Here is a 56,846-nt window from a genome sequence, read left to right as displayed (position 1 = left end):
AAAGCCCTCAGGTTTTCCACTGAGGGCGGGGCGCCTCTGACGCGGCGCGTCTAGCGTTCGCCGCGCAATTCCTCAGTCGTTCCGAGGAGCGAGTAGAGGCGGCGGAGCGCCTCGACGTCCGGGATCTCGACACGCTCCCCCACGATCCGGAGGTACTGCTGATCGCGCAGCCGCTGGACGGTGCGCTTCACCGTCTCGACGTCGAGGCCGACGCGGCTCGAGAGATCGACGGGCGAGAGCACGAGCTCGACCGGTCCGGCGCCCTCGGCGAGGGCCCCGCGCGCCTGCGCCATCTTGAGGAGGGCGCTCACGACCTTGGACTGCGTGTCGCGCAGCATGAGGACCTCGATCTGGTCCTCGGCGTCGCGGAGGCGGCGAACGAGCTGCGAGAGGATGCGCTCGGCGAGCTCGGGGTAGCGCTCGACGACGGAGCGGAGCGCCGCGCGATCGAGGGCGAGCATGAGGCCGTCCGCCAGCGCCACCGCGGTGGAGGGGCGCACGGAGCCGTCGCCGAGCGCGCCCTCGCCGAAGAGATCGCCGGGGCGGAGGACCGAGACGCTGCGCTCCACCATCCGCACCCGCTTCAGGAGCCGCACCCGGCCCTGATGGAGGAGGTACGCGTGGGTGGCGGGCTCGCCTTCGCGGAAGAGGATGTCGCCCTGGACGAAGGGACGCGCGTACTGCTCGATGAGCGTCCGCGAGAGCTCGAGCTCGGGCTCGCGCAGAGATTCCTGTCCGCCCTCCAAGGTCACGTTGGCGCGGACGATAGCATTTTTGCGATGCGCGTAGTCGCGTGCTGAGATCGGCGGGTGAGGACGGCGCGCGAAGAGCGGACGACGAAGGAGACCTCGATCGTGGTCGAGGTCTCCCTCGACGGCACCGGGCAGGCGCGGATCGACACGCCGCTGCCCTTCCTCTCGCACATGCTCGATCAGATCGCGCGCCACGGCCTCGTCGACCTCGTCGTCGAGGCCAAGGGCGACGTCGAGATCGACGGCCACCACACGACCGAGGACCTCGGCATCGTCCTCGGCCGCGCGATCGCGGCCGCGCTCGGCGACAAGGCGGGGATCGCGCGCTACGGCGCGGCGACGCTGCCGATGGACGAGGCGCGCGCGACGAGCGCGATCGATCTCTCGGGGCGCACCTTCTTCGTCTGGGAGGTGCCGATGCCGAAGGCGAAGCTCGGCACGTGGGACACCGAGCTCGCAGAGGTCTTCTTCGAGGGCTTCGCGCGCGGCGCACAATGCAACCTCCACCTCGTCCTCCACGCCGGGCAGAACCTGCATCACATGACCGAGATCTGCTTCAAGGCCTTCGCCCGCGCGCTGCGGGCGGCGATGACGATCGATCCGCGCGCGCCCGGCGTCCTGCCGTCGACGAAAGGAAGCCTCTAACCCGCTTCGCGCTCGGCGCGACGGTCCCAGAGCTCGAGGAGAAAGGACGCCATCATCGACATGAACACGAGCGCGACGTCGAGGTCGTCCTCGAACATGTCGATGAGGCCCTCGCGGTTGCCGACGAGCGCCGTGATCGGCTCGGTGACGTAGAGGTCGTTCCAGCGCGGCTTGCCCGCGATCGCCTCCACCCCGCCGACGATGTAGCTCGGGCCGACCTCTTGCACCGACTTGCCGTCGTTCCAGCGCAGCTCGCCCTTCCCCTTCACGATGAAGTACGAGCCGGTCGACGCGTCGCCGGCGCGCCAGACGTGCTCGCCGGCGGGGAAGCGCACCTCCTTCATCTGGCGCGCGAGGCGCGCGACGGAGTTCACGTTCGCGCGGCGGAACGCGAGCGTGCGGCGGACGAGGAAGATGCGCTCGACGATGCCGATCGGTCCGTCGCCGATGAGGTCCTCGTAGTGCTCCGGCGGCGGCTGGTACGGCCGCGGCGGCGACCTGGCGTTCTCGTCGACGAGGCGCTCCCCGATCCAGCGCATCGTCCCGAACAGGACCGGGAAGTGGTCCTCGAACATCTCGTCGAGCGCGTCGACGCTGAGCTCGAAGGTCTCCACCCGCGACTCCGCGACCGCCTCGGTGCCGCCCGCGGTGCGCGCGAGGACGGACATGAAGCCGACGCCGCCGGGCGCGGTGATCGTGCGGATGACGTAGCCGTGCCGGCGCATCGTGACGGAGCCGGTCAGGAGCATGTGGAACGCGCGCGGCGGCTCGTCCTCGCGGAGGATGACCTGCCCCTTCTCGAAGGTGTTCGAGCGGATCGACGCCGCGAGCGACGCGAGCGCGCTGGTGGGGATCGAGCGGAACACGGGGACGCCGCGGAGGCGGAGCAGGCGCTCGGTCAGATCAAGCCGGCGCACGGGTCGGCCTCCTGCTCGGCTCGGGGAGGAGATCGCGCGCGCGATCGACGATGCGCTTGCCGAGCGAGTCGAGGCTCTTCGCCTGCGCGGAGCGACGGCTCGGCACGGTCGACGGATCGACGCCGACCTCGAGCGCGCGGTACTCGGCGAGCGTGCGCATCGTGCTGCCGCCGCGCGCGAGCATCTCGCGGAGGACCTCTTCGTAGGACGGCCGGTCGGCGCCATTCGGCGGCGGCGCGTCGCCGACGAGCGCGAGCACGCGCGCCCGGAGCGGCGGCCCGACGATGTTCTCGACGAGCTCGAGGCTCGACGCGCGCGTCTTCGGCCGCTTGCTGCGGAGCCCGCGCTCGACGTCCTCGAAGTCCTCGCCGTAGAGGAGATCGAGCAGCATGAAGAGCCGCTGGATCGCGTGCTGCTCCTTGTCGCGCACGAGATCGACGAGGAGGTGGTGCGCGGCCTGGAGCGGATCGAGCTTCACCGCCGACGTCGCCGGCGCGTCGTGCAGCGCCGAGAGCCCCGCCTTCCAGCGCCGCAGCTCCTCGGTGTGATCGAGCGTGGCCTCCGCCGTTTGCCGGAGGACGTCCTCGTCGAGCGACAGGCTCGGGTTCGCGCGCCGCAGCTTGATGAGCGCGCGGATCACCTTGAAGCGCACCGCGCCGTCGCGCTCGCTCCGCAGGTGCGCGAGGAGCTTCTTCGCCGCGAGCGCGGGCTCGAAGAGCGCGAGGGTCCGTGGAAGATGCACGCGGACGTCGCGCGCGAAGTCTCGCTGCGTGAGCACGTCGTCGACGAAGTCGATCGCGCCCGGGATGACGGCGATCGCCTCGCGCGCGGTGGCGCGGAGCTCGTGGCGGTTGAGCATCCCGACGAGGACCGGGAGGTAGGCCGGACGGCGCCGCACGCACATCGCCTGCGCGACCTCGAGGCGGATCCGCGCGTCGATCGAGAGCTCGAGGCCGCCGGACGGACCGAGGTTCGCGCGCTGGACCGCGACCTCGTCGGCGCGGAGGGCCGGCTCGCGCTCGACGAACGAGCCGGCCTCGCGCGCGAGGCGGATCAGCGCGTCGTCGAAGCGCTCGGCGACGGCGGGGTCCTCCTCCGATCCTTCGGCGGCGCCGAGGTCGCGGATCGCGCGCGCGATCTCGGCGGCGGTGTGCCACGAGCGCGTCGCGATCGCCTGCTTCATGCGGCGGTCGAAGTCGTCCGGCGCGATCCAGCCGCGCGCCATGAGCGCGACGAGCGCGGTGACCGCGACCTGCGGGCAGCGGTCATCGAGCCGCTCCTCGAGGAGCGCGCGATCGGGGGCGACCGCGGTGCGCGCGCGCAGCGCCGCGGCGGCGACGGCGCGATCGGGGTGCTGGTTGAGGCGATCGGCGATCGAGACGAAGTCGCTCCGCCCCCGCCGCGCGAAGAGGTCGAGCGCCTTGAGGACGACCTCGCGGCTCGGGTGATAGAGGATGAGCGCGGGGATGAGCCGCTCGCGATGCTGCTCCGCGAGGAGATCGAGCGACGCGAGGACCTCGGCGTCGTAGCTGCTGTTGAGGCCGGCGAAGAGGAGCTCGAGCGCGCCGAGGTCGAGCTCCGGCAGCTCCGCCTTCCCGCTGAGGCCGCCGGCGCGGAGCGTCTCGCGGAACACGTCGAGGTAGTGACCGCGGATCGTGACGACGTTCCCGAGCCACAGCACGGCGAGGAGCAGGACGATCGCGGCGAGGGTCGCGTAGTTCGCGGCGCCGATCGCGACGAGCCCGAGGATCGCGAGCGACGCGACGGCCTGTCCGCCGCGGTTGCCGACGAGCTCGATGATCGGCTTCACGCGCTCGCGCGTCCCGTCGGGCACCGGCACGAGGAGCAGCTCCATGCTCGTCTTGTGGAGCGAGTAGCGCAGCGTGCCGTCGAGGCCCTTCAGCGACACCGCGAAGACGAGCGCGCCCGCGGTGGCGAGCACGCTGCCCGCCGCGCCGATGAGGAGCACCGGGAAGAAGAAGAGCGCGCGCTGCACCCCGAAGGTGCGGAAGATCCAGGGGCCGACGATGACCTGCGCGACGAGCGCGGTCGTGTTCGTGACGGCGTAGAAGGTGGAGAGCCACGCCGCGAGGACCTGCGGATCGTGGTAGGCCTCCGCGATGCGCGCCTTGAAGAGGTAGTCGCCGAGCGTGAACGCGATCGTCGCCGCGAGCACGATGAAGAGGACGCGGCGCGCGAAGCGATCGCTCGCGAGGAGCGTCGCGTTCGTGGTCATCGATCCGTGCGCGGGATCCGTCACCTGCGCCGCGGGCCCCTTCGCCTCTTCGGGCACGCGGATCGCGACGACGGGCAGCACGGCGCCGGCGAAGAGGACCGCGGCGACGAGGACGAGGCGCCCGGGCGGGAGCGCGGTGACCGCCGCGCGCGCCGCGAACGCGCCGACCACGCCGCCGAGCACCGCGCCCGCGCCGATGAAGCCGTAGAGCCGCTTCGCCTGCGTCATGGTGTGGACGCGCCCGAGCAGCGTCCAGAGCTGGACCGTGACCCACGCGACGAAGAGGCCCGACCAGACGTAGAGGACGTAGAGGAGCGACGGCGGCCACTGCGTGACGCGCCCGTACGCCCAGAGCGCGGCGGTGGCGCTCGCGCCGGCGAGGATCGTCGCGCCGATCGCGCCCTTGTTCGACGGGAGGTGCAGCCGCGCCGCGCCGAGCGCGAGGACGGCGATGAGCAGGTACATCCACGGCAGCTGCGCGGGCGGCAGCTTCGTGAGGAACAACGCGTCGCGCGCGGTCTCGAGGAGCGTGTGGCCGGACGTGAGGACGAGCAGCGCCGCGAACGCCGCGAACGAGTTGCGGCGCTCCTCCGGACGGATGTCCAACAGGCCACGGAGACTGCTCATCGGTCGCGGGCTCTCGCCCCTCGACGTTACGATGTCAGGACGCCGGATCCGTCGCGAATCGGCGGCGCTCGGCTAGAAAAGCAGGGCCGCCGCGGCGGCGATCGCGCTCAACGTTCCGACGGTGGAGGCGGCGGCGACGAAGAGGCCCTTCGTCACCGCGCCCTCGTCGGCGCACGCGAGCGCGGCTTCGTAGAGCTCGATGTCGCGCTTCGGGAGGCGGCGCATCCGCGCGATGCGGAGGTCGGAGCGAAGGGAGAGCTTGCGCCGCAAGACGTGGAACGCGTACGCCGGTGTCGCCGAGAGCTTCTCGGGCGGGAGGCCGTAGCCCGCGAACGCGACGATGCCGGGGCGCGGATCGAGCGGCTTCTTCTCGAGCGGCTTCTTGTCGAGCGGCTTCTTGTCGATGCGGTGGAGGCCGGAGCCCGACTTCGCCCACATCGCCGGCAGCGGCTCGGCGCGACCCTGCGGCTTCGCGAGATCGAGCGCGAGCGGAGGGTCGGCGTCGTCGAAGAACGTGTCGTCGAGCATGCGGCCCGGCGCGTCCGCGGGCGGGCGGACGGCGGGCATCTCCATCGAGCGATAGGCCTTGGGCCGGGGCTTGATGGGGATCGGCGCGAGCGACGGCAAGTCTTCGTCGTCGTACGACGGCTCGACCTCCACGGCGCGATGGACGCCTGATTGCTCGGGGAGCGTGGGATGAGACTGGCGACGGGCGATCGGCATGGTGCGCTAGCAACCCGTACGGCCGCCCGCGCAACGCCTTAAGGGTCAGCGCGCGATCGTGAAGTGGTAGTTCGCGCCGAGCGCGGAGTCGTAGGCGTGGCAGCCGTGGACGGACGAGGTATCGAACCACAGCGCGAGGTCGCCCGCGGCGGGGAGCTCGATGACGGTGTCGACCGCGACGCGCTTGCCCGCCTCGGCGCGGCCGGTCTCGAAGCTCTTCGCGGGACCGCCGTTGATCGAGGCGTAGCCGCCGATGCCGTACACCGGGTAGCCGTTGCGGTAGGCCTCGCAGCTGCGGAGGCGCTCCTGCTCGTAGTGGACCTTGGCCTTGCCGACCTTGAGCTCACCCCGCACCGTGGGCGCGCCGTCCTTGCCGAACGAGATGGTGGGGAGCGCGTCGGGGGCGGGGCCCTCGACCGCGATGTGGTAGTTCGCGCCGAGATCGGAGTCGTACTCGGAGCAGCCGAAGACGCTCGTGACCTGGAACCAGATCGCGAGGTCGCCGCCCTCGAGCGGCGTGATGCTCGCGGCCGCGGCCTCGCGGTCGGCGCCGTCGGCGGTGAGCTTGGTGACCTCGAACGACTTCGCGGGCGCGCCGTTCAGGCTGTAGAAGCCGGCGATGTTCCAGCCCGGGCGACCGCCCTGGTTGCCGCGGCACTGCGGGAGGCGCTCGAGGGCGTAGCGGATCTCGATCGGGCTGCCCGATTTCGCGGTGCCGCTGAGGGTCTCGTCGAAGTCCTTCGTCAGCGTGTAGGTCGCGGCGCTGTTGACCTCGGCCTCGGCGCCGGCGGCGGCGTCGTCCGCGCTCTCGACGGAGCAGGCGACGGCGAAGGCGGCGAGGGCGCTGAAAAGAAGCGGCTTGAACATGACGCACATGTCATACCTCAGACTACAGCAAGCGCAAGGCCAATGACGCGCTGCGCTGAAGATTCCAGGAAATGACTCGACTAGCGTCGGGGCGAGTGTCGATCGCAGAGCTTCACGGCGACGAGCTGCGCGGGTTGCGCATCCTCGTCGTCGACGACGAACCGGAGACGCTGGAGCTCGTCGCGCACGCGCTCCGTGCGGCGGGGGCGGAGGTGGACGAAGCGAGCGGCGCGGAGAGCGCGCTCGACGTGCTCGCGCGGAGCGACCCTCACGTCGTGGTGAGCGATCTCCAGATGCCGGGCCTCGACGGCTTCGATTTGATGCGTCGTCTCGGCGAGCGCGCGCGCCCGGTCACCGCGGTCGCCCTCTCCGCGAGCTCCTCGCTCGACGACGCGCGGCGCGCGCTCGAAGCGGGCTTCGCGGTCCACGTCGCGAAGCCGATCGCGGTCGTCGATCTGGTCGCGACGATCCGCGCCGCGGCGCCTCCCCCGTCGCTTCGGCGCGAGTGACGCGACCCCCGAGTTGGACTAGCTTGGGCCGTCGTGACGGACCGGGGCGACGACGAGAAACCGGAGGGGAGCCGCGATCCGCATCGCGACCTCGCGGGCGTCCTCCACGACGTCTCGAACGCGCTCACGGTGCTGCTCGGCTGGGTCGGCGAGACGCGCGCGCCCGACGCGACGCCGGAGACGATCGCGTACGCGCTCACCGTCATCGAGCAGCGCGCCCGTATCGCGCGTGACCTCGCGCGCCACGCGATCGGCGCCGCGCGCATCGACGAGCAGCGCGCGGCCGGCGAGATCGCGCGCGAGGTCGCGCAGGCCCTCCGCGTCGAGGCCTCCCACGCGGGCGCGGTCATCCAGGTCACGGGCGGCGACGTCGCGACGAAGCTCGCCGGCGCGATCGACGTCTCGCAGATCCTGACGAACCTCGTGCTCAACGCGCTCGCTTACGCGCCGCGCGACACGGCGGTCGACCTCGACGTCGCGCTCGACGGCGATCGCTGCGTGATGACGGTGACCGATCGCGGCAACGGCGTCCCGGAGTCGAAGCGCGACGAGATCTTCGACGGCGCCTCTCTCCGTCCCGGCGGCACGGGCGTGGGCCTCCGTCACTCCCGCGCGCTCGCGCGCGTCTGGGGCGGCGACGTGTGCCTGCTCCCTGCGAAGGCGGGCGCCGGCGCGCAGTTCCGCGTGACGTGGCCGCGCGCCGACGTGGTGCCGCGCCCGCCGACGTCGCAGTCGCGCGCGCGCGGCCTCGCGGGGATGCGGGTGCTCTTGCTCGAGGACGACGTGGCGGTGACGCAGCTGCTCGAGACGGCGCTCGAGGGCCGCGGCGCCGACGTGGTCGTCGCGAAGACGCGGGCGGAGCTCACGACCGCGCTCGAGGAGGCGCCGTTCCACGCGGCGCTGGTCGACCTCTCGCCGATCGCGACCGACCCGGCCGGCGCGCTCGTCCAGCTCCGCGCGAGCTCCCCGGGCATCGAGCTCGTCCTCATCACCGGCAGCGCGGATCGCCTACCAGACGCGATCGAAGCGGAGTCGATGAAGCTCGTCCGGAAGCCCTTCGAGCTCGGCGAGGTCCTGTCCGTCCTGGGCACGCTCACCAAGAAGCCTTGACGACCCCAAAGAGGTTTGGCTAGGTTGCGCCTCCCACCAAGCGAAGGTGGCGGAATTGGCAGACGCACTAGCTTGAGGTGCTAGCGGGTAACACCGTGGGGGTTCAAGTCCCCCCCTTCGCACTCCGGAAAAACAAGGGCCCTCGCGTTCAACGACGCGAGGGCTCTTTCGTTTCCATCGGTCGCCGCGGTTCGCAACATTGCAGTAATACGTGACAATCGAACTACGGGCGTGGCTCGTACGGCGGGGAGTCTGGTATCAATCGGCGCTCGGGCGGGCGCATGCACATCCTCTGGCTGAAGACGGAGCTGCTCCATCCCGTGGACAAGGGCGGCCGCATCCGCACGTACCAGACGCTGCGCGCGCTCGCGCGGTCGCATCAGGTCACGTACCTCGCGCTCGACGACGGCGGCGCGGCGCCGAACGCGCGCGAGCTCGCGAAGGAGTACGCGCACGACGTCATCACGGTGCCGTTCTCGCCGCCCGAACGCGGCACCCTCGCCTTCTACGCCGACCTCGCGAAGAACGCGGTCTCGCGCCTCCCCTACGCCGTCGGCAAGTACCGCTCGCCGCGCTTCGAAGACGAGATCCGGCGGCTCGCGCCGAAGGTCGACGTGGTGCTCTGCGACTTCCTCGCGCCCGCCGTCAACGTGCCGAAGGACCTCGGCAAGACGCCCGCGGTGCTGTTCCAGCACAACGTCGAGGCCGAGATCTGGCGGCGCCACGCCGAGGTCGCGAAGCACCCCGTGAAGCGCGCGTACATGCAGAGCCAGTTCCGCCGCATGCTGCGCTTCGAGCGCGAGGCGTGCCGGCGGTTCGATCACGTCATCGCCGTCTCCGAGCAGGACGCGGAGCTGATGCGCCGGCAGTACCAGGTCACGCGCGTGACGGCGCAGCCCACCGGCGTCGACATCGACTTCTTCCGCCCCCAACCCGAGACCACGCGGAACACCCACGAGCTCGTGTTCCTCGGAAGCATGGATTGGCTCCCCAACGAGGACGGCGTAGCGTGGTTCGTCGAGGAGGTCTTCCCGCTCGTGCGGAAGAAGGAGCCGAAGGCGAAGCTCACCATCGTCGGCCGCAAACCGAGCCCGCGGGTGAAGAACCTCGCCGTGCAACACGCCGGCGTCGAGGTCACCGGCACGGTGGACGACGTGCGCCCCTACCTCGCGCGCGCGGCCGCGCTCGTCGTGCCGCTCCGCATCGGCGGCGGCACGCGGCTCAAGATCTACGAGGCGATGGCGATGGGGATCCCCGTCGTCTCGACCACCGTCGGCGCCGAGGGCCTGCCGCTCGAGCACGAGGAGCACTTCCTCCGCGCCGACGAGCCCGCCACCATCGCGTCCGCGTGCCATCAGGTGTTCGCCGATCCCTCCGCCGCGGGGGCGATGGGCGAGCGCGCGGCGGAGTACGTCCGTTCGCGCTTCGGCTGGGACGGCGTCGCCGCGCAGTTCGCAGAGGTTTGTCGCCAGGCCGCGTTTGCGTAAGAAGGGAGCTTCATGTCCGCCATCAGCGTCTTCGGTCTCGGTTACGTCGGATGCGTGTCTGCCGCCTGCTTCGCGAAGGAGGGCCATCGCGTCATCGGCGTCGACGTGAGCCAGAGCAAGGTCGACCTCGTCAACTCGGGCAAGCCGACCATCCTCGAGGCGGGCATCACCGAGATGGTCGCCGAGACGCGCGCCGCCGGCCGCCTCAGCGCGACGACGAGCTCCCGCGATGCGGTGATGGAGACCGAGGTGAGCCTCGTCTGCGTCGGCACTCCGAGCCGCGACAACGCGAGCCTCGAGCTGAAGTACGTCGAGCGCGTGTGCGAGGAGATCGGCGAAGCGATCGCGAAGAAGTCGACGCCGCACGTCGTCGTCATCCGCTCGACCGTGCTCCCCGGCACCAACTACGACCTCGTCATCCCGACCCTCGAGAAGGCGTCGGGGAAGAAGCACGGCGAGGGCTTCGCGGTGTGCTCGAACCCCGAGTTCCTCCGCGAAGGCAGCAGCGTGAAGGACTTCTACGATCCGCCGTTCACGCTCATCGGCGGCGATGATCCCGCCTCGGTCGAGGTCGTGAAGGGGCTCTACCAGAGCATCGAGGCGCCGGTCTTCGTGACCGCCCTCCGCGTCGCGGAGATGGTGAAGTACGTCTGCAACTGCTTCCACGGCCTCAAGGTCGGGTTCGCGAACGAGATCGGAAACATCTGCAAGGCGGTCGGCGTCGACAGCCACGAGGTCATGCGCATCGTCTGCGAGGACCGGAAGCTGAACATCTCGCCCGCGTACATGAAGCCGGGCTTCGCGTTCGGCGGCTCCTGCCTCCCGAAGGACCTCCGCGCGATGGTCTACCGCGCGAAGCAGGCCGACATCGACGTCCCGATCCTCCGCGCCACGCTCGAGAGCAACAACCAGCAGGTGCAGCGCGCCTTCAAGATGGTCATGGCGACGGGCCACAAGAAGGTCGGCGTCCTCGGCATGACCTTCAAGGCGGGCACCGACGACCTCCGCGAGTCGCCGATGGTCACCCTCGTCGAGTACCTGATCGGCAAGGGGATCCAGCTCTCGATCTACGACCGCGACATCTCCGAGAGCCGCGTCATGGGCGCGAACAAGGAGTACATCGAGAAGGAGATCCCGCACATCTGGACGATGATGAAGCCCACCGTCGCGGACGTCCTCAAGAGCTCGGAGACGGTCGTCATCGGCAACGGCTCGGCCGAGTTCCGCACCATCCGCGATCAGCTCGCCGACGAGCAGATCCTCATCGACCTCGTGCGCGCCTTCGGGCCTCAGACGAGCGAGAAGAACTACCGCGGCATCTCGTGGTAAGGGCGGCGCCGTAGCGAGATGCGAATCGCGGAGGTGGTGCTCTCGCTCGACATCGGCGGGCAGGAGCGCCTGCTCGTCCGGATGTGCCAGGCGCTCCGCGAGCGCGGCCACGACGTCCACGTCGTCACCCTGACCGGCGGCGGCGCGCTCCGCTCCGAGGTCGCGCCGCTCCCGATCCACGACGTCGTCCGCCGCGACGGCTTCGATCCCACCCTCTACGCGCGCCTCTTCCGCCTCTTCCGCCGGCTCCGCCCCGACGTCGTGCACACGCACAACGCGGCGCCGCTCTCCTACGCCGCGCCCGCCGCGCGCCTCGCCCGCGTGCCGCGCATCGTCCACACGCGGCACGGGCACATCCCGTACACGAAGAACGCGCTCCGCCTCGCCCGCGTCGGCGCGCGGTGCGCCCACCACTTCGTCGCGGTGGCGCAGGACACCGCGGACATCGCGGCGCGCGAAGAGCGTCCGCCGCGCGGGCGGCTCACCGTCATCGAGAACGGGATCCCGCTCGGCAAGTTCCGCCCCGACGCGGAGGCGCGCGCGGCGATCCGCGCCGAGCTCGGCATCCCACCCGACGCGTTCGTCGTCGGCACGGTGGGGCGCCTCGTCGAGGAGAAGGACTACCCGCACCTCGTTCGCTCCCTCGCGCCGGTCGTCTCCGATCGGTTCCGTCTCGTCATCGTCGGCGAGGGCGGCACGCGCGGCGCGATCGAGGCCGCGATCGACCCCGCCGCGCGCCCGTTCGTCACCCTCACCGGCGCGCGCCCCGACGTCCCGCGGCTGCTCGCGTCGTTCGACGTGTTCGCGCTCTCGTCGAAGAACGAAGGGCTCCCGCTCGTGATCGCGGAGGCGATGGCGACGGAGCTCCCGATCGTCGCGACCGCGGTCGGCGGCATTCCCGACGTCGTGCCGAGCGACACCGGCCTCCTCGTCCCGAGCGGCGACGCGGCGGCGCTGCGCGGCGCGGTCCAGGAGCTCGCGGACGACGAGTCGCGGCGACGCAGGCTCGGCGAGGCCGCCCGCGCGTTCGCCCTCCGCCGCTTCGCCGAGGAGCGAATGCTCGATCGCTACCTCTCGCTCTACGGCGATCGCTGACGCTTCGCGGCGACCTCGCTCTACGGCGATCGCTGGCGCTTCGCGGCCTGGACGATGCCGGGGTGCAGCTTCGCGAGGAGGCGCGAGAGGTCGCCGATCTCGCGCGCGCTCAGGCGATCGAACCACGTCACGACGACGTCGATGTCCGCGCCGTCGCGCGCGGCCCAGTAGCGGCGGCTCTTCGCCGTCGTCTTCAGCCGGCGAACGCGCGCGTCGGCGGCGTCCTGCGCGATGGTGAGGAACCCCTTGCCCTCGAGCGACGTCACGAGCTGCTTCACGTTCTGGTGGCTCGTCGCCATCGTCGCCGCCGCCTCGCCGAGCGTCGGCGCGCCGAGGAGATCGACGGTGCTGAGGAGCATCGCCTGCTGCGCGGTGATGCCGTCGGCGCGGTAGAGCGTGTCGGCGAGGAAGCGGAGCTGCTGCCCGATGTGGTGCAAGCGCCGGAAGGTACGGACGATCTCGGCGCGCTCGGGGCCGAGCGTCTCTGCTTCCTCCGGCGTGAGGACGTCGGCGGGCGTTGCGGGGCGTTCGATTTATGTAATATATTACGTATTGTCATGGCCCGCCAGAAAATCTGTCTCCTCCCCCACTGCGCCTACCTCTCCGAGACGACGCGCATGCTCGCGATCCGGCGCGCGCTCCTCGCCCGCGGCGCGGACGTGTGCGTCGCGACGCACGGCGGGACGCACGAGGAGCTCCTGAAGGCCGAGGGCGTTCGCTACACGGTGGTGGGGACGCGGCTCACGAACGAGCGCTGCAAGGAGCTCGTCCGCATGGGCGCGGGGATGGGGCCGCCCAACCAGAGCATGTGGACCGACGCCGAGATCCGCGCCTACGCCGAGGCCGAGGCGCGCTTCTTCCGCGAGAACGACGTCGGCGTCGCGGTGACCGGCTTCACGCTGACGACGCTGCTCTCGACGCGGCTCGCGGAGATCCCGCTCGTCACGGAGCACGCGGGCTCGTTCGTCCCGCCGGTGTGGGAGCGCAAGATGATCGAGCCGTTCCTCACCCAGATGGTCCCGGGCATTCGCTTCCTCCCCACCTTCCTGCTCCGCGCGTTCAACAACGTCGGGATGAACAAGCTGAAGTTCTACTGCGCGGGCTTCAACCGCGTCGCGAAGGAGCTCGGCGTCGAGGATGTGCCGAGCTTCGCCGCGCTCCTCCTCTCCGATCTCACGCTCGTGCCGGACACGCCGGACGTGCTCGGCGTCCCGGCCGAGGTGATGGACCGCTGGCGGCCGGCGGGCGCCGGCTACCGCGCGTCGACGCGCCTTCGCTACGCGGGGCCGATCTTCGCGCAGATCGATCGACCGGTGCCGGAGCGGGTGACACGTTTCCTCGACGGCGGCGGGCCCGTCGCCTACGTCGCGATCACCTCGAGCCTCACCGAGGAGGTGCGCGGCGTCGTCTCCGCGCTTCGCTCCTCCGGCGCGCGCCTGCTCGTCGCGGGGACGGTGCACGACGTCGGCGATCTCGCGGGCGACGACGTCCTCGTCGAGCAGGTCCTGCCGAGCCACCTCGTGATGCCAAAGGTCGACCTCGCCGTCACCGCCGGCGGGCAAGGCAGCGTGCAGTGCGCGATGGCCGCCGGCACGCCGCTCATCACGATCCCGCTCCAGCCGGAGCAGGACTTCAACGGACAGCTCGTCGAGCGGCACGGCGCGGGGGCGCGCATCGCGATGCGCGACGCGACGTCGCCGGCGATCGCGGACCTCGCGAAGAGGATCCTCGGCGACGCGCGCTTCCGCGACGGCGCCCGCCGCGTCCGCGACTCGTACGCGAAGGTCGACGGCCCGCTCGCCGCCGCCGACGCGATCCTCGAGCTCGTCGCCGAGCGCCGCGCGGCGTGAGTTGCGTCCTTTTCGCCTCGGTTGGAGAGGTCTCGAGTCAGCAGTGCGGGACGCTGGCAGAGATGAGACGCGAAGGATCGTCCGCGCGAGCTTCGAACGCCGACTCTTTCCGCTGACGGCGGTCGGCATGTCCCTCGCTCTCGCACACGGCGGGAGGTTGGGATGAAACATCTGCGCGGTGTTGGTTTCCTGCTGTTCGCTTTCACGTGCGCGGCGTGCGCGCCGATCGACGAAGACGTGGAAGACATGGGCGAGACGACGTCGGCGGCCACGAGCTGGGACTGCTACGCGCCCCAGCCCGGCCACCCCACGCCGGCGGAGAAGGAGGCGTTCCTCAAGAAGGCGGGGCTCTCGGCGCTGAAGGCGGAGCGCACGTACGGCGTCCCCGCCTCCGCGATCCTCGCGATGGCCGCGATCGAGGGCGGCTTCGGCTACACGCGGACCGCGCTCTACGCGAACAACTCGTTCGGCTACAAGTTCGTGTCCGCCGGCTCCGCGGGGGGACGCGGGAAGTACACGCTGACGTGCCAGCCCGCGTGGGACGTCGGCAACGACTACATCGTCTTCCGCAGCCTCGAGGACGGCATCCTCTTCGTCGCGTACAAGCTCGCGGTCCGCGCCGACTGGGCGAACTACAAGGCGGCGACCGATCGCTACCGCGCCGCGCGTCTCGCGGATCCGGACGCGGACCCGACCGCGGCGGTGAACGCGTGGATCGATGGGATCGCGGACGAGGGCTACAACTACGATCCGCCGGTCTACAAGCGGACGATCAAGTCGGCGATCACGACGCACGCGCTGTACCGCTTCTCGGCGTCGGCGATCCCGGGCACGTCGACGACGCCGCCCTGAGCCGAGCTCCGTCGAGCTACCTCCGCACGACGAAGGCGCCGCCGCGGGAGAGCTCGATCGTGCGACCGAGGAGCTTCGTGAGCTTCGCGCTCAGCACGACGCGGGCCTCCTGCTCGCCGAGCGCCGCCGTCGCGCTCCAGGTGCCGCCGAACGGACACGGCGCGGAAGGATCGAAGTCGCATCCGTCGCCGCGATCGAAGTGGACGCGGAGGCCGTCCGGGAACGCGTAGACGCCGAGCCCGATCGCGCGGCCGTACGCGGCCGGTCGCGCGAGGTCGCTCTCGCGTCCGGTGATCTCGATCGCGCCGTCGCCGCGATCGAGGCGCCCGGTCGTCGCGACGAGACGGACCTGGAACGTGAACAGCTTGTTCTTCGTCTCGACGTCCACACCGGCGACGCGCTCGTCGGTCGACGTCCCCCACTCGGAGACGAGCTCGCCGCGGCGCCGCGCCTCGAGGCGGACGAGGCCTTCGCGCACGCCGCCCCATCGCACGTCCCACGCGCCGTAGATCACGCGATCGCCGAGCGTGAGGCGGATCGGACGCTGCTCGGTCCCGTGCGTCTCGCGAGGATGGAGCTCGCGGACGCGCATGCCGCCGTCGCGATCGCGGAAGAGCGCGCGCGCGTCGAGGACCTTCGTGTCGCCGCGCTCCACGACCTCGCCGCCTTCGTACGGCGTGCCTTCGTCGTCGGACTCGCTTGGCATGTTAGGCGCATTTATCTTGTTTGTCGATTTCCGCTCGTTCGCGACCGCGATCTCTCGCGGCGTGGTCGGCGCCGGCGTGCACGCGAGCAGGGCGACGGCGAGCGACCAGCGCATCGCCGCGTCGTAGCACGTCATCGGCGCGCGAGGATCGCGTCGAGGGTGGCGGCGAGCGCGCGGGAGCTGAGCGGCTTCGCGACGCGGCGCGCGTCGAGCTCCGACCACACCGCGCGCTCCGCGAGCATGTCGCGCGTGAGGACGACGATGCCGGTACCGGGCGCGAGCGCGCGGAGACGGCGCGCGATCGTCACCGTCGCCCCCGCGTCATCGAGCACCACCGCCGCCGGCGCGCGCGCCGCGAGCGCCGCGAGGAGCTCGTCCGTCGCCGACACGCAGGCGACGTCGGTCGCGCGACCGGCGTCCTTCAGCGAGCGCGCGGCCTCGCGGACGACGATGCGGCGGATCCCTTCGTCGGAGGCGAGGACGATCACGTCGGCGGCGGCGCGGGGCTCCTTCGCGACGGGAGGCGTCCACGCCGCCGCGGCCTCGAGGTCGCCGACGAAGGCGGTGCAGCTCGCGTGGCGATCGGCGGGGTGCTTCGCGAGCGCGCGCGCGAACACGGCGTCGAGCCCGGCACAGGACGGACGAAAGCCGGAGAGCGGCGGCGGCGGCCGATCGAGGTGCGCGAAGATCATCGACTGCGGATGCTCGCCGTCGAACGGCGGACGGCGCGCGATCATCTCGTAGGCTGTGCACGCGAGCGCGTACACGTCGGAGCGGGGTCCGATGAGGTCCACGTCGTTGCGGATCTGCTCCGGCGCCATGTACGCGGGCGTGCCGGCGACCTCGCCGGCGTGCGTGTCGCCGGCCCGTCGCGCGATGCCGAAGTCGACGAGCACGGGCCGCCCCGTCTCGCGCTCGATCACGATGTTCGCGGGCTTCACGTCGCGGTGGGTGACGTGCCGTTCGTGCGCGGCCCCGAGCCCGCCCGCGACCTTGCGCAGGATCGCGAGCACGTGGTCGAGCGGGAGCCAGGTGTCCTCGCTCCGGCACCGCTCGATGACGGCGTCGAGGTTCTCGCCTTCGACGTACTCCATCGCGAAGAAGTACGAGCGGCCGCTCGCGCCGAACGCGTAGATCTGGACCACGTTGTCGTGACGGAGACGCGCGAGGGCGCGGGCTTCGCGGTGGAACTGCTGCACGAGCGAGGTCGACTGCGCGAAGCGCGGATCGATGACCTTGAGCGCGGCGAGGCGCTGGAGCATCACGTCTTCGGCGCGGTACACGACGCCCATCCCGCCCTGCGCGATGCGGTCGAGGACGCGATAGCGACCGTCGACGAGCGGCTCCGAGCCTCGGTCGGCGACGCGGCGGATCTCGGTCGACGGGTGGCGCGGCAACGTCGGCGCTACGACGCGCATGGCACGTCGCTGACCGGCGTGAGGAACGCGCCGAGCGCCTCCCGGAGCTCACCGATGGAGAACGGCTTCGCGAGGCAGCGCGTCTTCATCGTCCCGCCGAGCGTCGACGCGATGCGATCGTCGCCCGTCATGAAGATCACGGGCGGTCGCCGTCCGGCGTCGATGCGCTGGATGTAGCGGAAGAAGTCGATGCCGTCGGGCACGCCGGGCATGCACACGTCGAGGAGGACGACGTCGAAGGCGCCGCCTTCGAGCTCGATCGCGAGGTGCTCGAGCGCCTCCTCCGCGCTCAGCTCGTGGACGATGTCGATCCGGCGGCGGAGCGCGCGCCCGATGACGTCATGGACGAGCTTCTCGTCGTCGACGATGAGCAGTCTTTTCCGATTCATGTAGCCCTGCGACGCTTAACGGCGAGGACGCGCCCGAATGAAGCTCATCGCCTGCGTCGACGCCGATTACCGGGACCACGAGGCCGTCACGGCCATCGTCGGCGTCCGCGACTGGACCGACGCGACGCCCGCGATCGAGCGGGTCGTCCGCTCCCCCCACGCGCCCGCGCCCTACGCGCCGGGCGAGTTCTACCGCCGCGAGCTGCCGGGGATCCTCGCCGCGCTCGCGGCGCTCGCGGCCGCCTCCTCGGACGCGAGCGTCGTCGTGATCGACGGCTACGTCTGGCTCGGCGGCGCGCGCCCCGGCCTCGGCGCGCGCCTTCACGACGCGCTCGGCGGCGCGGTCCCGATCGTCGGCGTCGCGAAGACGCCGTTCCGGGACAACGATCGCGCCGCCGCGGTCGTGCGCGGCGGCAGCGCGCGCCCGCTGTTCGTCACGGCGGCGGGGATGGACCTCCAGACCGCGACCGCGCACGTCACGCGGATGCACGGCCCGCATCGCCTCCCGACGATCCTCAAGCGCGCCGACCGCCTCGCCCGCGACGCCTGACGCTCATGCTCGGTCTCGTGCTCGGTCTCGTGCTCGGTCGCTCGGTCTCTCGGTCTCTCGGTCAGAAGACGTCGTCCGGATTGCCCTTCTTCATGCGTTCGACCCACGCGGCCTTCGCGGCAGCGTGGTCGGTGGCGCGTCGCGCTTCGTCCTCGGCGAGCCAGGTCCGCATGGCCTGCTCCACGGTCGCGGCGTCGGGAGGGCTCGATGGCGCCTCGAACGTCTCGACCAGCTCGGGCCCGTCTTCGTAGAAGACCGCGCCGCCGAGCAGACGAGCCACGACGCGAGCGAGCCCGAGCGTCATGTCGGCAGCCGCGGAGCGCCCGCTGAAGACGAGCCCGGCGGAGACACCGGCGACCTCGTCCGCGAGGACCCCGAGCAGCTCCTCGTCATCGAGGACATGAATCGAGACAGCCCCGACATCGAAGCTCCAACCACCATCCCGCGCCGGCAACACCGACCGCAACGCGACGAAGTACTCGACCGACATCCCACGATCATACGCGCATACACGTCCCCGCCGTCATCGCCCCTTGCCCCTTGCACCTTGCACCTTGCACCTCGCGTCGCCGCTCGACGCCGCATCGACGCGGGGGTCCCGCCCGGGGCCCCAGAAGCGGCCGCGCAAGCGGGCGCGAAGCGCCCCGAGCGCGAAGCGCGAGGGCCGTGTCTGGGGTGGGGTGGCGGGGCGAAGCCCCGACGTTGAAGGTGTCTGGGGTGGGGTGTCGGGGCGAAGCCCCGACGTTGAACCGCGTCTGGGTGGGGTGTCGGGGCGAAGCCCCGACGTTGAACGAACCGTGACCTCAGACGACGCCTTCGCGATTGAGGCGTTCGAGCGTCGAGGCGATGAGCGCGCGGTGATCGCGATCGTTCGGGTGGAAGCCCGGCCGGAGGTACTCGCGAATACCGCGGAGGAACACGCCTGTCGCGATCGGCTGGGCGAGCGCCGTCTGCCGGCCGCTCTCCTTCGCGAGGCGCTCGGCCTCCTTGCGGAGCTCCTCGAGCTCGCGCGCGGCCTCACGCAGCGACGAGCCGTCTTGCGCGAGGAGCTCGCGCGTCGCGAAGAGCCAGAAGCCGCTCAGCACGATCGTCGCGAACACCATCCCCGCGACGCGAATGCCGTAGCCCGGCGCGACCTGCTTGAGGACGTCGAATGCGACGGCCTTGTGTTCGAGCTCCTCGACCGCGTGCCACTCCATCAGCCGCCGCACCTCGGTGTCGGCGTGCCCCAGCTCGTCGGTCGAGAGCGCGTCTTCCGCGAGGATGGCGGTGAAGTGCTCGAGGGCGACGGTCACGGAGAGGCAGAGCACCGCCGGCGAGACCTTCTCGATGCCGTCGTACGCGACGCGCTCGTAGCGGCGGAGGATCGAGTCGATGTCGTAGCCCTGCGCGCGGAGCGTGTCGAAGAAGCGCTCGTGCGCGTACGCGTGGCGCCCCTCCTGCCCGAAGAAGCCGCGCACCTCGGCCGCGAGCTCGGGCGTGATGCGATCGAGGTAGTGCCGCACGCTCCGGATGAAGAAGCGCTCGCCGGCGGGAAAGAGCAGGTTCACCCCGTTCGCGATGTGGGTGGCGGCGCGGCTGTTCGCCATCCAGCGCTTCGACGTCCCCTCGAACGCGAGCTTCGGCGCGCGCACCTTGAGGCCTCGTTTCGTCGTAAAACCCGGGCTTGTCGCGGCTGCCATGGCTTGTTGACTCCTGTTCAATAGAACATAGCGCCTATTGAACCTGAGTCAATTGCGACTCGCGTATGCTCGAAGCGAATGACGACCTCGGGGCGCAAGACGAAGACGCGGGTGCGGCTCGACGTCGACGAACGACGATCGCAGCTCGTAGAGCTGGGCCTCGCCGAGTTCGGCTCCCGTCCCTACGACGAGGTCTCGATCGACGCGATCGCCCAGGCGGCCGGCATCTCGAAGGGCCTCGTCTATCACTACTTCCCGACGAAGCGTGCATTCTACATCGCCTGCGTCCGCGAGGGCGCGACGCGGGTGGTTAACCAGATCGAGGCGCCGGCGGAGGGGACCCCGTTCGAGCAGCTCCGCGCCGCGATCGACCGCTACCTCGAGTACGTCCGCGTGCACGGCGTCGCGTTCGCGACCCTCATGCGGAGCGGCATCGGCGCCGACCGCGAGATCACGGAGATCATCGACGAGACACGCGACGCGCTCCTGAACCTCCTTCGCAGCGGCCTCGGCGAGCTCTTCCCGAACGTCGCCGACACGAAGGGAACGCTGCTCGACATCGCGCTCCGCGGCTGGATCGGCCTCGTGGAGAGCGCCAGCATCGCCTGGGTCGAAGCCTGCCTCGACCAAGACACGAAGAACCACACCCCCACCGCCGACTCCCTCCGCGACACCCTCTCGGAGGCCCTCATCGCCATCGTCGCCAGCGCACTCAAGACGCAAGGCGCAACCTCGACCGCCACCTCCTCATCCCACAACTGAACCGCACGCTCCCACGACTCGACTCGGCCCCAACCCGAGCTGCGCATCCCCCGCTCGCGCGCTCCCATCTCCACAACCCGAGTTGTGCTTTTTGCACAACCCAGATTGTGCATTTACACAACCCAGATTGTGCATTTACACAACCCAGATTGTGCATTTACACAACCTGAGTTGTGCATTTGTCACAAACAAGCACGGCGCTGCAGGCGCGGAGCACGCGCGGCGCGGAGCACGCGCGCTGGGAAAAGCGCGCTATGACGCGGAAAAAACCGCGCTCTGACGCATGCGGATGCGAGCGGACGCGTGCGGGAGGCGTGCGAGGTGTGTCGTCGCGGGGGTGCGAACGAGCTCGAGAGTGGAAATGCTCTCCGATCTCGCGTGGTTCGCCGTTGATCCGGGGAGTTCATGATCCGCTTATCGAAGGGCGCGGAACTCTTGAGAGCACACACGCGCTCCGGATCTTGGTTCGATCACGGGAACGGGATGCAAACGCATGGTGATCTCACACCTATTTTCGAGCGAGCTCTTGAGACGCTTGTGATCGTCGCCATGCTCGTGGTTCTGTAAAAAAGTGGCCAGAGCGACTGGCCTCGGACGACGCTGAAGACGGACGCGTTGTCGACAAGTGTAGGTAGCTCGAAGGTGTGTGGAGGCTGGCAATGAATCGTTTCCTCTTCGCTGCAGTGGTGGGTCTCATGGCGGTTGGTGCGACGGGATGTGCGACGGGCATCGAGGACCCGCAGCCCGCTCCGGCTCCGGTCACTCAGTCGCGCGGCGCCCCGCAGACGCCGTTCAGCGCCGACATCTCGGACGAGGCGCCGCCGGACCCCGCCCAGATCACGCCGGGCCTCGACGCGCCGGAGCTGGACCGTGAGTTCAACCCCCCGGTCCCGAGCGGCAAGGACGCGATCGACCCCCACCTCCAGGTCGAGGACGAGGTCCCCGTCAACGGCTGACCAAGCCACCGCCGGCTTACGCCGGTCGCGTGACCGCCGGGACATACCGGCGCGATGAAGCCGGCCTTGCACCGGCGACGAGAAGCGCCGGGACATACCGGCGACGAGAAGCGCCGGGACATGCCGGCGACGAGAAGCGCCGGACCTATCGGCGCGATGAAACCGCCGGAGATCGAGAAGCCGGCGGTGTGAGCCCTACTCTCCTACAGCCGTCTCGCCCTCCACGCGCGTAGTGTCGCGCGTGGAGCTGGATAGGCCGGAGACAGGGCCCGAGCCCGAGTGGGGGAAGAACGGGGCCTTTGCCCCGAGCGCGCGTCGTGCCGCTTCGATCGTGATGTCGCGTGCCTCGACGATGAGGGCGGCGACCCTCTCGACGTCCGCGCCCGACGCGCCGGCCGCGAGGGCCACCGAGCGGGCATGGAGAGCCATGTGGCCCCGCTGGATCCCGTCCGTCGCGAGCGCGCGGACCGCGGCGAGGTTCGACGCGAGGCCCACCGACGCCGCGACCGCGGAGAGATCCGCCGCTTCGGTCACACCCATCATGTCGAGCGAGAGACGTGCGCTCGGGTGAACGCGGAGCGTGCCGCCGACCGTGCCCAGCGCGAGCGGGAGCTCGAGGAAGCCGACCAGCGCGTCGCCGTCGCGACGCCAGATCGAGAGCGGTGAGTACTGCCCGCTCCGCGCCGCGTAGGCGTGCGCGCCGGCTTCGACCGCGCGCCAGTCGTTGCCCGTCGCGATCACCACCGAGTCGATGCCGTTCATGATGCCCTTGTTGTGCGTCGCCGCGCGGTAGGGATCGAGCTCCGCGAAGCGGGAGGCGTTCACGATGCCGTCGATGACCGCGTCGCCGTCCATGTCGTCGGTCGCGAGCATCTTCGCCGGGACGCGGCAGCGGACGCGCACGCAGCGCTTGTCGCAGAGGTTCGAGAGAATACGGAGGCCGACCTTGCCGTTCGCGAGGGCGGCGAGACGGTCCGCGATCGCCTCGGCGACCGTGTTGATCAGGTTCGCGCCCATCGCGTCGCGGCAGTCGACGAGGATGTGCACGACGATCATCTCGTCCTCGGGCTGGCCGAGCTCGCGCACCTCGAGGCCGCGCGCGCCGCCGCCACGCGCGACGAGGCCGCTCACCGCCGCGTCCGCGCGCGCGAGGATCTCGTCCTTCGCCGCGAGGATCGCCGCCTTCGCCGCGGCGCGGTCCTTCACCTCGATGATCTGCACCTGGCTGATCATCACCGGCGGATCGACCTCCACCTGGAAGCCGCCGCCAGCGCGCACCATCTTCGCCGCGTTCGACGCGGCCGCGACCACGCTCGGCTCCTCGACCACCATCGGCGCGACGTGGTCCTGCCCGTTCACGCGCACGTTCAGCGTGACGCCGTACGGAAGGCCGTACGTGCCGAGCACGTTCTCGACGAACTTGTCCGCCGTCTCCGCGCTGAGGCCGCCACCGTCGAGCGCGGTCGCGATCGCGGTCGCGGACACGCCGGTCGCCTCGCTCACGAGGTTGCGGCGCTCGTCGACGGTGACCTTGTAGAAGCCGGGGAGAGAAGAGGTGCGGGTCTTCATGTCGATTCGGATGCACCCAACACGCGGTCGGAAGAGACCGCGATGGAGGGGACGATCTTGACTCCTTTGTTGTCGAGCGAGAGCGGGAGCGAAAACAGGCCGAGCGCGTGCGCGCGCTCGCGAAACTTCGAGGAAGGCGCGGCCGCGCCGACGTACACCGCGACGTCGCCGCCGCCCGCGCCGGAGACGGAGAAGCTCGCCTCCTCCGCCGCCGCGATCGCCTCGAGCTCGTCGAAGCGATCCGGGACGATGCCGACCTGCGCCGCTTCGCCGAGCGCGGCGAGCGCGCGCGCGGTGCGGCGGAGCGCGTCCACGAACGCGGGGCCGTCGCCGTCGCGCGCGGCGCGGGCGCCGTCGTTCGCGATCGCGACGAGGGCGCTCATGAGCGCCTCGTGCCGCGCGGGCTTCGTCGCCGCGAGGCGATCGACCTCGGCGCGGAGCTCGCTCGTACGCGCGCTCGTCGCGCACGCGAACACCCCGACCTCGAGGCCGCGCGGGATCGCGACGCGACGGATCGGCTGATTCATCGTGTACTGGATCGCGCCGCCGTGGATGCTCGTCGCGATGTCGACGCCGCTGCCGCCGCCCTGCGCGTCGGCGTGCGCCTTCTTCGCGCGGGCGAAGAGGTCGTCGCGGAAGAGCGGATCGGCGAGGTCGGAGGTCGCCTGCGTCGTCACCGCGGCGAGCGACGCGACGAGGATCGCCGCGCTCGCGCCGAGGCCGAGCTTCCGCGACCCGACGAACATGTCCGACGCGTCCACGTGCGGCGCGGGCACGCCCTCGCCGAGCGCGGCGCGCACCTCCGGCGTCGCGTCGAGCGCGGCGCGTGACGCGTCGGCGTACGCGCCGCGGCTCACCGCGATCGCGACCGCGGGCGCGCCGGCGAGGACGGCGTACGCGCCGGTGAGCACGAGCTTGCCGGGCGCGAAGACCCTCATTTCGAAGGCTCCGTCTCGACGACGCGCGCGCCTTCACCCGGCGCGGCCTCGATCACGCGGAGCACCCCCGGCGTCTTCGCGAGGCGCTCCTTCGCCGCCGCCGCGTCGCGCGCCGCGACGAGGCACTTGAGGTGCGGGCCCGCGTCCATCGTCGCCCACGCGCCGATGCCGTCGGCGCGCAGCGCCTTCACCGTCGCGTACGCGTCGAGCGTCGCGCCCGAGACGTAGACGACGCCGGCCGCGAACGCGGAGGCGTGCATCGCGAGCGCGCTCTCCTCCGCGAGCTCGCCGGCGCGCGGGAGATCGCCGGCGAGGAGCGCCTCTTTCAGCGCGCGATGGATGCGCGGCGCGGCCTCGAGCCAGCCCGCGTAGTACGGGCTCTTCGCCGCGGTGATGTTCATGCCGGCGCGCGACGAGACCGCCTTCGCCGCTTCGGTCGTGACGCAGACGAGGACGCGCAGATCGACGTGGCGCGACGGCGCGACGGCGCGCACGACGTCGCCGTCCAGCTCGACGAAGCCGCCGAAGAGGCTGCGCGCCGCGCTCGCGGAGGAGCGGCGCGCGAGATCGGCGACGCGCTCCGCCGGCCAGTCGAGCCCGGCCGCGCGAACGGCCGCGACGGCGAGGGCGGCGAAGCCCGAGGCGCTCGACGCGAGCCCGCTCGCGGTCGGGAAATCGTTGGTCGAGACGACGCGCGCGTGCGCGCGGATCTTCGCCGCGGCGCGCACGTGATCGAGGAGCTCCGTCGCGCGCGTGGCGTCGGCGGCGGCGCCGTTGATCGTGAGCGCGTCGGCGGTGAGCGCGTCGTCGAACGTCACGCTCGTCGTGGTCGCGAGGCCCGCGAGCGTCACCGAGAGCGACGGGACCGCGGGGACGTTCGCCTCCCCCGGCTTCTTCCCCCAGTACTTCGAGAGCGCGATGTTCGGATGCGCGATCGCGACGGCCTTCGTCATGGCGCCGTCTCCAGCGTGATCGGCGCCGGGCGCCGCGGCGCGCCGAACGTCGTCTGGAAGCCGTCGAACCCGTCCTTCTTCCACGCCGCGAGCACCGCCGCGCCGGTCTCGGGCCCGTCGACGAGCGCGACGACGCAGCCGCCGCCGCCACCGCCGGTGAGCTTCGCGCCGAGCGCGCCGGCCGCGCGCGCCGCCCCGCACATCTGCTCGATCTCGGGCGTCGACACGAAGAGCCCGGAGAGGAGCATCTGGTTGAGATCGAGGAGCTGACCGATCGAGCGGCGATCGCCGTCCGCGAGCGCGAGGGCCGCGTTCTTCACGAGCGTGTGGATCGCGTCGAACGCCTTCTGCGTCGTCTCGGGACGGCGCTCGCGAAGGCGCGCGACCGCTTCGACCATCGACTTCGTGCTCGACGCCTGCCCGCTGTTGCCGATGCAGAGATGCACCGCGCCGGGCACGCGAATACGCTGGATGCTCGCGCGCGCTTGACCTTCGAGCGAGCCGCGCTGGAACAGCACGCAACCGCCCATCGCCGAGACCGCGGCGTCGATGCCGGACGGGTTGCCGTGGAACACGCGCTCCCACGCGTCGGCGCGCGCGGCGATGTCCTCCGGCGCGGCGGCGGGATCGAGCGCACGCGCGACCGCCACGCCGAGCGCGGCGGAGCAACCGAGCCCGCCGCCGGGCGGGAGGTCGGCCTCGGCGTCGACGTGCACCGCGCCCACCGCGACGCCCGCCGCGCGCGTCGCGCCGAGGACGCCGTTGAACGCGCGATCGAGCGGCGTCTCGGTCTCGCCTTCGCGCGCGACGATGTTCCATCCCCCGACGCGGAGCGAGGCGTGGCTCGAAGTCGCCGGCGTGACCGACGCGCGCGCGCCGCGATCGATGCCGACCGCGATCGCCGGCACGCCGTACACGACCGCGTGCTCGCCGAAGAGGATGACCTTGCCGTGCGCGGTGCTCATGATGCACGCTCCCCGAGCGCCCGCACCGCGCCCTCGAGCGCGAGCCGCCCCGGCTCCGTGATCGTCGGCGCGAGCGCGTCGAGCGCGGCCCGCGCTTCGTCGCAGAGCTCGCGCACGCGCGCCTCGACGCGCGCCTTCGCGCCGGTGGTCTCCATCGCGCGGACGACGCCCTCGACGTCCGCGCGGTGCGCCCACGCCGCCGCGCCGGCCTCGTCGCGCAGGAGCTCGGCGACGAGCGCGGTGCGCTTGCCCTGCCGGATGTCGTTCCAGACCGGCTTCCCCGTCGCGACCGGATCGCCGAACGTGCCGAGCAGATCGTCACGCAGCTGAAACGCGATCCCGAGCGGACGACCGTAGCGCTCGAGCCCGGCCGCGCTCGCCTCGTCCGCGCCCCCGAGCGCCGCCCCCACGAGGAGCGGCCCCGTCACGGTGTAGCTCGCCGTCTTCAGCGCATGCACGGTTTCCAACGTCAGGGGCTTCGCCCCCGACACCCCCACCCCAGACACGGCCCTCGAAGACTCGGGGCGCTTCGCGCCCGCTTGCGCGGCCGCTTCTGGGGCCCCGGCACCTGCCCCCATCCCCATTTCGGCGAGCTGGCCGGTGACGACGTCGATGTTGATGCGGGCGTAGGCCTTTGCGGCGCGGAGGACGCGCTCGGGCGCGATGGCGGGCGCGCAGGAGAGGAGCGCCTCTTGCGCCCAGCCCGACGCGAGATCGCCGGCGAGGACGGCGCCCGTGTCGCCGAGCTCCTTCGAGCCGAAGCGCTTGCGGAGCAGCATGTGCACGGAGGGGCCGCCGCGCCGGACGTCGTCGTCGTCCATCCAGTCGTCGTGGATGAGGAGGTACGTCTGGAGCAGCTCGATCGCGATCATCGCGGGCACGACGTCGTCCCGCGCGGCGCCCGCGAAGGCTTGGTGGCCGACGCCGACGAGCGCGGCGCGGAGGCGCTTGCCGCCGCGGAGCGAGAGATCGCGCGCGGCCTCCGCCGCGGCCCCGACCTCCGCGCTGATGCTCGCCGCCGACGCGACGCGCGGCGCGAGCCAGTCGCCGAGCGCGGCGTCGACGCGCGTGCGGACGTCGGCGAGGAGCTGCGCGAACCCGCTCATCGTGCGTCCTCGCCGTGTGTCTCGCGCGCCGTCATCGACAGGTATAGGCATGGACGTTCACGCCCCCTTGTGCCACGGTCCACTCGGCGAACGGCCGCGCGCGGGGCGCGAATGGTCGAAGGTGGACAGCGGACCATGACGCGCAGCTTCTTAGGGTTGGCCCCGACGCCTGTCAATCAACGTTCTCGAAATATTCTCGTTCAAATTCAGCACCTTTCAGTTTTCTTTGAACAATTTGGCGGCACTCTGAAGCGTAGACCATGAGCTCGATCGGCAGCCGAAAAGCGGACCACCTCGCGCTCTGCGCCACCGACGAGGTCGCCTTCCGCGAGAAGACCACGCTCCTCGAGCAGGTCCGCTTCGTCCACGACGCGCTGCCGGATCTCGACCACGCCGCGATCGACACGTCGCTGACGCTCTTCGGCAAGACGCTCCGCGCGCCGATCGTGATCGCCGCGATGACGGGCGGCACCGACGACGCGGCGAAGGTGAACCGCGAGCTGTCCTCCATCGCGGAGGAGCGCGGCTACGGCTTCGGCCTCGGGTCGCAGCGCGCGATGCACGTCCGCGGCGAGACCGCCCCTTCGTACAGCGTCCGCAGCGAGGCGAAGACCACGCTCGTCCTCGGCAACATCGGCGTCGTGCAAGCGCGCGCGATGACGGTCGACGAGGTGATCGCGCTCGTCCGCGGCATCGAGGCCGACGCGCTCTGCGTTCATCTCAACCCCGCGATGGAGCTCGTGCAGCCGGGCGGCGATCGCGATTTCCGCGGCGGGCTCGAGACGATCGCCACCCTCGTGCGCGAGCTCCCCTTCCCTGTCGTCGTGAAAGAGACGGGCTGCGGGATCTCGAGCCACGTCGGGCGCCGCCTCATCGGCGCGGGGGTCCGCCACGTCGACGTCTCCGGCGCGGGCGGCACCTCCTGGGTCGCGGTCGAGACGAAGCGCGCCGAGGCGGCGAGCGACGATCGCGCCCGCGCCCTCGGCGAAGCGCTCTGGGACTGGGGGATCCCCACCGCCGCGTCGGTCGGCGCCCTCGCGCCGCTCGGCTTCGAGAGCATCATCGCCACCGGCGGCGTCGCGCGCGGCCTCGACGTCGCGCGGGCGATCGCGCTCGGCGCCGCCGCGGCCGGCGTCGCGCGGCCGGCGCTGCAGGCCCTCGTCGCGGGAGGTCGCGCCGGCGCGCTCGCGTTCCTCGAGGCGGTGGAGCACGAGCTCCGCGCGGTCATGCTCCTGACCGGGAGCGCCGATCTCGCCGCGCTCCGCCGCGCGCCGAAGGTCCTCGGATCCGAGCTCCGCGCCTGGATCGCGGAGGCGTGATAGCCTCCTCTCTCCGTGGGTCAGACCGCACCGCCACCTTCCGAGTATCAGTGCCTCGTCGTCGAGGACTCGCCGATGATGCGACAGCTCCTGGTCTTCGCGCTCTCACGCGTGAAGGGCCTCAAGGTCACGGAGGCGGACGACGGCGTCGACGGCCTCAAGAAGCTCGCCGGCGGCCGGTTCGACATCATCCTCACCGACATCAACATGCCGATCATGGACGGCTTGAAGCTGGTGAAGCGCGTCCGCACCGATCCGGTGCACAAGGACGTCCCGATCGTGATCATCACGACGGAGAGCGCGGAGGAAGACCGCCAGCGCGCGCTCTCGCTCGGCGCGAACGCGTACATCACGAAGCCGATCCAGGCGCCGCAGGTGATCGCGAAGGTGCGCGAGCTCCTCGGCATCCCCGAACCGGCCGCGGGATGACCCACGTCAAGGTCTGCGGCGTGACGAGCGTCGCCGACGCCGTCGCGTGCGCCGAGCTCGGCGCGAGCGCGATCGGCCTCAACTTCATCCCGTCGTCGCCGCGCTGCATCGACGTCGCCCGCGCGCGCGCGATCTCCGACGCGCTCGCCGCGCTCCCGAAGCCGCCGCTCGTCGTCGGCGTCGTGGCCGACATGCCGGCCGACGCGCTCCGCGCCCTCGTCTCTGACGCGCGCCTCGGCTGCCTCCAGCTCCACGGCGCCGAGCCGCCCTCCGCGCTCGAGCCGCTGCTCCCGCACGCCTACAAGGCGATCCGCGTCGCGACGGCGGCGGACGTCGCGCTCGCGCGCACGTACCCCGGCGAATACATCCTCGTCGACGCGAAGGTCGACGGCGCGCTCGGCGGCACCGGCGCGACCTTCGACTGGAGCCTCGTCCGCGACCTCGCGCGCGAGCGCCGCCTCACCCTCGCCGGCGGCCTCCGCCCCGACAACGTCGCGCGCGCCATCGCCGAGGTCGCGCCATGGTGCGTCGACGTCGCGAGCGGCGTCGAACACGCCCCCGGCGTAAAAGACCTCACCGCCGTCCGCGAGTTCATGCTCAACGTCGGGGGCGTACTCAACGTCGGGGGCGTACTCAACGTCGGGGGCGTACTCAACGTCGGGGGCGTTGCCCCCGACACCCCCACCCCAGACACGGCCCTCGCGCTTCGCGCTCGGGTCGCTTCGCGACCGCATGCGCGGCCGCTTCTGGGGCCCCCTCTCGGCCCTCCCGGCCCTCCCGGCCCCCTTCCCGCCCCCCCTCTCGGGGGTCCAGGGGCGGCGGAGCGCGTGCCTCCTCTCGAGCCCCCTCCCGGCCCCCCTCTCGGGGGTCCAGGGGCGGCGGAGCGCGCGCCCCCGCGCGCGGAGAGGCCCCTGGCGGGAGAGCTCGAGAGGGCAGAGCCCTCTCGAACAAGACAGAGGCCCCTGGCGGGAGAGCTCGAGAGGGCAGAGCCCTCTCGAACAAGACAGACTAGCCCGCGCCGAGGTCGCAGCGGGCGATGATCTCCGCCGTGATGTCGCGGGCGTTCGTGATGCCGTCGAGGAGGCGATCGGCCGGGCACTCGCCGCGCGCGACGAGCTCCTTCAGGCGCTTGAGGTGCACGCGCTCGTCGTTGCCGCTCGGGCTCTTGTAGTCGCGGCGCTCGAGGCCGCCCTCGGCGATCTCGATGAGCTTCTCCGCGAGCGACTGGTACGTGGTCGCGCGGAGCTTCGTCTGAAGCCCCTTCTCCCAGACCTGCTTCCGCGTCGCCGAGATCTCGTCGTGCGTCCAGTCGGACGTCATCGCGTCCGCGGCGGAGAGCGCCTGCGCATCGTAAAGGATGCCGGTCCACAGCGCGGGGAGCGCGCACGCCATCTTCCCGCCCTGCGCGTCGGCGGCGCGGACCTCGATCGTGTTCTTGAGGCGGACCTCGGGGAACAGCGTGTTGAGGTGCGTCTTCCAATCGCCGAGCGTCGGCTTGTGGCCCGAGAAGCCGCTCTTCCAGAAGCTGCGGAAGCTCTGGCCCGTGTTCACGACCGACTCGCCGTTGCGCTTGAACATGAACATCGGCACGTCGAGCGCCCACTCGACGTAGTCGGTGAAGGTGGCGGTCTTCTTCCAGAGCGTGGGGACGAGGCCCGAGCGATCGGGATCGACGTCGAGCCACACCTTCGCGCGGTAGCTCTTTCCGCCGAACGGCGCGCCCTCGTAAAACGGGGAATTCGCGAACATCGCGGCGGTCAGCGGCGCGAGCTTGAGCGCGACGCGCATCTTCGTCATCGCGTCGGCTTCGGAGAGGTAGTCGTAGTTCGCCTGCACGGTGGACGTGCGGAGCATCATGTCGAGCGCGAGGGAGCCGCGCGTCGGCAGGTAGTCGCGCATGATCGGGTAGCGCGGCTTCGGCACCATCACGAAGTCCTCGCGCTTCGCGAAGGGATGGAAGCCGAGGCCGAGCCACGTGATGCCGTGCGCCTGGGAGTACGGCGCGATCTCGGCGAGGTGGCTCCGGAACTCGCTGCAGATCTGGTGCGCGTTGACGAGCGGCGCGCCGGACAGCTCGAGCTGCGCCCCCGGCTCGAGCGTGACGCTCGCGCCGTTGCGGAGGAGGGCGATGAGCGGACCGCCCGCGTACTCGCCGTCCGGCGTCCACCCCTTCTTCGTGAGCTCCTCGAGGATCGCGCGCACGCTCGGCTCGCCGTCGTACGGGACCGGCCGGCCGTCGGCGAACACGCCCGGCTTCTCCATCTCGGCGCCGCAGCGGAACTCGGAGGCGGGCTTGATCGCGGCGTGGAAGATCGAGAGGAGGTCGTCGTACGATCCGATCGGCTTGTCGTTCAGGGTTTCCACGGTCAGCGCGCTCGCCATCCCCGCTTCGATGCCGCGCAAAGCCGCACGTTTCTCGGCAGGGGGAGCCGTATATAGCCGGGATCGTCGATCGCCGACCCATTTTCCGACGCATCGAGCTCGAGGATCGCGCAAGGACCGTGGGGTCAGAAGCAGACGGGATCGTAGAACTCGTCGGGCGTCATGTAGTCCTCGTTGACGCTCGCGCACGAGACCTCGTTGCGATCGGCGACGACCGAATCGCACTGGTTCGCCGAGCCGGTGATCCCGGCCTTGCGGAGGTTCGCGCAGCACTCCTCCAGCTTCGCGCACGACGGACCGACCTTGGGCGTCGCCTCCACCTCCACGAGCGTCTCCTCGGAGGGCGGCGCGGCGTCGGGCTTCTCGACCGGCGGAGGATCGCGATCGGGGACGACGGGCGTGACGGGGAGCTCGCGATCGCCGCCCGCAGGACGCGGACCCTGCTGCTCGGGGCACGACGTCCCTTCTTCGCACGCGGCCGCGGGGACCGTCTTCCTCGCCGCGACCGGCGCCTCGCACGCGAGCAACAACGCCAGCAGTCCCACCAAGCTCGCTCGCCCCATCGCTCGAAGCAGTTGCAGGGACGATGCCACGCGGAAGTGTCTGAAATCCGCTGATCACCGGACCCGGATCATGGGACCGTGCCGAGGTCCACGAAGGCCGAGTCGACCATCACGATGAAGGGGCGTTCGTCGAAGGTGAGGTTGCCGTTGCCGTCGTGCTCGATCACCTCGAGCTTGCCCATGCCGTAGCCCATCGGACCGCGCGCGTAGTAGTGCGCCTCGAGGACGTAGGGACCGGCGCGCTTCGCCTTCGGTCCACGGATGGTGAAGCACTCGGGGCCGTAGCCCGTCGTCACGTCGGCGTAGAGGTCGCCGCCGCTCGCGAGGTGCGGGCGCGAGAAGTACGCGTGCCCGCGCCGGCCATCGTGGATGTGGAAGTCGACGTCGTTCGCGTCGGTCTCCCAGTTGAGGACGAAGCGGAGCGACGGACCGGACTCGATCGTGCCGCCCGCGGCGCGCACCTTGGCGAGGATCTCGTCCTTGCGCTGCGGCTCCGCCTTCGCCCACGCCGCGCCGACGAGGCCGACGTCCTCGCGCAGGATGCGATCGACGCCAGCGAAGCGATCGACCTCGTAGCCGCGACGCGCGCCCGCCGCGATCGCCTCGAACGCGCGCGCGAGCTGCTTCTTGCGGACGAGCGCGAACGCGAGGAGGCGATGGCTCGCGGGGTGGTCGGGACGATCGAGGACCGCCTTCTCGAACGTGTCGATCGCGAGGTCGAGCGCGGCGGCGTCGCGCATCGCGAGCCGCTCGAGCCGCTCGCCGGCGAAGCGACGCAGATCGGCGCGGTTCGAGAAGAGGTCGATCACGGAGCCGTACGCGCGCGCGGCGAGCTCCGTCTGGCCCCTCGCCTCCGCCGCCTCGCCGAGCGCGACGAGCGCGAGCACGTCGCCGGGCGCTTCGGCGCGCCACGCCTGCGCCTCGCGCATCGCCTGGTCGAGCTGCTTCGCGCGAACGAGGTCCATCACCGTCTTGAAGCGACCCTCGTACGGCGCGTGGCCGACGCCGCGCGGCCCGTCCTCGTCCTCGTCCATCGGGTCGGAGGCGATCCGCACCCTCGAAGGCTCCGGCGGCGATCGCAGGAACGGCGCGTCGGCGGCCTCCGCCCGCGGCGCGCGCGGGGCGTGCCGCGTCGCGGGCGCGGGGCGCGCGGCCATCGACGGGGGCGGCGCGGCCGACGCCGACGCGCGCTTCTTGAGCTCCGGCTCCGGCTCGGGCGCCGGCCTCGGCCTCGGCCTCGGCGCGGGCGCATGGCCCGCGCGCGGCGACTCGTCCGCCTTCCTCGCCTCCGCGCCGCCCGGGCGCGCGGGGCGCGCCGAGGGCGACGGAGCGACGGCCGCGTCGCCGAGCGCGTCGGACTCGAACGAGCTGTCGCTCAGCGCCTGACTGCTTAGGTCGAAGGCCTCTTCCATCGGCGGCCGCGCGAGCGGGAGCTTCACCGTCGTCCGGCGCACGCGGCGGACCGCGCCGTCCTCGATCGCGAGCACGTCCGCGAGCGAGCGCCGATCGATCCCGTAGCGCGCGTAGTCGTCCTCCGTCTCGAGGACGAGCAGCGCGGTGTACGGCGTCATGATGCGCTCGCGCGTCGCGATCGAGACGATGCTCTTCTTCAGCGACTCCTTGCCCGTGACCTCGCGCTCGAGCATGCTCGAGACCTTGGCCTGCGCGACGGCGCGCTGCACGAGCGGCCGCTCGGTCTTGCGTGTCTCGATCGCGACCGCGGGCGCGCCGCCGACGGACACCCTGAGCGGGCGATCGACCGGGACCTCCGCGTAGATCGAGTACGTGTCGCCCGACTGCACGCCGTCGAGCTTCGCCGGCCACGACCACGTCGCGCCCTCGACCTTCACCGCCACGCCGGAGCGCGTCGCCTCCCCGAGCTTCCGCGTCTCCGTCGCCTCCGCGACGACGCCGTCGCGCGGGAGCGCGCCGCGCACGATGCGTCCGAGCGCGACCTCGTCGCGGATGCCGCCGATCGCGACCGCGTCGATGCGCTCGATCCCCGCGTCCTTCAGCGCGCTCACCTTCGGCAAGAGCGCCTTCGGGTCCGTCGCGCCCGCGGTGATCACGCCGTCGGTGACGAGGACGACGCGGTGCGCGCCCGCGCTCTTCGCCTTGTCCTTCGCCCACGCGAGCGCGCGCTCAAGGTCGCTCGCGCCGAGCGCGTCGCGATCGCGCAGGACGCCGAGCTCCTTCGCGCCGAACGCGCGCGCCTTGCCGGCGTAGATCGGCGTGACGACCTGATCGAAGGCCGCGACCGTGACGCCGCCGTCCTCTTCGCCGATCTTCTTCAGCACCGCCTCGAGCGCGCGGAGCTCCTCGCCGAAGCCGAGGACGCGCGACGCGCTCGTGTCGACGAGGACGATCGCGTTGTCGAGCTTCTCGGGCTTCGAGTCGGCCTGCGGCTTCACGCGGACGATCGCGAGCTCGCCGCTCCGCACCGACGCGCCGCCGGCCACGACGGGCGCGGTGTAGTCCTCTGCCGGCGTGGCGTTGCGAACGGCGAGCGGCGCCGGCTGTTGCGACGCGCCGAGCACCTTCGCCTCGATCGCGATCTCTCCGACCTCGGGCAGGCCGTGGAGCGGGAGCCGGTACTCCTCGTTTCTGATCTCTTCCACGTAGGCGACGACGATCTCCTTGATGCCGCGCGCGGGGATCGGGAAGACGCGCGCCGAGAACTCGTTGCCCGCCGCCTTCTCCATCAAGGCGGGGTCCTGCTTGCGGTGGAGGAAGTCCTCATAGGCGCGGCGGGCCTGCTCGAGCTCCACGACCTCGCCCTCCTGCCACGCGCCGTCGATCTTCATCGCGAAGCGGCCGAGCGAGGCGCCGCGCGGCAGCACGATGCGGAACGTCCCTTCGAGCGTGCGGTCATTCGGGTTCTCGAACGCGAGGGTCATCTCGGTGAACGCGAGCGGCCCGTCGACGACGGCCTTCGCGCGCAGCGAGGCGAGCCGGAGCCCGGTGCCGTCTCCGGCAGTAAGCGACATCGGCGCCTCGGTGAGAGCGAATCCGACCCGGGCCTGCCGCGCGGCGGCGGTCTCGACGCCGAGGGGATTTCCGTTCGCGTCGCTCGGCGGAGGCGCGGGTCGCGCCGGCGGGGGCGGCGCGAAGACGTGGCATGCAGCGAGGAACGTGAGGGCGGCAAGGCCTACGGCGCGTTGGTACATGCGGGTCTCCGGCATACGGGCCACTTAGACGGTGGATCTCGGACTTTCCTTGTAACGTTTTCTCCATGTCGCTCCTTACGCTGCGGGCCCGGATCCTCTCGTCCCTCGCGACCTCCTCGCTCGTCGCCGCCGCGTGCGGCGGCGAGTCGACCCCGCCGACCCCACCCGGCGGCGGATCGTCGACTTCATCGTCTTCTTCGACTTCGTCGTCTTCGACGTCGTCCTCCGGCGCCGCCCCGGCGACGTGCGAGAACGGGACGAAGAAGCGCGAGTGCAACGAGAAGGGCAAGGGCATCACGAAGAACTCCGGGTACGGCGGCTTCCGCGAGCCCGACGCCGCGCCGCCTCCGCCGCCGACGCTCGACGCGAACGGCTGCATCGTGCCGGAGGAGATCATGAACGGCTGCTGCAACCCGGCGGTGGGCCCCGTCGTCTTCGAGAACGGGCAGTGCTGCTACGAGTTCTGCGAGGGCGCGTGCTGCGGTCGCCCGCTCGTCGTCCAGGGCGCCGCGCGCGTGGCGACCGCGCAGCCACGCTCCGACTGGACCACCGCACCGGCGCACGACGACGCGCTCCCGGACTCGACGCGGCGCGCGCTCGCCGGGTCGTACTTGCGCGACGCGCTGATGGAGCACGCGTCGATCGCGTCGTTCGCGACGTTCACGCTGGAGCTCCTCGCGGTCGGCGCGCCGCCGGCGCTCCTCGTCCTCGCGCAAGCGGCGTGCAGCGACGAGATCGAGCACGCGCGTCTCACGTTCGCCCTCGCGAGCCGCTTCGCGGGCGAGGCAGAGGGCCCGGGCGCGCTCGATCTGCGCGGCGTCGCGCCGAGCACGGACCTCGCGGCGATCGCGGCCGCGACCGTGCGCGACGGCTGCATCAACGAGACGATCGCGTCGGCCGTCGCCGCCGCGCAGGCCGAGAACGCGACGGACGCCGAGCTACGCCGAACGCTCGCGCGCATCGCCGAGGACGAGGCCCGCCACGCCGAGCTCGCCTGGACCTTCGTGCGCTGGGCGCTCGCCACAGGCGGCCCCGACGTCCGCGCCGCGGTCGAGGCCGCGTTCACCGCCCCGGTCTGCACCGACGCGCCGCCCCTCCCCGCCGACGTCGACCCCGCGGCATGGCAGGCCCACGGCCGCCTCTTGCCGGCCGACCACCGCGCGCTCGTCCGCAGCGTCCTCGACCAGGTCGTCCACCCCTGCGCCGCCGCCCTCGGTCAGCCGCCGAACGAGAAGTGAGCTCCTTCGAATCGACCGGCGGCGGCAGCGGCGAAGGGAACGGTGACGAAGAGCCGCTCGAGATCGCCGAACACGAAGCCGCAACGACGATCCGAGAGCAGCTGAAGGAGCACCACGCCGTCGTCGGGGCCGGCGTCGCTCGGGATCACGTAGCCGCTCACCCGGTGACGCGGCGCCCCCAGCGGGAAGACGTGCTTCGCGTAGCTCTTCTTCGCCTTCGCGGGCAGCACCGCGAGCGAAGGGTGTGACGGCGGAGGGACCGCGATGGAAGCCCCCAGCTCGATCGCGCACCCAGGGAAGGGCGCGCGGCCTTCTCGCGGCGCGGCGTAGTCTGCCGGCAGCGCGGCGCGGGCGAGCGTGCCCGGCGGAACGTGCAAGACGGAGCCGACCTCGAGGTAAGGCTCGCCTTCTTCATCGAACACGTCCCACACGAAGAACGAGAGCAGCCCCTCGCGCGGGAGCGCCAGACCTTCGTGAAGCGCGTGGAGCGCGTGGAGCTCGAGCTGCGCCAGGAACGCGAGCGCCTGACCACGAAGACGAGGCCAGGGCTCGGCGGGCGGAAGATCGGGCAGGCCGCCCAGACGGCTCGTACCGATCGCGTCGTCCGCGGCGCGGGTGAGCGTTCGCAGATCGACGCACGGCTGCACCACCGCGCGCACGAGCTCGGCGTGCTCGCCCAGCTTCGCAGCCGCGATCGCGCGATCGAGGTCGGCGTGCTGTCGCTCGAGCGGAGTCAGCGGCGCCTCGTCCGTGAGCGGCGCCGCCGGTGGCGAGTCCCTCGGGGGCGGCATCGGCGGGAGCTCGACGGGGGCGCGTCCGCGCAGCGCCTCCCCGACCTCGGTGAGCGTCGCGACGTACGGGGCCGCGTGCTTCTTGAACGTCTTCTCGAAGGCACGCATCGCGCGCGCGAGGCCCTCCACCATGGATCTGTCGCCGTGCTCGGTGAGGAGCGCCGTCCGAGCGGCGAAGCTCGCGGGGGTCGTGCCTTGCCTCCCCTCGTGCTGGAGGTTCCACACCGCGAGGCGGGCGAGGCGCGCCGATCCTCTTGCGATCGCGCGGCGTGAGCGTCTGCGCGAACGCCTCGTCCCAGACGGCCTCTCCTCCGTCGAGGGCAGCGTCGGTCAGCTCGGCCACGGCGCAGGCTGCCTGGGCAGGCGTGGGCGTCGCGATCAGCTCGGCCGAGCCGGGGGGAAGCGCTCCGACGCGATACGCTCGAAGCGCGGCGAAGAGGGCGTCGGTCGCCGGGTCTCCACTCTCCGGCGCGGGACCGAGCGGCAGCGGCGCGCGCCACGCCTCCGTGCCGGGGATGACGTCGTCGCGCTTCGTCTTCTTCTTCGCTGCGGCCACCGGAACGGAGCATACGCTACTGCGCGGCGAGCTCGCCCGCCGGTGCGCGCCAGCGGACGATGAGGTCCTTCGCGCCCCATGCCTTCGCGAGGGCGCGGAGCTGCGTCGCGGCGTGCTCCTTCGCGAGGTCGATCGCGCGGGGCTCGCGGCCCGCCTTCGCGAACGCGGCCGCGGCCTCGCGCCGGGCGGCGGCCTCGAGCCCCTCGTTCCGCACCGCGAACGTGTCGGTGCGCCGCGAGTGCACGTACGAGTGCGCCTCGTCGAAGCGGGTCGAGAACACCTCGGGCGCCGGCAGCTCGATCGTCGCCGTCTTCGTCGCCTCGTCGAAGCCGACGTCGTCCGGCCCGAGCCGCCCCAGATCGACGCCGAGCACGACCTCGCCGCTCGCGACGAAGAGGAGCGAGTCCTCGGCGTCGACGAGCCCGCGGAACCGCTTCTGATGGTCCTTCAGATCGATCACCTTCTCCACGTGCATCGACGCGGTCTCGAGCCTCGCGACCGCGCGGAGCTCCCGGACGACGGTGGGCCCGGTCGGCACGACCTCGACGACGTGCGCCTCCGCCTTCGGCGGCTCCGCCCGCAGCCACCCGAACCCCATCGCCGCCACCGCCACGAACGCCGCAGGCCACGCCAACCGCACGAGATGCTGCATGAGCGCCCAACCACGCCGTCCCCTCGTTCATTCCCGCGACCGCGACCGCCGCGAGCTCAGCCATATCAGTGGTTGGCGGTGTTCGCAGCCATCAGCGCGACGTCCGCGATCAGCGCGCTGATCAAAGCGTCGATGGTGTCGCGCACGGCCTTGGCGGCCCAGTTGCCTTCGGCGATCCGCTTGGCGCGCCGGCTCGCCTCTCCGGGCTCCATCGGCGCCAGGTGGTGGGCCTTTCCGATCGCGTGGAGCAGCGCGATCAACGTCCCGATGCGCGGCTCGACCACCGCGCCGTCGTCGAAGCTCGCGGCGAGACGGAGACGGAGCTCTCGCTCGTACGAGGAGTCCAGCGCCGGCCAGCGCGTGCGCGGAAAGAACCACAAGACCTTGTCCTCGCGACGCTCGAGGATCCCGCGATCGACCAGGCGTCGAGCCAGCATCTCGAAGGCGTCCTTGCCGAGCCGGTTGACCAGCTCGCCCGCGGAGCGTGGCGCCTCGGCGATCGTCGCTGCCGCGTCGACGAGCAGCGGATCGGCCGGGTACGGCGCGTTCGTGAGCGTCACCTTGCCCGATCGCAGCAAGCCCGCCTCTCCGATCTGGATGTTCCCTCCGAGCGCGAGCTCGGCGAGCAACGCGCCGCCCAACACTGGCCGCACGTAGGCGCGACCGACGTCGCGATGCGCCGAGACGCTCCCGCTCTCGTCGTCCAGCAGCAACAGGAGCAGCTCCTCGGCGATCAACACGGCGATCGCGTCAGGGCTTCTTCGACTTCTTCTTCTTCGGCTTCTTCTTCTTCTTGGGTTCCTTCGGGGGCGGGTCGTCCTCGTCGGGCGGCGGTTTGTCGTCGGGCTTGGCCGTGTCGGCCTTCGTGTCGCCGCCCTTGTCGCCTTTGTCTCCCTTGGCGTCGGGGTCTTCGGCCTTGGCGTCGTTCTTCGCGACCTTCGTGTCGCCGGTGTCCTCGGCGAGGAGGGCGTTCGCCTCCTTCTCCATCCGGTCCGTCTCGCCCTCGTGGTAGCCGTCGTGGATGTGGCGGACCTTGCCCGTGGCGTCGACGACGAACGTCGTCGGCATCGTGCCGACCTTCCAGCGGCTCGCGATGGTGTGGCCCTGGTCCCAGCCGATCGCGAACGTCGCGCCGTTCTCCTTCGCGAACTCGGCGACGCCCTTCTTCTCGTCGTCGACCGAGACGCCGACGATGACGACCTTGTCGCCGACCTTCTTCTGAAGCTCTTCGAGCTTGGGGAACGATTGCTTGCAGGGTGCACACCACGTCGCCCAGAAGTCGACGATGACGACCTTGCCCTGCAGCTCGTTGAGCGAAATCGTGCCCTTGTCGTTCAACGTCTCGATCGAGAGCTCGGGGGCCGGCTTGCCGACCTCCGCCTTGCCCTCACCGCCGCCGCCACCCCCCGTCGGCGACTTCGCTTCGTTCGTGCAGCCCGCCAGGGCCATCGCCAAAAGCAAACCCGGAAGCTTCATCCTCACGTTCATGATGCTCTCAAGAAACGAACGCGCAAGGAAGCTCTCCGATCGGAGACGGCCATTTCCACGGGGGAAAAGCGCCGCTACACGCTGACGGGGCGGCGCGAGACGGGCGGGCGCGCCGTCTTCTTCCGGTCGAAGATGCGGACGCGACGGATGAGCAGATCGAGGAGGTAGACCGCCACCGCGGCGCCGATGAAGCGGCTCCAGAGGTCCTGGTGGTACTTGATGCTCTCGCCCTGGGGATCGAACACATCCTTGGGCGCGGGGTCCATGCGGCCGCCGGTCACGAGCGCGACGCGTGACAGCGTGGTGACATCCGGCGCGAGCGCGAGGTACTCGCGCGGGTACGGGTTCGTCACGTGGCCGAAGCTCTCCGCCACCTGGACGCTCTTCGTTCCGCCCTTGCCGTCCTCGACCCCCTTCTCGAGGCTCGCGTGGAGGAGGAACGAGCCGAAGCGCTCGAGCGGGAAGTCCGACTCGTAGCGACCGGGCGCGGTCTGGCGCATCGTGATCTTCTTCGTCTCGCCGTTCGGCTGCGGCCCCGTGACGGTGAGCTTCGCGTCGAGGCCGTTCTGGAAGCGGTCGTCGCCGCCGATCGCGTCGATCGACGCCTTCACGTGGCCGGTCGCGGGATCGATCGCGCAGCTCATGTCGTACTGCTGCCGCTTCTTCTGGCGCATGTGCTCGCGCACGAGCTGACCCCAGAACTGCCCGTAGCCCGGCCAGCGCAGCCACTCCACCGCCCAGAGGTTCTTCACGTCGGAGGTCCACGCGAGCGACCACCCGAGCCCGACGTGCCAGCGCGCGAGGATCGGCTCCTGCACCTCGCTCTGCAGGATCTCCTGCGCCGGCGGCGGCTTCATCTTCGTCGCGACGTAGCCGTGGAGGTACGGCGCCGAGCTCATGTCGACGCCGCGCAGGAAGTCCGCCGGTGACACGACGCGCGGCTGGAAGTACTCCTCGACCGCGGCGTTGCGGCTGACCATCTCGGTCTCACGCGTGAACACGCGCGGGAGCTGCTGCGGGTCCATGACCTTGTAGAGACGGCCGCCGCCCGCGTCGCTGATCATGCGGAGGAGCCCCTCGTCGATGCCGGAGCCGAGGCCGACGGACGTGACCGAGATGTTCTCCGCCGCCATCGCCTGCGCGAGGTCGCGGATGCCGTTGTGCGGCGCCTGACCGTCGGTGAGGAGGATGACGTGCTTGCGCCGCGCGCGCGTCGACGTGAGCGACTGGTACGCCGCGTCGAGGGCGCTGAAGATCTCGGTGCCGCCGCCGGGCTGGATGCGCGCGATGTCGCTCTGGATGCGCGCGCGGTGCTTCGCCGCCGTCATGCGCACGACGCGCGTGGGGGCGGAGTCGAAGGCGATCACCTCGATCAGGTCGTCGGAGGAGAGCGTGTCCGCGGTCGCCTTCGCGGCGGCTTTTGCCATCTCGATCGGGAGGCCGCTCATCGAGCCGGAGCGGTCGAGCACGAGCACCATCGCGACCTGCGGCTCGTCGCGCTTCTTCTCCGAGTCCATCCGGACCGGGAGGATGCGCTCCACCGTCGTGTGGTACCAGCCGCCGAGGCCGAAGCCCGCCTCGCCGCCGGCGAAGAGGAAGCCGCCGCCGAGGTCGCGGACGTAGCTCTCGATCGCGTCCTGCTGCGTGAGCGAGACGCTCTCCGCCGGCGTGTCGGAGAGGATCACGAAGTCGTAGCGCTCGAGCTCGCGGATCGACGACGGGATCTCGCGCGGCGACCGCACGTCGACGTCGAACTCCTGCGCCGAGAGCGCCGACGCGAGGTAGCTCGCGCGCGACGTGTTGCCCTCGGCGTAGAGGACGGAGGGCCGCCCCGGCACCGCGACGGAGACCGCGAAGCGGTTGTTCTCCTTGAAGCGGTCCTCGGGGATGTCGGCGAGGTCGAGCGCGTACGTCACCTCGCCCGCGACGCGGACGACGCTCTTGAACGTGACGTCGTTGTCGCCGGCCTTGAGCTCGATGTCCCGGATGCCGTCGAGGCCGTTGATCGCCTCGCCCTGCTTCAGCGTCGCGCGGACCTTCTGCGGCCGCGACGAGAAGATGTTCGCGTGGAGGTTGAACGGCTCGCCGACGCGGACCTTGTCCGGCAGGCGCAGATCGCGGAGCGCGACCTCGCCCGGCACCGGCCGGTGGTACGGCACGGTGTAGACCTTGACCCCGAACTCCTTCGCGCGGTTCGCCTCCGCGAGCATGTCGCCGTCGGTCTGCACGCCGTCGGTGAAGATGACCGCGCGCCGGAGGTAACCGGCGGGGTACTGGCCGTACGCGAGCTGCATCGCGCTCGCGACGTCCGTCGCCGCCCCGAGCCCCGTGCGACCCTTGTTCGGGTTCCCCTTCGCGTCCGTCGGCGCGAGGTCGTGACGCTCCAGCGCCGGCGCCTCCTTCGCGTCGTCGGCGATCGGCACCACCCGCGGCCGGCGCGCGAACGTGATGACGCGGACGATCGCGTCCTCCGGCTTCTCCTTGAGCGCCTTCGTGATCTCCGCGCGCGCGTCCTCCACCGCGGCGTCGGGCACCGACTCGGAGACGTCGACGAGGTAGACGGTGGCGACCTTCTGCGTCGTCGCCGTGCGCGCGAGGCGCGAGAGCCCCAGCGCGAGGAGCGCGACGAACGCCATGCGCAGCACGACGGAGAGGATGCGCTGCGGGAGCGGCAGGTCGGCGAGGCTCCGTCCGATCATCCAGAAGAAGAAGGGCGCGAGCAGCGCGAGCCCGAGCATCTTCGGGGAGAGGAGCTCGTAGTCGGTGCCCTGCCGCGCGAACGTGATCGTCGCCTTCGCCGCGGTCAGCACCTCGCGCCAGTAGATGTAGACGCCGGCGAGGCCGAGCGCGCCGCCGAAGACCGCGAACCCGACCTTCGCGCGGTCGACCGCCTGCTTCGCGCGCCACTGCGCGACCGCGTCGGCGATCGCCTTCACGATCACGAAGCCGCAGCCGGCCGCGATCGCGCCGGTGAGCATCAGGTCGCCGCGCGTCGACGCGAACGCCCAGACGTAGCCGTGCGTCACGCGGTTCGCGATGTAGAGCGCGACCGCGGCGACGCCGAGGACGATGCCGAGGATCGAGAGGAGGCGGCGCGACATCAGACCGTGATCCTTCGGTGGTACGTGATCCACTCGATCGCGGTGAGGATCACCGCGGCGAGCAGGAGGTAGATCCAGATCTCGCGGCGGACGCCGATCTGGAAGCCCGAGAGCGTGCCCGCCTTCTTCCCGTCGACGACGAGCTCCTTCGCCGGCTCGACCGCGCTCTCGTCCGCGTCGAGGAGGTTCGCCGCGAACGCGGTCTTCGTCGCCGCGTCGCTCTGCCCCTCGGCCGGAGCGTCGCCGCCCGCGAGCTCGTAGAAGCCGGCGTGCTGGCCGAGGTACACCGCGCGCCCCTCGTGGACCGGGATCATCGCCTCCGCGCTCGTCGGCATCTTGAGCTTTGCCTGCCCGCTCTGGGTGACGACCGGGACGCGCCAGACGTCGCCGGTGCGGAAGCTCGAGATGTACTGCGAGTCCTCGTCGGTGAAGAAGTTGATGCTGTTGAGGAGGAGGAGCGGCCACGCGACGCGGAGCGGGAGGTCGCTGTCGCGCGGATCGAAGCCGAGCGCGACGAACTTGTTCGTGCCGCGCTGCCCCGTCACGAGGATCGGGCCGCCGCCGTCGGAGGAGCCCACGACCTTGTCGCCCGGCTGCGGCTTGAGGCGGTGCCCCTTCGAGATGTTCACGTCGTCGAGCGCGGTCCAGCGCACGATCGGGTGCTTCCGCTCGATCTTGTCGAAGCCCGGCGTCTTGATCTCGGCCTCGACCGCGACCGGCGAGCCGGGGCCGCGCGGATCGAGGTAGATCGCGTGCGCGCGCGGCGGATCGGCGGGCGTGACGCCGTCGAAGATGACGACGTCGTTCTTCTGCTGGCTCGGCGCGATCTTCTCGACGTACTCGCGCGGGCCGACGAGCTGGACGTCGAGGTACTCGTCGAGGAGGAGCGCGGCCTCGAGGTAGGTGTTGCCCGGCGTGACGACGAGGACCTTCGCGCGGCGGCGCTCGGGGAGGAGCGCGTAGGCCTTGTCGTCGGCGGGGAGCGTGTCCTGGCTGCCCTCGAGCGGCGCGATCGACGCCTGGAGCGCGCGGCTCGCGCCGGAGAGGTTCGGGTAGAAGCGCGGCAGGCGCTCGCCCGGCTTGAGGCGCAGCTTCGTGAGGTCGACGAGCACCCCCTTGTCGTCGGGGCCGCCCTTCTGCGGATCGGCGAAGAGCGAGAGCTCGACGTCCTCGACCTCGGGGCCGGTGTTCGTGACCTCGAGCATCACCTCGTAGCGGCTCTTGTCGAGCGGGTAGCGGCGGACCGAGAACGCGGTGATGCCGACGTTGCGCACGCCGCGGCCGATCGGGAGGTACGAGAGCTTCACGTCGTCGCCGAGCTTCACCTTGCCCGCGGAGTCGACCGCCTCGCCGAGGCGGCCGTCCGAGACGATGACGATCTCCGCGTTCTCGACGCCGCGGAGCGAGTCGGTCGCGAACCTGAGCGCGCGCGGGAAGTCGGCGCGCGCGTCGGTCGCCTTGATCGTGTCGAGCGCGCGCTCGAGCTCCGACGTGTCGGACGACGTCGGTCCGAGCGGCGTCACCGCGGCGTCCATCTGCGCGATGAGCATCCGGTCCGAGCCGCCGAGGCCGCGGATGATCTTCTTCACCTCGTCCTTCGCCGCCTCGAGCCGGTTCTTCGCCGGCGCCACGTCGGTCGCCTGCATCGAGGCCGACGCGTCGACGATGACGACGAGGTTCCGGCCCTTGATCAGCGTCGCCGCGGCGCGCGGATCGCCGAGCGCGAACGCGAGGAGCGCGAGGAGCGCGAGCTGGACGAGGAGCGAGAGGAGCCGCTTCAGGCGCGAGAAGAGGCTCGTCGCCTCCTTGTCGCGCAGGATCTTCTCCCACAGCTTCGAGAACGGGACCGCGACCGTGCGCCGCCGGAGCTTCAGGATGTAGAGCGCCGTCGCGAACGCCGCCGCCGCGCCGAAGATCGCCGCGATCGTCGCGAACGGCAGACCCGCCAGAATCACCGGAGGAACCCTCCCCTGCGGAACACGCGCAAGATCAGCTCGTCGAACGGCTGCGAGACGTCCGCGCGGATGTAGGGCACCTGCTTGGAGGTGCAGAAGCGATCGATGTCGTCGAGGTACTTGCGGTACACGACCTCGAAGCGCTCGAGCACCTTCGCCGTGACGGTGACCTCGCGCTCGTCGCCGGTCTCGCAGTCGTAGAGCAGCACGTCGCCGGCGAGCTTCGGCTTCGCCTCGGCCTCGTCGACGATGTGGACGACGAACGGATCGAACTTGTTGTAGCGGAGCACGTTGATGCCGCGCTCGAAGCCGTGGGGGTCGTAGAGATCGCTCGCGAGGACGACGAGCCCCTTCCGCTTGTTCTGCGCGACGAACGTCTTCAGCGCGTCTTCGAGGTCGGTCTGCCCGACCGGCGCGAGCGCGGTGAGGAAGCGGAAGACCTTGAAGATGCGCGCCTTGCCGCGCGTCGCGGGCATGCGGCCCTCGACCTGATCGCTCGTCGAGACGATGCTGACGCGGTCGAGGTTCGCGAGGCCGACGTAGGCGAGCGCCGCCGCGACGCGCTTGGCGTAGCGGAGCTTCTTCGCGTCGCCGAAGCCCATCGACGCGGAGCAGTCGACGATGAAATAGATGGCGAGGTCCTCCTCCTCTTCGTAGAGGCGGAGGAGGAGGCGATCGAAGCGCTGGTAGACGTTCCAGTCGAGGTAGCGGAAGTCGTCGCCCGGCTGGTAGTCGCGGTGGTCGGCGAACTCGACGCCGGAGCCGCTCTTCTTCGTGCGCCGCTCGGCGCGCATGCGGCCGGCGAAGACGCGCTTCGACACGAGCGCGAGGTAGTCGAGCTTCCGCTGGAAGTCGTCGTCGAAGAGGTCGTCGTCGGACGCTCTCTTCTCGCTGACCGGCTTGCGGCCGAGGACTGTGTCGAGGAAACCCACTTAGCTCACGCGTTCAGGAGACCATCTGGGCTTCGGAGCGTCCGGCGCCGGTCTTGGTCTCGGGGATCGCCTTCAAGATCGCCTCGATGACCTGATCCGTCTTCACGCCCTCCGCCTCGCCCTCGAAGTTGAGGAGCGTGCGGTGGCGGAGGCACGGCAGCGCGACGGCGCGGACGTCGTCGATGCTCGCGGAGAAGCGGCCCTCGAAGAGGGAGCGGATCTTCGCGCCGAGGAGCACCGACTGCGCGCCGCGCGGGGAGGCGCCGAAGCGGACGAAGCGCTTGCACGCGTCGGGGGCGTCGGGGCCGTCGGGGTGCGTCGCCTGCACGACGCGGATCGCGTAGTCCTGGACGTGGCGCGCGACCGGCACCTTCCGCACGAGCGCCTGCATCGCGAGGATCTCCTCGCGGTGGAGCACCGCCTGCCGCTCCGCGCGCGCCTCGCCGGTCGTGAGGTCGAGGATGGCGTGGAGCTCCTCGCGGTTCGGGAACGGCACGTGGAGCTTCATGAAGAAGCGGTCGAGCTGCGCCTCCGGGAGCGGGTAGGTGCCCTCCGACTCGAGCGGGTTCTGCGTCGCGAGGACGACGAACGGCTCGTCGAGCGTGTGCGTGCGGCGGCCGACCGTGACGCGGTGCTCCTGCATCGCCTCGAGGAGCGCGGACTGCGTCTTCGGCGTCGCGCGGTTGATTTCGTCGGCAAGGACGATGTTCGCGAAAATCGGGCCTTTCCGAAATTCGAAAGATTTCCCGCCCTGCTGCGTCTCGTCGATGACGGTCGTGCCGAGGATGTCGGCCGGCATGAGGTCGGGCGTGAACTGCACGCGCGAGAAGGAGAGCGAGAGCGCCTCCGCGAGGGTGCGGACGAGCATCGTCTTGCCGAGGCCGGGCACACCTTCGAGGAGCGCGTGCCCGCCGGCGAGGAGGCACATCAGCACGCCCTCGACGACCGGCTCGTTGCCGACGATCGTCTTCCCGATCTCGGTCTTCAGCGTCGCGATCGACGTACGGAACTGCTCGACCTCGGCGCGCACCGCGCCCGCATCATTCGTATCAGCCATTCATTTCCTCGAATCGTCGTTTGCTCAGGGATTTGCGGGAGGCGACGGCGAATCCGCGGTGTCTCGCGGCCTGATGAGCTGGAAGTAGCGGCGGACGTAGAAGCGGTAGCCGCCCGGGATCTCGTCCTTGTCGAGGGCCTCCTCCGCGACGGTGTGGTACTCGCGGTAGACCTTCGTGTAGCCGCGGTTCGCGAAGCCGCGCTCGGCCGCGCCGAGGATGACCTCGCTGCGCGAGCCGCCCTGGCCGGTGTCGTTCGCCTGGATCTGGCTGTCCTGGGTCCCCATCTTCGGGTTCGTCCCCTGCTTGCCCTGGACGTTCTCGTCGTGGCCGGTGCCCCAGCCCGGACCTTGTCCCTGGCCCTGACCGCCGCCGCCCTGACCTTGGCCTTGCCCCTGGCCGCTGCCCTGCCCTTGGCCCTTCGAGAGCATGAGGATCTTCTCGCCGTTCGGCCCGAGGATCCACGTCTCGCCGCCGCCGCCCTGACCTTGGCCTTGCCCCTGGCCTTGACCCTGCCCGCCTTGCTGCCCGCCCTGACCTTGCTGCCCCTGGCCCTGACCCTGCTGGCCGCCCTGACCTTGCTGCCCTTGGCCCTGCTGGCCTTCGTTGCCGTTGCCCTGGTTGCCCTGGCCCTGGCCGCCGTTGCCCTGCGGTCCTTGCTGTCCGCCGCCGCCTTGCGCGCGCTGCTGGAAGACGCGGAGGCGCTGCATCTGCCCCTGCCCGCCCTGCGCCTGCTGGCGCATCATCTCGCGGAGCTCCTGGAGCTTCTGCCGCAGCTGCTCCTTCTCCTCTTGTGACATCTCCTGCTTGGCCATGCGGTTGATGTCCTCCGCGGCCTGATCGAGATCGTTCGCGGAGAGGCCGAGATCCTTCATCAGGTCCTCGGCCGCCTTCTGGAGCTCGCGGTCGAGGCGATCGAGCTCGCGCTGCGTCTTCTGCTGCTGCTCGCTCTCGCGATCGAGCCGCTCGAGCTCGCGCTCCTTCTTCTCGAGCAGGCTCTTCTCCTGCTCGTTCATGCCGGCGTCGCCCTGCTTCTGCTTTTGCTTGAGGAGGTCCTGCTTCAGCTCTTCACGCTTCTGCGCGAGCGCCTCCGCGCGCTTCGCTTGGTCTTCGCTCGCCTTCTTGAGCGCCTCGCGCAGCTTGTCGAGCGCGGCCTTGTCGACCTTGCCGGTCTCCTTCGCTTCGCGGAGCTGCTTCGCGAGGTCCTTCAGCGCCTTCTCGGCGTCGGAGAGCTTCTTGTCGGTGAGCGCCTCGCCGGCGGGCTTCGACATCTCCGCCTTCTTCAGCTCCTCGCCCATCTTCTGGAGCGCGTCTTCGAGCGCCTTCTTGTCGGCCTCGGAGCCGTTCAGCAGCTTGTCTTCGAGCTGCTGCATCCGGCGGAAGGCCTCCGTCCGATCGAGGCGCTTGTTCGCGAGGTCCTCGATGAGCTGGTTGAACTCCTGCGTCGCGGCCTTCGCCTCGTCGGTCTGCATCCGCTGGTCGACGTCGCGGAGGAACTCGCGCATCGCGTCGAGGTCGTCCTGCGTCACGTCGACGGCGTCGATCGTCTTCGCGCTCACGACGGGGTGGTGCTTGCGCACCTCGAAGAGACCGATGAGGACGCACGCCGCCGCCATCGCGAGGAGGAAGGGCCACTCCTTCGGCCGCTCCATCGGGACGGCCTTCTTCGGATCGACCTTCTTCGCGTGCTCGACCGCGTCGTCGATCGCCGCGAGCATGAACGGCGTGCGCTCCGCCGCGCCGAGCTCGACGAACGAGAGCGCGCTCGAGAGGCGGTCGGCGAGGTTGTGGAAGCGATCGAGCGCGACGGCGCCGGCGCGGCGCGGGAGCCTCTGTGCATAAGCGATGCCCGCCGCGGCGAAGACCTGCAGGGTCGCGAGGGCGACGCCGACGCGGCAGGCCCGCTCGCCGATGACCCCGGTCTTGCGGAGCACGAGGAGGATCGCGATGCCGACGAGACCGGCGGCGAGGGACTTGGCGGCCCAGAGGATGGCTCGGCGAAGGCGGAGCCGGGATTCGGCGTGCTGCGCGTGCCGCTGGATGGAGGCGAGGTTCATCCGACCTTCGGTTGACGTTTGACCCCGCACGAAGTTCCTCCGTGGGTGCCGTTAAGTGGGTCGAGTCGCAAGTGTAGGACGAAACGTCGCTCTTCACGACTCCTCATATAGAATGCGGCCGGCGTGCCGCCTCTTCCCGAGCTTCCGCAAGTCGCCGTCGAGGTCATGAGTGTGACCAACGCCGAGCCCGACGGCTTTCTGACACTGCGCCGCTACGATCTCGTCCTCGTCGACGGGCCGAAGCGGAGCGAGCCCTTTCGATACGACACCGTGGACCGCCACGCGCTCGACGCCGCGGTCATGGTTGCGCACTCGGTGGGAGAGGACGGCGAGGTGGAGGTCTACTTGAGGAGCGCGGTCCGGCCGCCGATCGCGCTGCGACCCGGCGGCGGGTCGCCGGCGCTGTGGGAGCTGCCCGCCGGTCTCATCGAGCCGGGCGAGGAGCCGCGGGCGGCCGCGGCGCGCGAGGTCGCGGAGGAGCTCGGCTTCGACGTCGGCGCGGAGCAGATGGAGCCCCTCGGCGAATGGAGCTACCCCGCGCCCGGGTTCGTCGGAGAGATCCATCACTTCTTCCACGTGCGCGTCGACCCGCGCGCCCGGCGCGAGCCCGACGGCGACGGCTCCGCGCTCGAGGCGGTCGCGATCGTGATCAAGGTGCCTCTCCGCGAGGCGCTCGAGGCATGCCGAACGGGGGGCGTCCGTGACGAGAAGACGGAGCTCGCGCTCCGCCGGCTCGCGGACGTACTGAGATGAAGAAGACCAAGCGACGCGTCGCGCTCGTGATCAAGCGATCGAGCTACCGCAAGCTCGTGCTCGAGGGTCACGACACCACCGTGACGAAGCTCCTCATGAAGCGCGATCCGACCGTGAGCCGGATGCAGCAATCGCACGAGGCGCACGAGGCGACGCTCGCGGAGGTCGAGGCGGCGCTCGCGGACCTCGACGCGGAGGTCGTCTTCCGCGGCGGCCCGCACGCCCGCGTGCCCGCGCGCACCGATCTCGTCGTCACCGTCGGCGGCGACGGCACGCTCCTCGACGCGTCGCACCTCCTCGGCAAGGACTGCCCCCTCCTCGGGATCAACAGCGCGCCGGGGAGCTCGATCGGGTTCTTCTGCGCCGGCCAGCGCGGCAACGCGAAGAAGACGCTGCGCCGCGCGCTCGCGGGCGAGCTCGCGGCGTCGGAGCTCACGCGCATGCGCGTCGAGCTCAACGGCAAGTGCCTCCACGCGCGCGTCCTCAACGAGGCGCTCTTCTGTCATGCGTCGCCCGCCGCCACCTCGCGCTACATCCTCGAGCTCCCCGGCGGGAGCGAAGACCAGCGCTCGAGCGGGCTCTGGATCGGGCCCGCGGCGGGGTCGACCGCGGCGCAGCGGAGCGCGGGCGGCAAGGTGCTCCCGCTCGAGTCGGACCGGATCCAGTACGTCGTCCGCGAGCCGTACACGCCGGCGGGCGGGCATTTCCGCTTCGCGCGCGGCCTCGTCCGCGCGGGCGAGGAGGTCGTCCTCCGGAGCAAGATGCGCGACGCGAAGGTGTTCCTCGATGGTCACCGGCTCGTCCACGAGGTCCACATCGGCGACGTCCTCGTCATGCGCCGGAGCGGCGAGTCGCTCACCGTGCTCGGGATCTCGAAGAAACGCCGCTGGTAAACGGGTATACTGCTCACGATGCGTGCGCGCTCTCGATTGCTCGGCGCCGCCGCCGCCACGCTCGTCGTGCTGGCTGCGTGCTCGAGCTCGTACAGTGGTGACGAGCCCTCCGGCGCCGACGCGGGCGCGAGCTCGACGTCGAGCAGCTCCTCGACGTCGTCCTCTTCCTCGACGTCTTCGTCCTCGAGCAGCGGAGCGCCGATCGAGGACGCGGGGAACGACGCGCCGGCCGGCTTCGGCCTCGCGTGCCCGGCGTGCGCCGACGGCGAGACGTGCTTCGCGAGCGGCTGCGACGGGCTGAACCCCGCGGTCTGCGAGGCGCCGACCCCGGTCCAGCTCATGCCGGGCGAAGAGGTGACGTACACGGTCTTCGTCTGCGCGAAGGCGTCGAAGGCGATGTCCTGCGCGCGCAACGAGGAGGACGGCGGCATCATCCGTCCCTTCCAGATCGCGGCGGCGTTCGCGCTCGGCTCCGGCAAGTGGCACGTCGCCGCGAAGGGCTCGACGCCGCGCCTCTCGAACGGCTCGTGCGCGCAGAACTCCCTCTGCAACGGCGACTCGGCCAGCGCGCGTCTCGCCTACGACGTCAACGACCTGACGAAGACCTTCGACGGGCCCACCACGCTCACGCTGAGCACGGGATCGCCGAACGATGCGTGCCAGCAGTTCGCGCTGACGTTCATCCGGAAGCCGTAGCGTTCGCGCGCAACAGATCGAGGAGCTGCGCGACCTCCTCCGCGTCGGTGACCTCGGTGAGCTCGCGGTTGATCTCGCTGAGCGCGGCGACGACGAGGTGGAGGACGCCGTCCGGCCGCGCCGCGAGCGCCGTCACGACGGGGTGCCGCGTGTTGACGACGACCCAGCGCGACGCGCGATGGAAGACGATCGGCCGCCCGCGCTTCGCCTCGCGCACGCCCGCGACCGGATCGCCGGTCAGCGACATCGCGGTGAGCGCGAGGCCGATCGCCTCCGTGAGCGGGCTCGTCGCCGGCAGCTCGGAGGTGCGCGTCACGAGCTCGACGACGCGACGCACGATGCCGTCGAAGAACGACGACGTCGCGGACGGCTCCACCACCTCCACCGTCGGCGGAGCATCGCCGGTCGCCCTGTCGACGAGGTGGGGCGCGCGCCGCGCGACGACGCGCATGAGCGACGGAGCGGGGCGATCGGTCGCGAGCTCGGCGACGGGATCGATCGCGGGCTCGTCGAGGACGCCGAGGAGCGCGAGGTCCCAGCGGTACGCGTCGGTCTCCGCGTTTGCCGGCGCGGCGCGCACGTGGGCGGCGAGACGCACCGCGACCCACGCCATGACGTCCTCGACCGCGCGCGCGAGCGTCGTCGCGTCGGCGGTGACGTAGACGCGGCCGCACACGGGGACCACCGTCGAGTGGGCCTGGCGCTCCATCACCGACAGCCGGTCCTTGTCGACGACGCCCACCGCCTCGACGTCGATCGTGGGGCGCTCGGGCCACGCGCGCGGGAGCCAGAACACGCCGAGCGCGGAGCCGCCGACGGAGCGAACGGGCAACGACGCGGGCAGGCGGATGACGCCGAGCGTGTCCTTCGGCGCCTCGAGGAAGGTCGCGACGCTCGCGCCGGCGAGGCGGCGGACGAGGCGATGGACCCGCGCGACGGGCTCCTTCGGATCGACGAGGCCGTCGAACGCCGGCGTCGGCACGAGCGCGTCGTGGTTCAGCGCGGCGACGAGCGGCCAGCCGCCCGGATCCGCGATCGTCACGAGCGGCCGCATCGTCGTGAAGAGGTCGATCCGTCGCGCGGCGGCGTGACGCGGGCGGAGGAGGCCGATCTCGCCGCGGAACCTCTCCTCGTCGACGTCGATCGTGAAGAGGCACTGCGCGCGCGTCGCCGCGTCGAGCACGATCTCGGTCCGCGGCGGCGCGGCCCGCCGCTCGTCGCCGCGCGCGATCGCGCGGAGCTCCGCGGTCGCGTCCTCCGTCCTGAAGACACGCGCGAGCGCGAGCGCCTCCGTCGCGGAGAGGCGGAGGCACAGCTCTACGTGCGGGAACGGCGGCGGATCGGTGGTGAAGCGCACGACCGGCCAGCTCTCGAGCTCGGCGAACGAGTACCACTGACCGTCGGTCGCGGAGAACACCGCGCACGTCGCGTCCTCGTCCGCGACGCGCCCGCTCCGCAAGAGCTCCGTCGCGAGGAGCGCGCGGAGGCGATCGCGCACGAAGAGCGGCACGTCCGCGAGGGAGCGGGCGAGGCTCCGCACGAGCCGCTCCGTCGCGACGACGAGCTCGCGCGAGACGGGGGCGAAGGCGTTGACGTCGACGCGGTACACCGCGCGGATCGGGCAGCCGAACGAGAGCGCGATCGGCCGGCGTACGCCGTCGGCATCGACGAACGCGACGTCGTCGCTCGCGGAGTCGACGAGCTCGACCTCACCTTCGAGCGAGAGCGCGCCGAGGTCCGTGAACGAGCGGCGGAGGAGCGGATGCGCCGGCGCTCCGTCGAGCTTCGGCGGCGCGCCGCGCTTGCCCGCCGCGCGCAGCGCCTGCAGCCGCGCGACCGCGTCGGTCACGTCGGTCAACGTGACGAGAGCGCTCGCGAGGATGCGGAGGCGGAGCTCGCCCGTCGTCGTCGCGGGCAGGTACAGCGCGGGGGCGTCGAACGGCGAGCGCTCCTCCTCCGTGCGCCACCGCTCGTAGCGATGCGCGCCCCAACGCGCCGCGCTCGCGGGCGGGAGCTGGATCGCCGGCCCCTGCACGGTCGGCCAGCGCACCGTCTCGAAGACGGTGTCGGCGCCGGCGGAGTCCGTCGCGTAGAGCGCGGCGAGCAAGGCGAGCGCGGCGCCGTCGTCGGCGAAGTCCTCGCGCTTCGCGAGCGCGAGGGCGAGCGAGAGCGCCGCGCTCTTGATCGCGCCTTGCGCCCACGAAGCCCCCGCGCGCGAGAGCTGCGACCAGTCCTCGATCAGCCCTTCGTCGACGACGTCGACCCACGCCGCGACGGGGAGCGCGCCGGCCGGGGACGTGCCGAGGGGATGGCCCGCGAAGAGGACCTCCACCGGCGGCGGGAGCCCGCGCGCGAGCGTCACCGCGACGGCGCCGATCTTCGGCACGACGACGGAGCCGCGGACCGCGTCGCCGAGCTCGGCGGAGAGATCGATCGGCGCGCGCGCGAGCAGCGCCGCCCTCCGCTCCGCGATCTGCGCGTGACGCGCGCGCTCCGGGAGCGCGCGCAGCTTCGTCGCGAGCGCGGGATCGTCGCCCCGCTCGGCGACGCGACGAGCGGAGACGTCGACGTAGTCGGCGACGCTCGCGAGCGGGATCGCGTCGCGCTCGCATGCGTCCGCGACCACGTGGAGGAGCGCGTCCTCGTCGGCGGCGAGGCCGACGAGCGGCGTCGCCCACACGCAGCCGTCGAGGTCCGGCTGCGGGATCGCGTCGCGATCGACGAGCACGACGTCGACCGGTCCGTTCCGCGACGCCCACGCCTCGTCGCGGACGCGCCGCCCGGCGTGATACACGCGCAGGCGTCCCCTCCCCGGCGCGACGAAGCCCTGGAACGCGTCGCGATCGATCGCGAGCGAGACCGCCGGCGGCGCCTCCGGCAGCTCGTGGCTCGCCTCGAGCGCGCGATCGTAGGGGACGAAGAACGTGTCCTTCGGGAGGAGGAGGCGCAGCGCGGCGAGGTCGGCGGTGGCGAGCACGAGGCGGCCGTGCGGCGCCTTCGTCTTGCTCGCCGCGTAGCAGATCGCGTTCCCGCGGCGCGCGGAGAGGCGGATCGTGCGGAGGCTCACGAGACGCCCGTCGTTGGTGCGCCACACCGCGGCGTTCGCGCGCACGCCGAGGTCGGCGCCGTCGCCGAGCGCCTCCGTCGCCTCCGCCCACATCGCGATCGCGGACCGGATCGGCGCCGGGTCCTTCGTCTGCGAGACGACGAAGCTCGCCGCCAGGCGCCGCGCGAAGAGGAGCGCGCGCGTGAGGTCGTCGTTGCGCTCGACCGCGTCGTACGCGAACCGCGGGACGATGCGCCCGTGCCACGCGAGCGCGAGGTCGATCGGCAAGCGGACGCCGGTCAGCGTCACGGTCTCGAGCGCGCGCTCGTCGACGAAGAGCCGCGCGGTCGAGGGCCGGCCGTGCGCGGCCGCCGCGAGCGCGATCTCGCCGTGGAGCCCGGCGAAGGGACCTTCGGTGACCTCGAACGACTCCTTCGCGAGGGTGTCGCTCCCGATCACGACGACGGGCTTCGACGCCGGGTGCATCAACGCGCGCGCGCGGCGCTGGCTCGCGGCGGTGGCCGCGGGGACGAGGTCCTGCACCGGCACGGTGGCGAGCCCTTCGAGCACGCGCTCGCTCGGGAGCCCGCGCAGCCACACCGTCCCGCCGAGCCACGGCGCGAGCTCCTTCGCGAGCGGCGCCGCGCCTTCGTGGACGCGGACCGGCACCGCGGTCTCGCGGATCGCGAGCGCTCCGCCGAACGCGTCGTAGAGGACCGGCAGATCGAGGAGCGCGTCGGCCTCGGGCGGCACCGCGGTCCCGGCCCGCTTCGCGATCGCGACCTCCGCCGCGATCGCGCCGAGCGCGCGCGCGAGCACGGCGGCCTCGGCGTGGATCGTCACGCCGCGACCGCGCGGGGCCTTCGCCGACGGATCGCGGAGGACGCCGACCGCGATCGCGAACGCGGGATCGACGAGCGCGTGCGCGCGGCGCACGAGCTCGGCGTCGTGGTGCACCTGCGAGCGCGACGCGTTGGTCGGGAGGCGCGGCGCGTCGATGACGGCGCGCACCGGCAGCGGGCGGTCCTTGCGCGCGAGGTTCCAGCAGCCGGGGAGGACGTACGACGCGAGGCGGACGCCGCGCTCGCAGAAGTCGAGCGTCGGCAGGCGCGCGCCGGGCAGCACCTCCAGCTCCGCGCGCGTCGTGCCCGGGATGTCGAGGTTGACGGAGAGGATCGGCGCCACCGTCCGCCGCGCCACCTTCCCGCGGAGGTGCAGCGACCGCGTGTCGATCGCCTCTTCGAGGCGCGCGATCTCGGGCGGCACCTCGCGCGAGAGCGCGCGGCCGAGGCTCTTCAGGCCGCGCCTCCGCCGCGCGTGGACGCGCATCGTCGTGCTCGCGTCGAGGTCCGCCGGCGCCGCGATCGCTTCGCGTTCGGGGACCGCGTGCTCCTGATCGATGTAGCCGCGCTCGAAGCGGACGCGGGTGGCGGTCACGCCGTCGATCCGGAGCACGTCGACGAAGGCGGGATCGAGCGACAGCGCGGCGCCGACGCCGATCCCGAGGAGGCGGAGCGCGTCGCCGTCGGCGCCCTCCTCGCGCGTGAGGACGTGGTCGCGCGCGTGCGCGATCGCGTCGGGCGCGAGGCCGCGGCCGTCGAAGTCGAGGAACAGCTCGTCGCTGTCCCAGTCGACGTCGAGGCGCGTCGCTCCGAGCGCGACCGCCACGCGCGCGATCTCGCAGACCCAGAGGTACGGGTCGACGAGCATGTGGTCGCGCAGCTTGTCGAGCGCCTTGCGCGCGTCGACCTTGATCCGACCGCGCGCGACGACGCGATCACTCAAGGGCGGCCTCGAGGAGGCGATCGACGAGCTTCGACGGGAGCGGCCCCTCCGCGACGAGGAGCGCGCGGCAGAGGAGGTGCGCCGCGATCGCGGGCTCGGTCTTCGCGCGGCGCCGCGCGAGCCGCACCGCGGGGTCCTCCACGTTGAGGTAGACGCGCGCGCCCTTGCCCCACGCGCGCTTCTCCGCGACCGCCACCGCGACCACGCTCTCCTCGCGTTCGGCCTCCGCGACGACGCGCATCGACTGCTGGGCGAGCGCGCCCTCGAAGCTCGCGATCCACACCTTCGCCGCCCTCCGATCGAGCGCCCCCAGGAGGCGCAGCATCGCGCGCTCAAGCGCGGCGTCCTCGGGGTGCGGCGTCGCGATCGGCGCCGCGCGCGCGATCGCGAGCGCGACGTCGTGGACCTCGCCGGTGAACACGCGGAGGAGCGGCGCGACCTCGACCCAGCGCACGACCGGATGCCCGCGCCGCGCGAGCGCGTGCGTGATCGCGGAGGGCTCCGCCGCGACGAGGACCTGCCGGTCGCCGAGCGCGCCGCTCGCGATCGTGCGCGCGCCGCGGATCGGATCCGTGAGCGGGACGACGACCTCGCGCCGCCGCCTCGCGAACGCCGGCATCACGAGCGCCTCCAGGAACGGCACGTAGTCGGCGGGGGCCTCGGCGGCCGCGGCCGCTTCGGCGATGCGGGCGACGAGCGCGTCGGCGAGCGGGCCGCGCGCCATCTTCTGCGCCCGCGCGAGGAGCCGCCGCTGGCTCGCGTCGCGCACGACGTCGTCGCGGCTCAACGTGTGCGACAGCGCGGGCGAGTCGATCTTGAAGCGGACGCCGAGGAGCTCGGGCGGGGCGTCCGTCTCGTGGAGCGTGAGCCCGCGGCTGAAGTAGGTCGCGGTGCAGGGCTCGGGCCCGCCCGCCGCGACGACGATGCGCTCGTCGCCCTCCTCCCACCGCACCGCGACGAGTCCGGGCGCGTCGAACGGCTCGTCGATCGCGACC

49 protein-coding genes and 1 tRNA gene (1 of these 50 only partly in view) are annotated in these 56,846 nt (G+C 71.5%); 20 read left to right on the top strand and 30 right to left on the bottom strand.

The genetic code is table 11. The features are described from left to right. Positions 1 to 50: 50 nt before the first annotated feature. On the bottom strand, positions 51 to 887 hold the full coding sequence (locus tag KF837_33820; GenBank protein ID MBX3232354.1) for a Crp/Fnr family transcriptional regulator: 837 nt from the start codon (positions 885 to 887) through the stop codon (positions 51 to 53). Between KF837_33820 and hisB the strand changes: the two genes are divergently transcribed. Then, the gene (gene hisB / locus KF837_33815; protein MBX3232353.1) at positions 810 to 1,397 is read left to right on the top strand and encodes an imidazoleglycerol-phosphate dehydratase HisB; all 588 of its coding nucleotides are present in this window, start codon (positions 810 to 812) and stop codon (positions 1,395 to 1,397) included. The two genes, KF837_33820 and hisB, sit on opposite strands and share 78 nt — an antisense overlap. On the opposite strand, the gene KF837_33810 is transcribed toward hisB, so the two are convergent. The 4 genes from KF837_33810 to KF837_33795 form a co-directional block, all read right to left on the bottom strand. After that, positions 1,394 to 2,314: a cyclic nucleotide-binding domain-containing protein gene (locus tag KF837_33810; GenBank protein ID MBX3232352.1), complete on the bottom strand. Its 921-nt coding sequence runs from the start codon at positions 2,312 to 2,314 to the stop codon at positions 1,394 to 1,396. The two genes, hisB and KF837_33810, sit on opposite strands and share 4 nt — an antisense overlap. Further along, positions 2,301 to 5,156, bottom strand: a complete 2,856-nt coding sequence (locus KF837_33805) for a hypothetical protein (GenBank protein MBX3232351.1) — start codon at positions 5,154 to 5,156, stop codon at positions 2,301 to 2,303. Before KF837_33805 ends, KF837_33810 begins: the two co-directional genes overlap by 14 nt. A 93-nt stretch (positions 5,157 to 5,249) precedes the next feature. Next, complete coding sequence (locus tag KF837_33800; GenBank protein MBX3232350.1) at positions 5,250 to 5,900, bottom strand: hypothetical protein; 651 nt, start codon at positions 5,898 to 5,900, stop codon at positions 5,250 to 5,252. 45 nt (positions 5,901 to 5,945) lie between these two features. Continuing rightward, positions 5,946 to 6,767 carry a hypothetical protein gene (locus KF837_33795; protein MBX3232349.1) on the bottom strand — a complete coding sequence of 274 codons (822 nt, stop codon included), beginning with the start codon at positions 6,765 to 6,767 and terminating at the stop codon, positions 5,946 to 5,948. A gap of 95 nt (positions 6,768 to 6,862) precedes the next feature. On the opposite strand from KF837_33795, the gene KF837_33790 reads away from it, so the two are divergent. The 6 genes from KF837_33790 to KF837_33765 all read left to right on the top strand — a co-directional run bounded on the left by KF837_33790 (position 6,863) and on the right by KF837_33765 (position 12,297). Further along, positions 6,863 to 7,276, top strand: coding sequence for a response regulator (locus KF837_33790; protein MBX3232348.1), 414 nt, complete (start codon positions 6,863 to 6,865; stop codon positions 7,274 to 7,276). A 33-nt stretch (positions 7,277 to 7,309) separates the two neighbouring features. Continuing rightward, positions 7,310 to 8,386, top strand: a complete 1,077-nt coding sequence (locus KF837_33785) for a hypothetical protein (GenBank protein ID MBX3232347.1) — start codon at positions 7,310 to 7,312, stop codon at positions 8,384 to 8,386. 40 nt (positions 8,387 to 8,426) lie between these two features. Next, positions 8,427 to 8,508, top strand: a tRNA-Leu gene (locus KF837_33780). A gap of 159 nt (positions 8,509 to 8,667) precedes the next feature. Next, the gene (locus KF837_33775) at positions 8,668 to 9,873 is read left to right on the top strand and encodes a glycosyltransferase (protein MBX3232346.1); all 1,206 of its coding nucleotides are present in this window, start codon (positions 8,668 to 8,670) and stop codon (positions 9,871 to 9,873) included. A 12-nt stretch (positions 9,874 to 9,885) separates the two neighbouring features. Further along, positions 9,886 to 11,202, top strand: a complete 1,317-nt coding sequence (locus KF837_33770; GenBank protein MBX3232345.1) for a UDP-glucose/GDP-mannose dehydrogenase family protein — start codon at positions 9,886 to 9,888, stop codon at positions 11,200 to 11,202. Between the two features lie 18 nt (positions 11,203 to 11,220). Beyond that, a complete protein-coding gene (locus tag KF837_33765; protein ID MBX3232344.1) occupies positions 11,221 to 12,297 on the top strand; it encodes a glycosyltransferase in 1,077 nt (358 codons plus the stop codon). Between the two features lie 20 nt (positions 12,298 to 12,317). On the opposite strand, the gene KF837_33760 is transcribed toward KF837_33765, so the two are convergent. Beyond that, positions 12,318 to 12,734 (bottom strand): winged helix-turn-helix transcriptional regulator, encoded by a 417-nt coding sequence (locus KF837_33760; protein MBX3232343.1) that lies wholly within the window; start codon positions 12,732 to 12,734, stop codon positions 12,318 to 12,320. A gap of 120 nt (positions 12,735 to 12,854) precedes the next feature. On the opposite strand from KF837_33760, the gene KF837_33755 reads away from it, so the two are divergent. Then, positions 12,855 to 14,147 carry a hypothetical protein gene (locus KF837_33755; GenBank protein ID MBX3232342.1) on the top strand — a complete coding sequence of 431 codons (1,293 nt, stop codon included), beginning with the start codon at positions 12,855 to 12,857 and terminating at the stop codon, positions 14,145 to 14,147. Positions 14,148 to 14,309: 162 nt separating this feature from the next. Next, positions 14,310 to 14,999, top strand: a complete 690-nt coding sequence (locus KF837_33750; GenBank protein ID MBX3232341.1) for a glucosaminidase domain-containing protein — start codon at positions 14,310 to 14,312, stop codon at positions 14,997 to 14,999. 16 nt (positions 15,000 to 15,015) lie between these two features. Here the strand turns inward: KF837_33750 and KF837_33745 are convergent, their stop codons facing one another. Genes KF837_33745 through KF837_33735 form a run of 3 tightly spaced genes read right to left on the bottom strand, consistent with a single transcriptional unit; the run spans position 15,016 to position 17,512 of the window. Next, positions 15,016 to 15,840, bottom strand: coding sequence for a hypothetical protein (locus KF837_33745; GenBank protein ID MBX3232340.1), 825 nt, complete (start codon positions 15,838 to 15,840; stop codon positions 15,016 to 15,018). Continuing rightward, positions 15,837 to 17,123, bottom strand: coding sequence for a serine/threonine protein kinase (locus KF837_33740; GenBank protein ID MBX3232339.1), 1,287 nt, complete (start codon positions 17,121 to 17,123; stop codon positions 15,837 to 15,839). The genes KF837_33745 and KF837_33740 overlap by 4 nt, the downstream gene beginning before the upstream one ends. Then, on the bottom strand, positions 17,111 to 17,512 hold the full coding sequence (locus tag KF837_33735) for a response regulator (protein MBX3232338.1): 402 nt from the start codon (positions 17,510 to 17,512) through the stop codon (positions 17,111 to 17,113). The genes KF837_33740 and KF837_33735 overlap by 13 nt, the downstream gene beginning before the upstream one ends. A gap of 37 nt (positions 17,513 to 17,549) precedes the next feature. Here KF837_33735 and KF837_33730 point away from each other — a divergent pair, with 37 nt between their 5' ends. Next, a complete protein-coding gene (locus KF837_33730) occupies positions 17,550 to 18,062 on the top strand; it encodes an endonuclease V (GenBank protein MBX3232337.1) in 513 nt (170 codons plus the stop codon). A gap of 61 nt (positions 18,063 to 18,123) precedes the next feature. On the opposite strand, the gene KF837_33725 is transcribed toward KF837_33730, so the two are convergent. Together KF837_33725 and KF837_33720 are read right to left on the bottom strand one after the other, a co-directional pair. Then, positions 18,124 to 18,552: a hypothetical protein gene (locus KF837_33725; GenBank protein MBX3232336.1), complete on the bottom strand. Its 429-nt coding sequence runs from the start codon at positions 18,550 to 18,552 to the stop codon at positions 18,124 to 18,126. A 313-nt stretch (positions 18,553 to 18,865) separates the two neighbouring features. Further along, positions 18,866 to 19,744 (bottom strand): metal-dependent hydrolase, encoded by an 879-nt coding sequence (locus tag KF837_33720; GenBank protein MBX3232335.1) that lies wholly within the window; start codon positions 19,742 to 19,744, stop codon positions 18,866 to 18,868. Positions 19,745 to 19,822: 78 nt separating this feature from the next. Here KF837_33720 and KF837_33715 point away from each other — a divergent pair, with 78 nt between their 5' ends. The 3 genes from KF837_33715 to KF837_33705 all read left to right on the top strand — a co-directional run bounded on the left by KF837_33715 (position 19,823) and on the right by KF837_33705 (position 21,654). Then, the gene (locus KF837_33715) at positions 19,823 to 20,506 is read left to right on the top strand and encodes a TetR/AcrR family transcriptional regulator (protein ID MBX3232334.1); all 684 of its coding nucleotides are present in this window, start codon (positions 19,823 to 19,825) and stop codon (positions 20,504 to 20,506) included. Between the two features lie 695 nt (positions 20,507 to 21,201). Further along, positions 21,202 to 21,462, top strand: coding sequence for a hypothetical protein (locus KF837_33710; protein MBX3232333.1), 261 nt, complete (start codon positions 21,202 to 21,204; stop codon positions 21,460 to 21,462). 54 nt (positions 21,463 to 21,516) lie between these two features. Continuing rightward, entirely contained in the window at positions 21,517 to 21,654 is a 138-nt protein-coding gene (locus KF837_33705) for a hypothetical protein (protein ID MBX3232332.1), read from the top strand. 3 nt (positions 21,655 to 21,657) lie between these two features. On the opposite strand, the gene KF837_33700 is transcribed toward KF837_33705, so the two are convergent. The 5 genes from KF837_33700 to KF837_33680 are packed head-to-tail and all read right to left on the bottom strand — an operon-like array spanning position 21,658 to position 26,993. Beyond that, the gene (locus tag KF837_33700; GenBank protein MBX3232331.1) at positions 21,658 to 23,031 is read right to left on the bottom strand and encodes a hydroxymethylglutaryl-CoA reductase, degradative; all 1,374 of its coding nucleotides are present in this window, start codon (positions 23,029 to 23,031) and stop codon (positions 21,658 to 21,660) included. Further along, on the bottom strand, positions 23,028 to 23,969 hold the full coding sequence (locus tag KF837_33695; GenBank protein ID MBX3232330.1) for a hypothetical protein: 942 nt from the start codon (positions 23,967 to 23,969) through the stop codon (positions 23,028 to 23,030). The genes KF837_33700 and KF837_33695 overlap by 4 nt, the downstream gene beginning before the upstream one ends. Continuing rightward, positions 23,966 to 24,922 carry a diphosphomevalonate decarboxylase gene (gene mvaD / locus KF837_33690; GenBank protein MBX3232329.1) on the bottom strand — a complete coding sequence of 319 codons (957 nt, stop codon included), beginning with the start codon at positions 24,920 to 24,922 and terminating at the stop codon, positions 23,966 to 23,968. Before mvaD ends, KF837_33695 begins: the two co-directional genes overlap by 4 nt. Continuing rightward, positions 24,919 to 25,887 (bottom strand): mevalonate kinase, encoded by a 969-nt coding sequence (gene mvk, locus KF837_33685; GenBank protein ID MBX3232328.1) that lies wholly within the window; start codon positions 25,885 to 25,887, stop codon positions 24,919 to 24,921. The genes mvaD and mvk overlap by 4 nt, the downstream gene beginning before the upstream one ends. Further along, a complete protein-coding gene (locus KF837_33680; protein MBX3232327.1) occupies positions 25,884 to 26,993 on the bottom strand; it encodes a polyprenyl synthetase family protein in 1,110 nt (369 codons plus the stop codon). Before KF837_33680 ends, mvk begins: the two co-directional genes overlap by 4 nt. 260 nt (positions 26,994 to 27,253) lie before the next feature. Here KF837_33680 and fni point away from each other — a divergent pair, with 260 nt between their 5' ends. The 3 genes from fni to KF837_33665 all read left to right on the top strand — a co-directional run bounded on the left by fni (position 27,254) and on the right by KF837_33665 (position 29,781). After that, positions 27,254 to 28,312: a type 2 isopentenyl-diphosphate Delta-isomerase gene (gene fni / locus KF837_33675; protein MBX3232326.1), complete on the top strand. Its 1,059-nt coding sequence runs from the start codon at positions 27,254 to 27,256 to the stop codon at positions 28,310 to 28,312. 75 nt (positions 28,313 to 28,387) lie between these two features. Beyond that, a complete protein-coding gene (locus KF837_33670; protein ID MBX3232325.1) occupies positions 28,388 to 28,741 on the top strand; it encodes a response regulator in 354 nt (117 codons plus the stop codon). Next, positions 28,738 to 29,781, top strand: coding sequence for a phosphoribosylanthranilate isomerase (locus KF837_33665; protein MBX3232324.1), 1,044 nt, complete (start codon positions 28,738 to 28,740; stop codon positions 29,779 to 29,781). The genes KF837_33670 and KF837_33665 overlap by 4 nt, the downstream gene beginning before the upstream one ends. Here the strand turns inward: KF837_33665 and KF837_33660 are convergent. The 3 genes from KF837_33660 to KF837_33650 all read right to left on the bottom strand — a co-directional run bounded on the left by KF837_33660 (position 29,750) and on the right by KF837_33650 (position 34,853). Beyond that, positions 29,750 to 31,123, bottom strand: a complete 1,374-nt coding sequence (locus tag KF837_33660) for a glutamate--cysteine ligase (GenBank protein MBX3232323.1) — start codon at positions 31,121 to 31,123, stop codon at positions 29,750 to 29,752. The genes KF837_33665 and KF837_33660 overlap by 32 nt on opposite strands. A gap of 125 nt (positions 31,124 to 31,248) precedes the next feature. After that, positions 31,249 to 31,653, bottom strand: a complete 405-nt coding sequence (locus KF837_33655) for a hypothetical protein (GenBank protein MBX3232322.1) — start codon at positions 31,651 to 31,653, stop codon at positions 31,249 to 31,251. Positions 31,654 to 31,754: 101 nt separating this feature from the next. Next, positions 31,755 to 34,853: a hypothetical protein gene (locus tag KF837_33650; GenBank protein ID MBX3232321.1), complete on the bottom strand. Its 3,099-nt coding sequence runs from the start codon at positions 34,851 to 34,853 to the stop codon at positions 31,755 to 31,757. 65 nt (positions 34,854 to 34,918) lie between these two features. On the opposite strand from KF837_33650, the gene KF837_33645 reads away from it, so the two are divergent. After that, entirely contained in the window at positions 34,919 to 36,091 is a 1,173-nt protein-coding gene (locus KF837_33645) for a ferritin-like domain-containing protein (protein MBX3232320.1), read from the top strand. Here KF837_33645 and KF837_33640 read toward each other — a convergent pair. The 9 genes from KF837_33640 to KF837_33600 all read right to left on the bottom strand — a co-directional run bounded on the left by KF837_33640 (position 36,070) and on the right by KF837_33600 (position 48,678). After that, entirely contained in the window at positions 36,070 to 37,107 is a 1,038-nt protein-coding gene (locus KF837_33640; GenBank protein ID MBX3232319.1) for a DUF1963 domain-containing protein, read from the bottom strand. The genes KF837_33645 and KF837_33640 overlap by 22 nt on opposite strands. A gap of 347 nt (positions 37,108 to 37,454) precedes the next feature. Next, positions 37,455 to 38,078 (bottom strand): DUF4230 domain-containing protein, encoded by a 624-nt coding sequence (locus tag KF837_33635; protein ID MBX3232318.1) that lies wholly within the window; start codon positions 38,076 to 38,078, stop codon positions 37,455 to 37,457. Between the two features lie 77 nt (positions 38,079 to 38,155). Beyond that, on the bottom strand, positions 38,156 to 38,830 hold the full coding sequence (locus tag KF837_33630) for a GPP34 family phosphoprotein (GenBank protein ID MBX3232317.1): 675 nt from the start codon (positions 38,828 to 38,830) through the stop codon (positions 38,156 to 38,158). 10 nt (positions 38,831 to 38,840) lie between these two features. Continuing rightward, positions 38,841 to 39,566 carry a TlpA family protein disulfide reductase gene (locus KF837_33625; protein ID MBX3232316.1) on the bottom strand — a complete coding sequence of 242 codons (726 nt, stop codon included), beginning with the start codon at positions 39,564 to 39,566 and terminating at the stop codon, positions 38,841 to 38,843. An 86-nt stretch (positions 39,567 to 39,652) separates the two neighbouring features. Beyond that, positions 39,653 to 42,556, bottom strand: a complete 2,904-nt coding sequence (locus KF837_33620) for a VWA domain-containing protein (GenBank protein ID MBX3232315.1) — start codon at positions 42,554 to 42,556, stop codon at positions 39,653 to 39,655. Between the two features lie 122 nt (positions 42,557 to 42,678). Then, on the bottom strand, positions 42,679 to 44,634 hold the full coding sequence (locus tag KF837_33615; protein ID MBX3232314.1) for a VWA domain-containing protein: 1,956 nt from the start codon (positions 44,632 to 44,634) through the stop codon (positions 42,679 to 42,681). Continuing rightward, positions 44,631 to 45,428: a DUF58 domain-containing protein gene (locus KF837_33610; protein MBX3232313.1), complete on the bottom strand. Its 798-nt coding sequence runs from the start codon at positions 45,426 to 45,428 to the stop codon at positions 44,631 to 44,633. Before KF837_33610 ends, KF837_33615 begins: the two co-directional genes overlap by 4 nt. A 151-nt stretch (positions 45,429 to 45,579) precedes the next feature. Beyond that, entirely contained in the window at positions 45,580 to 46,623 is a 1,044-nt protein-coding gene (locus tag KF837_33605; protein MBX3232312.1) for a MoxR family ATPase, read from the bottom strand. Between the two features lie 24 nt (positions 46,624 to 46,647). Further along, the gene (locus tag KF837_33600) at positions 46,648 to 48,678 is read right to left on the bottom strand and encodes a hypothetical protein (GenBank protein MBX3232311.1); all 2,031 of its coding nucleotides are present in this window, start codon (positions 48,676 to 48,678) and stop codon (positions 46,648 to 46,650) included. Between the two features lie 165 nt (positions 48,679 to 48,843). Between KF837_33600 and KF837_33595 the strand changes: the two genes are divergently transcribed. Genes KF837_33595 through KF837_33585 form a run of 3 tightly spaced genes read left to right on the top strand, consistent with a single transcriptional unit; the run spans position 48,844 to position 51,020 of the window. Then, positions 48,844 to 49,431 (top strand): NUDIX domain-containing protein, encoded by a 588-nt coding sequence (locus KF837_33595; protein ID MBX3232310.1) that lies wholly within the window; start codon positions 48,844 to 48,846, stop codon positions 49,429 to 49,431. Further along, the gene (locus KF837_33590; protein MBX3232309.1) at positions 49,428 to 50,324 is read left to right on the top strand and encodes an NAD(+)/NADH kinase; all 897 of its coding nucleotides are present in this window, start codon (positions 49,428 to 49,430) and stop codon (positions 50,322 to 50,324) included. Before KF837_33595 ends, KF837_33590 begins: the two co-directional genes overlap by 4 nt. Positions 50,325 to 50,342: 18 nt before the next feature. Continuing rightward, positions 50,343 to 51,020 carry a hypothetical protein gene (locus KF837_33585; GenBank protein MBX3232308.1) on the top strand — a complete coding sequence of 226 codons (678 nt, stop codon included), beginning with the start codon at positions 50,343 to 50,345 and terminating at the stop codon, positions 51,018 to 51,020. On the opposite strand, the gene KF837_33580 is transcribed toward KF837_33585, so the two are convergent. After that, a complete protein-coding gene (locus KF837_33580; GenBank protein MBX3232307.1) occupies positions 51,004 to 55,851 on the bottom strand; it encodes a hypothetical protein in 4,848 nt (1,615 codons plus the stop codon). The genes KF837_33585 and KF837_33580 overlap by 17 nt on opposite strands. After that, positions 55,844 to 56,846, bottom strand: partial view of an ATP-binding protein gene (locus tag KF837_33575; protein ID MBX3232306.1) — the 3' portion only. Its footprint extends 581 nt past the window's final position; only the last 1,003 of its 1,584 coding nucleotides appear in the window; its start codon lies off the right edge, out of view; it ends in the stop codon at positions 55,844 to 55,846. Before KF837_33575 ends, KF837_33580 begins: the two co-directional genes overlap by 8 nt.

The sequence above is a fragment of the Labilithrix sp. genome (genome assembly GCA_019637155.1).
GTDB lineage: Bacteria > Myxococcota_A > Polyangia > Polyangiales > Polyangiaceae > Labilithrix.
Note: the sequence above shows the minus strand (reverse complement) of the source record. Positions and strands in the feature narration are given on the sequence as shown.

Excerpts from the sequence above, each read along its gene's own strand:
- KF837_33735 (MBX3232338.1), bottom strand. The coding sequence starts at position 17,512 with ATGAATCGGAAAAGACTGCTCATCGTCGACGACGAGAAGCTCGTCCAT.
- KF837_33620 (MBX3232315.1), bottom strand. The coding sequence starts at position 42,556 with ATGCTCACCGGCGCGATCGCGGCCGGCTGCGGCTTCGTGATCGTGAAG.
- KF837_33625 (MBX3232316.1), bottom strand. The coding sequence starts at position 39,566 with ATGAAGCTTCCGGGTTTGCTTTTGGCGATGGCCCTGGCGGGCTGCACG.
- KF837_33720 (MBX3232335.1), bottom strand. The coding sequence starts at position 19,744 with ATGGCAGCCGCGACAAGCCCGGGTTTTACGACGAAACGAGGCCTCAAG.
- KF837_33600 (MBX3232311.1), bottom strand. The coding sequence starts at position 48,678 with ATGAACCTCGCCTCCATCCAGCGGCACGCGCAGCACGCCGAATCCCGG.
- KF837_33725 (MBX3232336.1), bottom strand. The coding sequence starts at position 18,552 with ATGTCGGTCGAGTACTTCGTCGCGTTGCGGTCGGTGTTGCCGGCGCGG.
- KF837_33670 (MBX3232325.1), top strand. The coding sequence starts at position 28,388 with ATGATGCGACAGCTCCTGGTCTTCGCGCTCTCACGCGTGAAGGGCCTC.
- KF837_33795 (MBX3232349.1), bottom strand. The coding sequence starts at position 6,767 with ATGTTCAAGCCGCTTCTTTTCAGCGCCCTCGCCGCCTTCGCCGTCGCC.
- KF837_33730 (MBX3232337.1), top strand. The coding sequence starts at position 17,550 with ATGAAGCTCATCGCCTGCGTCGACGCCGATTACCGGGACCACGAGGCC.
- KF837_33695 (MBX3232330.1), bottom strand. The coding sequence starts at position 23,969 with ATGAGGGTCTTCGCGCCCGGCAAGCTCGTGCTCACCGGCGCGTACGCC.
- KF837_33765 (MBX3232344.1), top strand. The coding sequence starts at position 11,221 with ATGCGAATCGCGGAGGTGGTGCTCTCGCTCGACATCGGCGGGCAGGAG.
- KF837_33585 (MBX3232308.1), top strand. The coding sequence starts at position 50,343 with ATGCGTGCGCGCTCTCGATTGCTCGGCGCCGCCGCCGCCACGCTCGTC.
- KF837_33595 (MBX3232310.1), top strand. The coding sequence starts at position 48,844 with ATGAGTGTGACCAACGCCGAGCCCGACGGCTTTCTGACACTGCGCCGC.
- fni (MBX3232326.1), top strand. The coding sequence starts at position 27,254 with ATGAGCTCGATCGGCAGCCGAAAAGCGGACCACCTCGCGCTCTGCGCC.
- mvk (MBX3232328.1), bottom strand. The coding sequence starts at position 25,887 with ATGAGCACCGCGCACGGCAAGGTCATCCTCTTCGGCGAGCACGCGGTC.
- KF837_33710 (MBX3232333.1), top strand. The coding sequence starts at position 21,202 with ATGGCGGTTGGTGCGACGGGATGTGCGACGGGCATCGAGGACCCGCAG.
- KF837_33645 (MBX3232320.1), top strand. The coding sequence starts at position 34,919 with ATGTCGCTCCTTACGCTGCGGGCCCGGATCCTCTCGTCCCTCGCGACC.
- KF837_33705 (MBX3232332.1), top strand. The coding sequence starts at position 21,517 with ATGAAGCCGGCCTTGCACCGGCGACGAGAAGCGCCGGGACATACCGGC.
- KF837_33680 (MBX3232327.1), bottom strand. The coding sequence starts at position 26,993 with ATGAGCGGGTTCGCGCAGCTCCTCGCCGACGTCCGCACGCGCGTCGAC.
- KF837_33775 (MBX3232346.1), top strand. The coding sequence starts at position 8,668 with ATGCACATCCTCTGGCTGAAGACGGAGCTGCTCCATCCCGTGGACAAG.
- KF837_33590 (MBX3232309.1), top strand. The coding sequence starts at position 49,428 with ATGAAGAAGACCAAGCGACGCGTCGCGCTCGTGATCAAGCGATCGAGC.
- KF837_33715 (MBX3232334.1), top strand. The coding sequence starts at position 19,823 with ATGACGACCTCGGGGCGCAAGACGAAGACGCGGGTGCGGCTCGACGTC.
- KF837_33745 (MBX3232340.1), bottom strand. The coding sequence starts at position 15,840 with ATGACGTGCTACGACGCGGCGATGCGCTGGTCGCTCGCCGTCGCCCTG.
- KF837_33665 (MBX3232324.1), top strand. The coding sequence starts at position 28,738 with ATGACCCACGTCAAGGTCTGCGGCGTGACGAGCGTCGCCGACGCCGTC.
- KF837_33650 (MBX3232321.1), bottom strand. The coding sequence starts at position 34,853 with ATGTACCAACGCGCCGTAGGCCTTGCCGCCCTCACGTTCCTCGCTGCA.
- KF837_33755 (MBX3232342.1), top strand. The coding sequence starts at position 12,855 with ATGGCCCGCCAGAAAATCTGTCTCCTCCCCCACTGCGCCTACCTCTCC.
- KF837_33750 (MBX3232341.1), top strand. The coding sequence starts at position 14,310 with ATGAAACATCTGCGCGGTGTTGGTTTCCTGCTGTTCGCTTTCACGTGC.
- KF837_33660 (MBX3232323.1), bottom strand. The coding sequence starts at position 31,123 with ATGGCGAGCGCGCTGACCGTGGAAACCCTGAACGACAAGCCGATCGGA.
- KF837_33770 (MBX3232345.1), top strand. The coding sequence starts at position 9,886 with ATGTCCGCCATCAGCGTCTTCGGTCTCGGTTACGTCGGATGCGTGTCT.
- mvaD (MBX3232329.1), bottom strand. The coding sequence starts at position 24,922 with ATGACGAAGGCCGTCGCGATCGCGCATCCGAACATCGCGCTCTCGAAG.
- KF837_33740 (MBX3232339.1), bottom strand. The coding sequence starts at position 17,123 with ATGCGCGTCGTAGCGCCGACGTTGCCGCGCCACCCGTCGACCGAGATC.
- KF837_33800 (MBX3232350.1), bottom strand. The coding sequence starts at position 5,900 with ATGCCGATCGCCCGTCGCCAGTCTCATCCCACGCTCCCCGAGCAATCA.
- KF837_33605 (MBX3232312.1), bottom strand. The coding sequence starts at position 46,623 with ATGGCTGATACGAATGATGCGGGCGCGGTGCGCGCCGAGGTCGAGCAG.
- KF837_33610 (MBX3232313.1), bottom strand. The coding sequence starts at position 45,428 with ATGCGCGCCGAGCGGCGCACGAAGAAGAGCGGCTCCGGCGTCGAGTTC.
- KF837_33700 (MBX3232331.1), bottom strand. The coding sequence starts at position 23,031 with ATGAAGACCCGCACCTCTTCTCTCCCCGGCTTCTACAAGGTCACCGTC.